The 57,261-nt window shown below is 59.5% G+C and carries 46 protein-coding genes, 2 tRNA genes and 2 pseudogenes (1 of these 50 cut by a window edge); 38 read left to right on the forward strand and 12 right to left on the reverse strand.

All coding sequences use genetic code 11. The features are described from left to right. Together MEB48_RS11115 and MEB48_RS11120 are read right to left on the reverse strand one after the other, a co-directional pair. Positions 1-703, reverse strand: partial view of a rhodanese-like domain-containing protein gene (locus tag MEB48_RS11115; RefSeq protein ID WP_237884303.1) — the 5' portion only. Its footprint begins 113 nt before the window's first position; only the first 703 of its 816 coding nucleotides appear in the window; the start codon lies at positions 701-703; its stop codon lies beyond the left edge, outside the window. 227 nt (positions 704-930) lie between these two features. Then, positions 931-2,463 (reverse strand): HDOD domain-containing protein, encoded by a 1,533-nt coding sequence (locus MEB48_RS11120; RefSeq protein ID WP_237884304.1) that lies wholly within the window; start codon positions 2,461-2,463, stop codon positions 931-933. 164 nt (positions 2,464-2,627) lie between these two features. On the opposite strand from MEB48_RS11120, the gene motA reads away from it, so the two are divergent. Together motA and motB are read left to right on the forward strand one after the other, a co-directional pair. After that, positions 2,628-3,479: a flagellar motor stator protein MotA gene (gene motA / locus MEB48_RS11125; RefSeq protein ID WP_095052878.1), complete on the forward strand. Its 852-nt coding sequence runs from the start codon at positions 2,628-2,630 to the stop codon at positions 3,477-3,479. Between the two features lie 3 nt (positions 3,480-3,482). Beyond that, a complete protein-coding gene (gene motB / locus MEB48_RS11130; RefSeq protein ID WP_237884305.1) occupies positions 3,483-4,514 on the forward strand; it encodes a flagellar motor protein MotB in 1,032 nt (343 codons plus the stop codon). An 85-nt stretch (positions 4,515-4,599) separates the two neighbouring features. Here motB and rsgA read toward each other — a convergent pair whose 3' ends face one another. Then, positions 4,600-5,631: a small ribosomal subunit biogenesis GTPase RsgA gene (gene rsgA / locus MEB48_RS11135; protein WP_007902636.1), complete on the reverse strand. Its 1,032-nt coding sequence runs from the start codon at positions 5,629-5,631 to the stop codon at positions 4,600-4,602. Between the two features lie 107 nt (positions 5,632-5,738). Between rsgA and orn the strand changes: the two genes are divergently transcribed. Then, positions 5,739-6,281 carry an oligoribonuclease gene (gene orn / locus MEB48_RS11140; RefSeq protein WP_237884306.1) on the forward strand — a complete coding sequence of 181 codons (543 nt, stop codon included), beginning with the start codon at positions 5,739-5,741 and terminating at the stop codon, positions 6,279-6,281. Positions 6,282-6,477: 196 nt separating this feature from the next. Next, positions 6,478-7,089 carry a trimeric intracellular cation channel family protein gene (locus tag MEB48_RS11145; protein WP_030128339.1) on the forward strand — a complete coding sequence of 204 codons (612 nt, stop codon included), beginning with the start codon at positions 6,478-6,480 and terminating at the stop codon, positions 7,087-7,089. Positions 7,090-7,224: 135 nt separating this feature from the next. On the opposite strand, the gene queG is transcribed toward MEB48_RS11145, so the two are convergent. After that, the gene (gene queG / locus MEB48_RS11150) at positions 7,225-8,331 is read right to left on the reverse strand and encodes a tRNA epoxyqueuosine(34) reductase QueG (RefSeq protein WP_237884307.1); all 1,107 of its coding nucleotides are present in this window, start codon (positions 8,329-8,331) and stop codon (positions 7,225-7,227) included. 63 nt (positions 8,332-8,394) lie between these two features. Here queG and MEB48_RS11155 point away from each other — a divergent pair, with 63 nt between their 5' ends. From MEB48_RS11155 to MEB48_RS29390, 13 genes and pseudogenes are all read left to right on the forward strand, one after another. Beyond that, positions 8,395-9,894 carry an NAD(P)H-hydrate dehydratase gene (locus MEB48_RS11155; RefSeq protein WP_237884308.1) on the forward strand — a complete coding sequence of 500 codons (1,500 nt, stop codon included), beginning with the start codon at positions 8,395-8,397 and terminating at the stop codon, positions 9,892-9,894. Continuing rightward, a complete protein-coding gene (gene tsaE / locus MEB48_RS11160) occupies positions 9,882-10,352 on the forward strand; it encodes a tRNA (adenosine(37)-N6)-threonylcarbamoyltransferase complex ATPase subunit type 1 TsaE (protein ID WP_237884309.1) in 471 nt (156 codons plus the stop codon). The genes MEB48_RS11155 and tsaE overlap by 13 nt, the downstream gene beginning before the upstream one ends. Next, positions 10,353-11,783: an N-acetylmuramoyl-L-alanine amidase gene (locus MEB48_RS11165; protein ID WP_030128335.1), complete on the forward strand. Its 1,431-nt coding sequence runs from the start codon at positions 10,353-10,355 to the stop codon at positions 11,781-11,783. It abuts the gene before it with no gap. After that, entirely contained in the window at positions 11,780-13,690 is a 1,911-nt protein-coding gene (gene mutL / locus MEB48_RS11170) for a DNA mismatch repair endonuclease MutL (protein ID WP_442969083.1), read from the forward strand. Before MEB48_RS11165 ends, mutL begins: the two co-directional genes overlap by 4 nt. Continuing rightward, the gene (miaA, locus tag MEB48_RS11175) at positions 13,690-14,661 is read left to right on the forward strand and encodes a tRNA (adenosine(37)-N6)-dimethylallyltransferase MiaA (protein WP_237884310.1); all 972 of its coding nucleotides are present in this window, start codon (positions 13,690-13,692) and stop codon (positions 14,659-14,661) included. The genes mutL and miaA overlap by 1 nt, the downstream gene beginning before the upstream one ends. A gap of 96 nt (positions 14,662-14,757) precedes the next feature. Further along, positions 14,758-15,018 (forward strand): RNA chaperone Hfq, encoded by a 261-nt coding sequence (gene hfq / locus MEB48_RS11180; protein ID WP_007902656.1) that lies wholly within the window; start codon positions 14,758-14,760, stop codon positions 15,016-15,018. A 12-nt stretch (positions 15,019-15,030) separates the two neighbouring features. Next, complete coding sequence (gene hflX / locus MEB48_RS11185; RefSeq protein ID WP_030128331.1) at positions 15,031-16,332, forward strand: ribosome rescue GTPase HflX; 1,302 nt, start codon at positions 15,031-15,033, stop codon at positions 16,330-16,332. 96 nt (positions 16,333-16,428) lie between these two features. Further along, positions 16,429-17,601: an FtsH protease activity modulator HflK gene (gene hflK / locus MEB48_RS11190; RefSeq protein WP_237884311.1), complete on the forward strand. Its 1,173-nt coding sequence runs from the start codon at positions 16,429-16,431 to the stop codon at positions 17,599-17,601. Next, the gene (gene hflC, locus MEB48_RS11195; protein ID WP_237884312.1) at positions 17,601-18,470 is read left to right on the forward strand and encodes a protease modulator HflC; all 870 of its coding nucleotides are present in this window, start codon (positions 17,601-17,603) and stop codon (positions 18,468-18,470) included. Before hflK ends, hflC begins: the two co-directional genes overlap by 1 nt. A 312-nt stretch (positions 18,471-18,782) precedes the next feature. Next, positions 18,783-19,970: an ATP phosphoribosyltransferase regulatory subunit gene (locus MEB48_RS11200; RefSeq protein ID WP_038978713.1), complete on the forward strand. Its 1,188-nt coding sequence runs from the start codon at positions 18,783-18,785 to the stop codon at positions 19,968-19,970. Positions 19,971-20,024: 54 nt separating this feature from the next. Continuing rightward, positions 20,025-21,314, forward strand: a complete 1,290-nt coding sequence (locus tag MEB48_RS11205) for an adenylosuccinate synthase (RefSeq protein WP_237884313.1) — start codon at positions 20,025-20,027, stop codon at positions 21,312-21,314. A gap of 1,113 nt (positions 21,315-22,427) precedes the next feature. Next, positions 22,428-22,481: pseudogene (locus MEB48_RS29385) on the forward strand (hypothetical protein); the annotation flags it as partial. 390 nt (positions 22,482-22,871) lie between these two features. Continuing rightward, a pseudogene (locus tag MEB48_RS29390) lies at positions 22,872-23,387 on the forward strand (methyl-accepting chemotaxis protein); the annotation flags it as partial. Positions 23,388-23,596: 209 nt separating this feature from the next. Here MEB48_RS29390 and MEB48_RS11215 read toward each other — a convergent pair. Continuing rightward, positions 23,597-23,683, reverse strand: a tRNA-Leu gene (locus MEB48_RS11215). Between the two features lie 165 nt (positions 23,684-23,848). Then, a tRNA-Leu gene (locus MEB48_RS11220) sits at positions 23,849-23,935 on the reverse strand. Positions 23,936-24,161: 226 nt separating this feature from the next. On the opposite strand from MEB48_RS11220, the gene rnr reads away from it, so the two are divergent. The 12 genes from rnr to MEB48_RS11280 all read left to right on the forward strand — a co-directional run bounded on the left by rnr (position 24,162) and on the right by MEB48_RS11280 (position 41,406). Then, positions 24,162-26,792 (forward strand): ribonuclease R, encoded by a 2,631-nt coding sequence (gene rnr / locus MEB48_RS11225; protein WP_237884315.1) that lies wholly within the window; start codon positions 24,162-24,164, stop codon positions 26,790-26,792. Continuing rightward, positions 26,789-27,550 carry a 23S rRNA (guanosine(2251)-2'-O)-methyltransferase RlmB gene (rlmB, locus tag MEB48_RS11230; RefSeq protein ID WP_237884316.1) on the forward strand — a complete coding sequence of 254 codons (762 nt, stop codon included), beginning with the start codon at positions 26,789-26,791 and terminating at the stop codon, positions 27,548-27,550. Before rnr ends, rlmB begins: the two co-directional genes overlap by 4 nt. 268 nt (positions 27,551-27,818) lie before the next feature. Next, positions 27,819-28,241, forward strand: a complete 423-nt coding sequence (gene rpsF / locus MEB48_RS11235) for a 30S ribosomal protein S6 (protein WP_007902678.1) — start codon at positions 27,819-27,821, stop codon at positions 28,239-28,241. Between the two features lie 28 nt (positions 28,242-28,269). After that, a complete protein-coding gene (gene rpsR / locus MEB48_RS11240; protein WP_002551829.1) occupies positions 28,270-28,500 on the forward strand; it encodes a 30S ribosomal protein S18 in 231 nt (76 codons plus the stop codon). Positions 28,501-28,536: 36 nt separating this feature from the next. Next, on the forward strand, positions 28,537-29,430 hold the full coding sequence (locus MEB48_RS11245) for a hypothetical protein (protein WP_237884317.1): 894 nt from the start codon (positions 28,537-28,539) through the stop codon (positions 29,428-29,430). Between the two features lie 19 nt (positions 29,431-29,449). Then, positions 29,450-29,896, forward strand: coding sequence for a 50S ribosomal protein L9 (gene rplI / locus MEB48_RS11250; RefSeq protein WP_008035347.1), 447 nt, complete (start codon positions 29,450-29,452; stop codon positions 29,894-29,896). Positions 29,897-30,018: 122 nt separating this feature from the next. Next, complete coding sequence (dnaB, locus tag MEB48_RS11255; RefSeq protein ID WP_007902695.1) at positions 30,019-31,413, forward strand: replicative DNA helicase; 1,395 nt, start codon at positions 30,019-30,021, stop codon at positions 31,411-31,413. A gap of 217 nt (positions 31,414-31,630) precedes the next feature. Further along, positions 31,631-33,934: a YgiQ family radical SAM protein gene (locus MEB48_RS11260; protein WP_038978718.1), complete on the forward strand. Its 2,304-nt coding sequence runs from the start codon at positions 31,631-31,633 to the stop codon at positions 33,932-33,934. Positions 33,935-34,242: 308 nt separating this feature from the next. Further along, entirely contained in the window at positions 34,243-37,518 is a 3,276-nt protein-coding gene (locus MEB48_RS11265) for a transglutaminase family protein (RefSeq protein ID WP_237884318.1), read from the forward strand. 88 nt (positions 37,519-37,606) lie between these two features. Next, a complete protein-coding gene (locus MEB48_RS11270; RefSeq protein ID WP_237884319.1) occupies positions 37,607-40,093 on the forward strand; it encodes a circularly permuted type 2 ATP-grasp protein in 2,487 nt (828 codons plus the stop codon). Further along, positions 40,093-40,983, forward strand: a complete 891-nt coding sequence (locus MEB48_RS11275) for a transglutaminase family protein (RefSeq protein WP_237884320.1) — start codon at positions 40,093-40,095, stop codon at positions 40,981-40,983. The genes MEB48_RS11270 and MEB48_RS11275 overlap by 1 nt, the downstream gene beginning before the upstream one ends. A 45-nt stretch (positions 40,984-41,028) precedes the next feature. Then, on the forward strand, positions 41,029-41,406 hold the full coding sequence (locus tag MEB48_RS11280) for an NUDIX hydrolase (RefSeq protein ID WP_237884321.1): 378 nt from the start codon (positions 41,029-41,031) through the stop codon (positions 41,404-41,406). Positions 41,407-41,479: 73 nt separating this feature from the next. Here the strand turns inward: MEB48_RS11280 and MEB48_RS11285 are convergent, their stop codons facing one another. Both MEB48_RS11285 and MEB48_RS11290 read right to left on the reverse strand, forming a co-directional pair. Continuing rightward, positions 41,480-41,668: a hypothetical protein gene (locus MEB48_RS11285; RefSeq protein WP_237884322.1), complete on the reverse strand. Its 189-nt coding sequence runs from the start codon at positions 41,666-41,668 to the stop codon at positions 41,480-41,482. 68 nt (positions 41,669-41,736) lie between these two features. Then, positions 41,737-42,324, reverse strand: coding sequence for a TIGR00730 family Rossman fold protein (locus MEB48_RS11290; RefSeq protein WP_237884323.1), 588 nt, complete (start codon positions 42,322-42,324; stop codon positions 41,737-41,739). A gap of 344 nt (positions 42,325-42,668) precedes the next feature. Here MEB48_RS11290 and azu point away from each other — a divergent pair, with 344 nt between their 5' ends. Continuing rightward, positions 42,669-43,115, forward strand: coding sequence for an azurin (gene azu / locus MEB48_RS11295; protein ID WP_237884324.1), 447 nt, complete (start codon positions 42,669-42,671; stop codon positions 43,113-43,115). Positions 43,116-43,320: 205 nt separating this feature from the next. Here azu and nadE read toward each other — a convergent pair whose 3' ends face one another. The 3 genes from nadE to MEB48_RS11310 form a co-directional block, all read right to left on the reverse strand. Beyond that, on the reverse strand, positions 43,321-44,148 hold the full coding sequence (nadE, locus tag MEB48_RS11300) for an ammonia-dependent NAD(+) synthetase (protein ID WP_237884325.1): 828 nt from the start codon (positions 44,146-44,148) through the stop codon (positions 43,321-43,323). A 4-nt stretch (positions 44,149-44,152) separates the two neighbouring features. After that, the gene (pncB, locus tag MEB48_RS11305) at positions 44,153-45,379 is read right to left on the reverse strand and encodes a nicotinate phosphoribosyltransferase (RefSeq protein ID WP_237884326.1); all 1,227 of its coding nucleotides are present in this window, start codon (positions 45,377-45,379) and stop codon (positions 44,153-44,155) included. A gap of 228 nt (positions 45,380-45,607) precedes the next feature. Then, positions 45,608-46,519, reverse strand: a complete 912-nt coding sequence (locus MEB48_RS11310) for a LysR family transcriptional regulator (protein WP_237884327.1) — start codon at positions 46,517-46,519, stop codon at positions 45,608-45,610. Between the two features lie 183 nt (positions 46,520-46,702). Between MEB48_RS11310 and amaB the strand changes: the two genes are divergently transcribed. The 8 genes from amaB (at position 46,703) to MEB48_RS11350 (ending at position 56,738) form a co-directional block, all read left to right on the forward strand. Next, complete coding sequence (gene amaB, locus MEB48_RS11315) at positions 46,703-48,193, forward strand: L-piperidine-6-carboxylate dehydrogenase (protein ID WP_237884328.1); 1,491 nt, start codon at positions 46,703-46,705, stop codon at positions 48,191-48,193. 119 nt (positions 48,194-48,312) lie between these two features. Continuing rightward, positions 48,313-49,596, forward strand: a complete 1,284-nt coding sequence (gene amaA / locus MEB48_RS11320) for an L-pipecolate oxidase (RefSeq protein WP_237884329.1) — start codon at positions 48,313-48,315, stop codon at positions 49,594-49,596. Between the two features lie 381 nt (positions 49,597-49,977). Next, positions 49,978-51,111, forward strand: coding sequence for a branched-chain amino acid ABC transporter substrate-binding protein (locus MEB48_RS11325; RefSeq protein ID WP_237884330.1), 1,134 nt, complete (start codon positions 49,978-49,980; stop codon positions 51,109-51,111). A 242-nt stretch (positions 51,112-51,353) separates the two neighbouring features. Continuing rightward, positions 51,354-52,268, forward strand: a complete 915-nt coding sequence (locus MEB48_RS11330) for an ABC transporter permease subunit (RefSeq protein WP_095052902.1) — start codon at positions 51,354-51,356, stop codon at positions 52,266-52,268. Between the two features lie 3 nt (positions 52,269-52,271). Beyond that, complete coding sequence (gene livM / locus MEB48_RS11335; protein WP_095052903.1) at positions 52,272-53,555, forward strand: high-affinity branched-chain amino acid ABC transporter permease LivM; 1,284 nt, start codon at positions 52,272-52,274, stop codon at positions 53,553-53,555. Further along, on the forward strand, positions 53,552-54,427 hold the full coding sequence (locus MEB48_RS11340) for an ABC transporter ATP-binding protein (RefSeq protein WP_237884331.1): 876 nt from the start codon (positions 53,552-53,554) through the stop codon (positions 54,425-54,427). Before livM ends, MEB48_RS11340 begins: the two co-directional genes overlap by 4 nt. After that, positions 54,424-55,140: an ABC transporter ATP-binding protein gene (locus tag MEB48_RS11345; protein ID WP_052965916.1), complete on the forward strand. Its 717-nt coding sequence runs from the start codon at positions 54,424-54,426 to the stop codon at positions 55,138-55,140. Before MEB48_RS11340 ends, MEB48_RS11345 begins: the two co-directional genes overlap by 4 nt. Positions 55,141-55,967: 827 nt before the next feature. Beyond that, positions 55,968-56,738, forward strand: a complete 771-nt coding sequence (locus tag MEB48_RS11350) for an SDR family oxidoreductase (protein ID WP_237884332.1) — start codon at positions 55,968-55,970, stop codon at positions 56,736-56,738. Positions 56,739-56,807: 69 nt separating this feature from the next. On the opposite strand, the gene MEB48_RS11355 is transcribed toward MEB48_RS11350, so the two are convergent. Next, the coding region (locus MEB48_RS11355; protein ID WP_237884333.1) for an IS3 family transposase at positions 56,808-57,261 on the reverse strand (454 nt) is incomplete at its 5' end.

Here is a 57,261-nt window from a genome sequence, read left to right on the forward strand (position 1 = left end):
GATGGTGAGTCTGGCAGTGGGTAATGACTTCTTTGTCTTTGCTGATGCCGAGTTGTTTCAGGATCTTCGGCATGTCGGTGCGGATACGCAGGTTGCGCGCCTGATCCATGCCGGCGGTCCATTCGAAATTGACCGCGCCGGGAATATGCCCACCCTTGGCTGCCAGCACTTTCTCGCCGGAGTACTCCAGCGGCCCGCGTGCATCCCAGATTGCCAGGTCAGCGGCACCGAGACGGCTTTGCAGGTATTCGCGAGTGGCGATGGGTTCATCGTGCAGGGTCAGGGCGACCGGGCCGCCGACCGCTGGCGGGATCTGGATCGACATTGGCAAGCCTTCTGCCAGCCAGGCCGGCAGGCCGCCGTCGATATAGTGATACTTGCTGTGGCCGATGACATCCAGCAGCCAGATAAAGCGCCCGGCCCAACCGCCGCCTTCATCGTCATAGACGACATAGACCGCATCGGGGTTATGGCCCAGTTCGCCGAACAATGCTTCAAGCGCGGCTTGGGTCGGCAATAGGCCTGGCGCAGGCGCCTGACCCAGTTGAGTGCGTTTTGGATCGACAAAGCGTGCCCCGGGGATATGCCCTGCGGCATAGCGGGCGCTGCTAGTCAGGTCCACCAGAATCAGTTCGCGGGAGTCGAGACGCGGGAGCAGGTCGCTCGGCTCGATCACCAGCGCCAAGCCAGAGAAGTCAGACATGTGAGGTCTCCAGAGCACAAAGGGGAGGATTGTAGCGCAGCGTCATGTGGGCCTGTTATCAGTTATTTCGGCACAGGAAATAACTGAAAACAGGCCCTAACACCTGTCGTTAAGCGAAATTCCTGTAGGAGCGAGCTTGCTCGCGAAAGCGGTATATCAGGCGACATCAATGTTGACTGTGCTGCCGTCTTCGTCGGAACGCCGCCCGGAGCAAGCTCGCTCCTACATTATCGGTGGCTAAAGCTGTGCAGGGCTTTTTCGATGCACTGCGCGGTTTTGCCGAACGCTTGCACGGTAATTTCCGAGAACGGCCCGCCGCCCTGATCCGCCACCACGATCATGATCACCCGACCGTTGTTGACCAGGGAACGCAGCAGCAGGTGTTCGCCGCTGAATTGCGAACGCAGACTGGCTGGCAACAGGGCCGAGAATTGTGCGTTGTTGGCTGGCGTCAAACGCATCTGGGCCTGCTGCGCGAGCAGGCGCTGCAGCACGGTACTCTGGCTGACCACCAGGTTCAGGCCGGCCACTTCTTTGGGCAACCCGGCAGTCTGGTGCACACGCAAATTAGCGTGCGTGCGGTCGGCCATCAGGATCATCACCCGCCGCATGCCACACGCCACCAGGGCGTCTCGGGCCGATGTGGTCAAGTGCATGGCATTGGTAAAACGGCTCGGCTCCACCAGCAACTCGGCGCATTGTTTACGCCACTTCGCCAGGTCTTCTGCGGTCGGCGCCGGGGCAGGCAACAAACCAGCGTGAACACGGTTCATGCCCGTCGGCCAGATCAGCGCTTCGGCTGGGTGCCAGAGGTCCGGCATGGCGTGTTGGCGGGCACTGTTGGTGGCCTGTTGGTGCAATTGTTGCTGCACCTCATCCATTGGCATTTGCAGGTAAAGGCTGGTCAGGTACTGCCAGCGTTCACAGTGAGGACTGTTCCACGCCTGTTGTGCCGACAATGCCAGCCCGTTGGCCAGCAGCACGGTATTGGCGGGCTGATTGAGCCAGCGGCGCAGCGTCGGATCGTCATCGAGGCGGTTCTGTTGGCGCAGCGGGTGATCGCTGTCACGCGCGATGCGCAAGACTTTCACCAACTCACGTTGTTCATTGAGCAGCAGCCGATAGCCCTGCTGTACCCAGATCGGCAGACGCCAGGTGTCCACCAGCGTCAGACAGATTTCCAGCAGGCGTACGCCGAACAATTGCTTTTCGACTTTGCGCGCCGATTCACCTTTATGGATGACCCGCAGCTCCCACTCTTCAAGCAACTGCGGATGGGTTAACGCCATAGGCCACAGTGGCGAAAGAAACAGCAGGCTGCCCCAGTGGATATCCTGCCACAACCGCGCCAGGCGACCGGCAAAAAAACCATTGGCCTGTTGGGTGGCGTGCTGGCTGATCAACTGAAGCTGGCGTAGCGCGACAGGGATCTGCGATTGGGGTTCGGCGGGCAGGCGCTCGAGCAATTCTTCGGTGCGCTTCAAACCGAGGCGATTGATCGCCACTTCAAGATTTTCAGCGGGCTCGGTCATGCTGCCATGGGTGTGGCGGTTGGCTTCGCGAATCACGCTCAAGGCCAGGGCCGGGCTGTCCTGCATCAGTTCGACGATGTCGCGCAGCGAACTGCGGCTATCGCGGATGGCTTTGCAGACGCGGTCGTGACTGTCTTGCGGAACCGGCAGGCGCACGCTATCGAGCAGTTTGGCCCAGCCTTCGAGCGTGGCCGGTTTTGGCGTGGGGACGTTCATTTCGTTAGCCATGTCTGGGCGCGATCATCGTCTGCTTTACCTGTGCCTGCGTGGGCCAAATGGCTTTTCACCTTAACGGGCTACAGTCTGGCGCAGTTTTGCCGATAAGGAGAAGAAGAGATTTTTTAACTTCCGAATATGACCTTGAACCCGACTCAGTAAGTGCTCTCCTACCTATGGCTAAAATTATCGGCATCATCGTCGTATTCGCGAGCGTGCTCGGCGGATACGTGCTTTCCCACGGCAAGATTGCCGCCCTCATCCAGCCTTTCGAGGTGATGATTATCGGTGGCGCAGCCCTTGGTGCATTCCTGCAGGCCAACCCCGGTCACATGACAATGCACGTGTTCAAGAAGGCTTTGAGCATGTTCAGTTCGCGTTTCAACCACACGTTCTATCTGGAAGTGCTGGGGCTGATTTACGAGATCCTCAACAAGAGCCGGCGCGAAGGCATGATGGCGATCGAAGGCGACATCGAAGATGCCGCTGCGAGCCCGATCTTCGCCAAGTACCCGTCAGTGCTGAAAGATGAACGCATGACTGCGTACATCTGCGATTACCTGCGCATCATGTCTTCCGGCAACATGGCGCCCCATGAGCTTGAAGGCTTGTTCGACATGGAACTGACCAGCCTCAAGGAAGACCTGGATCACCCCTCCCACGCCGTCAACGGCATCGCCGATGCCATGCCGGGTTTCGGTATCGTCGCGGCGGTATTGGGTATCGTGGTGACCATGGCTTCGCTGGGTGAAAGCGACCAGAAAATGATTGGCCTGCACGTAGGTGCGGCTCTGGTAGGTACCTTCTTCGGTATTCTCGCCGCCTACGGTTTCTTTGGCCCGCTGGCCCATGCCCTGGGCCACGATGCCAAGGAAGAACTGAACGTCTACGAAGCCATCAAGGCCTCGTTGGTCGCTTCAGCTTCCGGCATGCCGCCATCGCTGGCGGTGGAATTCGGTCGCAAGGTTCTGTACCCGGCGCACCGTCCGAGCTTCGCTGAGCTGGAACAAGCGGTTCGCGGTCGCTAAGTCATGGAAAATAACCAGCCGATAATCATCAAGCGCGTCAAAAAGTACGCGGGCGGGCATCACGGGGGCTCCTGGAAAATCGCCTTCGCGGACTTCGCGACGGCGATGATGGCGTTCTTCCTGGTGTTGTGGCTGTTGTCCACGGCAACGCCGGAACAGAAGATCGCCATTGCCGGTTACTTCAAGGACCCGGTCGGTTTTACTGAAAGCGGCACGCCGTACATCATCGATCTGGGTGGCTCACCGACCCTGGCGCCGGAGAGCACCCTCAACCCCGAGGTGAAATCCCAACCGCAGCCGGACAAGGTGACGATCGACTCCGAGCAGGTCGAAGGCATGGCCGAGCAGGTCGAGAAAGAGCGCCTGGAGTTGTTGCTGCAAGAGTTGCAGAACAAGGTTGATGAGAATCCGCAGCTGCAAAAGTTCAAGGATCAGATCCTCTTCGAGATCACCCAGGACGGTTTGCGCATCCAGATCATGGACGCTGAAAACCGACCGATGTTCGACTCCGGCAGTGCGCGTCTGAAGCCGTATTTCGAAGACATCCTGCTGGCCATGGCCGACACCATCAAAGCGGTGCCGAACAAGATCAGCATCAGCGGCCACACCGATGCCAAGCCGTACTCAGGTACCGGCGACTTCGGCAACTGGGAACTCTCGGCCAACCGCGCCAATGCGGCTCGTCGTGCATTGATCGCCGGCAGCTATCCGGACGCTCAGGTAGCACGAGTCGTGGGTTACGCCTCGTCAGCGCTGTTCGACCGCGAGAAACCGTTCAACCCGGTCAACCGCCGGATCGACATCGTCGTGCTGACCAAGAAAGCCCAGCGTGCCATCGAAGGTTCGCAAGGTGCAGAACCGGCACCAGCGCCGACGCAAGGGCAGGGTGGTCCGGGCGAAGTGCCCACGCCGCCAATCGATCCGAATGCCTTGCCGGCGGATAAAGAACCGTTGCCGGCTCATGAGCTGCGCGAGCGTTTGAATCTGTTTGATGATCCGGTGCCGAAACCGGCTGCGCCGCCGCCCAGGCAGTGAGCCACAAAAAAGCCGACAGTGATGTCGGCTTTTTTGTGCAGGCTGCTGATCATTTTCGTTGCGTCACGAAAATGATCAAGACTGCTTAGTAGCTGCTTTCCGGCAAACTGGCGATGATCGAGCGATAGCTATTCATCCGTTGCTGCTGCACGCGGCCCTCTTCCAGGGCCTTGAGCAGAGCGCAGCCCGGCTCGCGGTCGTGCTTGCAGTCGCGGAAACGGCAAGTGCCGATCAGGTCGTTGAATTCGATGAAGCCGGCTTCGACGTCGGCACGGCTGACGTGACCCAGGCCGAATTCCCGAATACCCGGGGAGTCGATCAACTCACCGCCACCGGGGAAGTGGAACAACCGCGCGGTGGTGGTGGTGTGGGTGCCCTGGCCCGACAGCTCGGACAACGGACCGACGCGAGTATCAACTTCCGGCAGCAGGCTGTTGACCAGCGATGACTTGCCGACACCGGACTGACCGACGAATACGCTGATGTGTCCGTCCAGCTGTTTCTGCAACTGCTCCATGCCGTTGCCGTGGTGGGCCGACACTTCCAGTACCGGGTAACCCAGCGTGCGGTAAACCGCCAGCAAGGCATTCAGTGCCGGGGCGTTCTGCTCATCGATCAGATCGAATTTGTTCAGCAGCAGCAAAGGCCGAATACCCGCGTGTTCCGCAGCGACCAGATAACGGTCGATCAGGTTGGCGTGAGGCTCGGGCAGCGGGGCGAAGACGATAACGATCAAGTCGACGTTGGCCGCCACCGGCTTGAGCTGGCCACGGCTGTCCGGACGGCAGAGCTCGGTCTTGCGCGGCAGTTGCGCCACGATCACGCCGATGCCCTGATTACCGGCACGCCAGACAACCTGATCGCCGGTCACCAGCGCTGGCAGGTTGGCACGCAAGTGGCAGCGGAATACCTGGCCGGCCAATTCGCCATCGAGGGCTTCGACTTCGACCTGCACACCGAAGTGCGCGATCACCAGGCCCGTCTGTTCCGGGCCCAGGTCGCCGCCTTCGAGTGCCTCGACAGCCGAGGACTCGCGTTTGGCGGCGCGGGCAGCGCGCTCGCCCTGAATCTTTTCGATGCGCCAGTTTTGACGACGATTGAGTTGGCGTTTGGCCATGGGTGTTCCGTATCGAGAATGCAGCGATTAGGTAAAACGGCCGCGAGTTTAGCACGCCCGGCCACCAGCCTAGGCTAAACTGCGCACCTACTCCGAGGAGCCGACTCATGCAAAACCCGCAGAATCTGATCTGGATCGACCTGGAAATGACCGGGCTGAACCCGGATACCGACGTCATCATCGAGATGGCCACCATCGTCACCGACAGTAATTTGAACACCTTGGCCGAAGGTCCGGTGATCGCCATCCACCATAGCGACGAGATACTCGCCGGCATGGACGAGTGGAATACCCGTCAGCACGGCGGCTCCGGGCTGACTCAACGGGTTCGCGACAGCCGTATCAGCATGGCCGAAGCAGAAGCCGAGACCATCGCCTTTCTGGAGAAATGGGTGCCGAAAGGCAAGTCGCCGATCTGTGGCAACAGCATCTGCCAGGACCGTCGCTTCCTTTATACCCACATGAAGGCGCTGGAAAGCTACTTCCACTATCGCAACCTCGACGTGTCGACCCTCAAAGAGTTGGCCGCACGCTGGGCGCCAGACGTACTCGGCAGCTTCAAAAAGGGCAGTACCCACCTGGCCCTGGACGACATCCGCGAATCGATCGCCGAGCTGCAGCACTACCGCAAGAACTTCATCAAATTCTGATGGGGTGGTGCCTGATCTGACGCCTTCGCGGGCAAGCCTCGCTCCTACGGTGGTTCGCGATGCTTTTGTAGGAGCGAGCGGTGCGGCGATCCGACTTGCCCGCGAAGAAGGCGACACGGTCTATCAAAGTGCATGCCCCCTTTTGGTGCCCTGACGATCTGAGTAGACTGCGCGCCTTCTTGTAAGGACCGCCACCATGTTGCTGATGCTCTACCTGATCGCCATTACTGCCGAAGCCATGACTGGCGCCCTGTCTGCGGGCCGTCGCGGCATGGATTGGTTTGGCGTGGTGCTGATTGCGTGCGTCACGGCGTTGGGCGGCGGCTCGGTGCGTGACGTATTGCTTGGCCACTACCCGCTGACCTGGGTCAAACACCCGGAATACCTGGTGCTGACCTCCGTCGCGGCGATGCTGACGATCTTCATCGCGCGCTGGATGCGCCACTTGCGCTCGCTGTTTCTAGTGCTCGACGCCGTGGGCCTGGTGGCATTCACCCTGATCGGCTGCATGACGGCTCTGGAAATGGGCCACGGCATGCTGGTGGCCTCGGTCAGCGGCGTGATCACCGGCGTGTTTGGCGGTATTTTGCGGGACATCTTCTGCAACGACATCCCGCTGATCTTCCGCCGCGAGCTTTACGCCAGCGTCTCGTTTGCCGCGGCCTGGTGCTATCTGCTCTGCATTTACCTGCAATTACCCGGTGAACAGGCGATCCTGATCACCCTGTTCGGCGGTTTCCTGCTGCGCTTGTTGGCAATCCGTTTCCACTGGGAAATGCCGAAGTTTGTTTATAACGATGAGGCTTGATCTATCGTCAGATGCCGTACGCAATCGCGTAGATACCGTGAACGACACCGGCCCTCCGTAGGAGCCGGCTTGCCGGCGAAGACGTTTTCATGGGTGCGGCATGACTTGAAGCCGCCTTCGCTGGCAAGCCAGCTCCTACGGATGCCGTGAACGACGCGAACCCGTAGGAGCCGGCTTGCCGGTGAGGCCGTGTTGTTTCAGGGCCCATTCCACGTGTTCACGGACCAGTTCCGATGGATGCTCGCGTCGCGCCTTCAAGGCTTCCAGCACCGGAATACTCGACGGCGCATTACCCAGCCCGACCGCCAAATTGCGCAACCAGCGCTCGTAACCCGCGCGTCTGAGCGGTGAGCCCTCGGTACTGCTGAGGAATTTTTCTTCGTCCCACATGAACAGTTCGGCCAGTTCGGCGTTGTCGAGGTTGTGCCGCGGCTTGAAATCGTTTTCGCCGGAAGGCCGGGCGAAGCGGTTCCACGGGCAGACGATCTGGCAGTCATCGCAACCGAATACCCGATTGCCGATCAATGGCCGCAAATCTTCGGGGATAGCACTTTTCAGTTCGATGGTCAGATACGAAATGCAGCGTCGGGCGTCCAGCACATACGGGCCGACAAAGGCATTGGTCGGGCAAATGTCCAGGCAGGCGGTGCAGCGGCCGCAGTGTTCCGTGGTGTGCGGCGGGTCGACCGGCAGCGGCAGGTCGACGAACAGTTCGCTGAGGAAGAAGTAGCTGCCGGCCTTGCGGTTCAAGACCAGCGTATTTTTGCCGATCCAGCCCAGGCCAGCCTGTTCGGCGATGGCTTTTTCCAGCACCGGGGCACTGTCGACAAAGGCGCGGTAGCCGAACGGGCCGATCACCGCCTGAATTTTTTCCGCCAGTTGTTGCACGCGTTTACGGATCAATTTGTGGTAATCGCGGCCCAAGGCATAACGCGAGACGTAGGCTTTTTCCGGTTCGGCCAGGCGTTTGGCCATTTCGGTGTCGCCCGGCAGGTAGTCCATGCGCAGGGAAACGACGCGAAGCGTGCCGGGCACCAGCTCTTCCGGGTGCGAGCGTTTGCTGCCGTGGGCGCCCATGTAGTCCATTTCGCCGTGGTAGCCGGCCGCGAGCCAGCGCTCCAGGTGCTGCTCATGCTCGGCCAGGTCGAGGCCGCTGATGCCGACTTGCTGAAAGCCCAGCTCGCGGCCCCAGTCCTTGATGGATTGGGCGAGGGCGGGCAGGTCTGTAGTAATAGCGGGCATGAGACGAGAGAAACCGGAGCTGAGGTGCGTATAATTCTGCCAGACATCGGAGCCTGTAGACGCATGCCGCACACTAAAGATGAATTACCCGACGCGCTGTATAGCGCCGCGCAGGTCCGAGGACTTGATGCGGGCCTGATCGCGGCCGGCACACCGGGCTTCGAATTGATGCAGCGTGCGGCACGGGCGACCTGGCGCTCGCTGGTTCGCCATTGGCCGACTGCGCACGAATTGAGCGTGGTGGCCGGCCATGGCAATAACGCTGGCGACGGTTATCTGGTGGCCGTGCTGGCCCGACGGGCGGGCTGGCATGTTCGGGTGCTGGCCGCCGGTGATCCCGGTCATTTGCAGGGCGATGCCGCGTCGGCTCATGCCGAGGCGGTAGCCGAAGGCGTTGCCATTCAAGGCTGGAGCGCACAATCAGAATTGCGTGGCATTGTGCTGGATGCCTTGCTCGGCACTGGCCTGAGCGGTGATGTACGCGAACCATACGCCAGTGTCATCGCCGCGATCAATGCCAGTGGGCTGCCGGTTGCGGCGGTGGATATCCCCTCGGGGCTGTGCGCCGATACGGGGCGCATACTCGGCGTTGCGGTCCGGGCTGACCTGACAGTGACATTCATCGGTTTGAAACTGGGTCTGTTCACCGGTGACGCTGCGGATCTGGTGGGTGATCTGGTATTCAATGATCTGCAAGCCGCCCCCGAGACATTTATCGGGGCCACGGTCAGTGCGCGTCGCCTGACAGCCGGTAATGTGCCGCGTCTGACCGGTCGCGCTCCAACTTCCCACAAAGGCAACTTTGGCCACGTATTGCTGATGGGTGGTGATCGCGGTTTTGGCGGCGCCATTCTGCTCGGTGCACAAAGTGCCCTGCGCAGCGGTGCCGGCATGGTGTCCGTGGCCACTCGCAGCGAGCATGTTCCGGCCGCCCTGGCGCGATTGCCGGAAGCCATGGTGCTCGGCGCTTCGTCGGCCAATCAATTAATGGGCTTGCTTGAGAAGGCTACGGTGCTGGTCGTCGGTCCGGGGCTGGGCCAGGCCGCCTGGGGGCGCAGTCTGTTGTCGGCTGCGGCCAGTGCACCGCTGCCGCAAATCTGGGACGCCGATGCGCTGAACCTGTTGGCCGAAGGTCATGTGAACTTGCCCTTGAGTTGTGTCATCACGCCGCATCCCGGGGAAGCGGCGCGATTACTGGGGATTTCGACAGCCGACGTTCAGGCCGATCGTCCGGCCTCTGCCCATGCATTGAGCAAAAGATATACAGCAGTGGTGATTCTCAAGGGCGCCGGCAGTTTGATCGCCAGTCCCGACGGGCGCCTGGCGCTGTGTCATCAGGGCCATCCGGCCATGGCATCCGCCGGTTTGGGCGATGTGCTGGCCGGTCTGGTCGGTGCCTTGCTCGCTCAAGGCATGGATGCGTACGACGCGGCATGCCTGGCGGTCTGGCTGCACGCCAATGCCGGTGCGCAACAAGGTAAATTCGGCCGTGGGCTGGCGGCCAGTGATCTGATTCCAGCCATTCGTCAGTTGTTGGAGGAGCAAGCACCGTGTCTGAAGTAACCCTGTACCTGGCTGATGAACAGGCCATGAGCGACTTTGGCGCACGTATTGCCAAAACTACCCAAGGGCACGGTCTGATTTTTCTTGAGGGGGATCTGGGGGCGGGGAAAACCACGCTGTCCCGGGGCATCATCCGAGGCCTGGGGCATACCGGCGCGGTAAAAAGTCCGACCTTCACCCTGGTCGAGCCTTACGAGATTGGAGAAATCCATGCCTTCCATTTCGACCTCTATCGACTGGTCGATCCGGAGGAGCTGGAGTACCTGGGCATCCGCGACTATTTCGAAGATGACGCGCTATGCCTGATCGAATGGCCTCAAAAGGGTGCAGGCTTTTTGCCAAAGCCCGACCTGACCATTACCATTAGCCCGCAAGACAGCGGGCGTTCGCTGAAAATTTTGCCCCAGGGCTCGCGTGGCGAGTCGTGGTGTGCCGCTTTGGCATTGGAATCCAATTAAATGATGGGGTTAGGTATGCGCTTTCGCGCGTTGGTTGCTGCCGTAGGATTGTTGTTTTTGGCGGTGACCGTCGACGCTGTGGCCGAGACGAAGGTCAACAGTGTTCGCCTGTGGCGGGCGCCGGATAACACGCGACTGGTGTTTGACCTGACAGGGGCTGTCCAGCACAGCGTCTTTACCCTGACCGCCCCGGATCGGCTGGTGATCGACATTAATGGCGCGACCCTCGGTGCACCGCTGAACGTCAACACCTCGAACACCCCGATCACCGCCATGCGCTCGGCTCAGCGCACGCCGACCGACCTGCGGGTGGTCATCGACCTGAAAAAGGCCGTGACGCCGAAAAGCTTCTCCCTGGCCCCCAACGCCCAGTACGGCAACCGCCTGGTGGTCGATCTGTTCGATAACCCGGCTGACGCCGCGCCTCCTCCGGCGCCGACGCCTTCGGTCGCAACGGTTCCGGCGGTGCCGGTCACGCCTGTCGAACCGGCGATCAAGCTGCCACCCGCTCCAGCAGGCAAGCGCGACATCATCGTGGTAATCGATGCCGGCCACGGCGGCGAAGACCCGGGTGCCTCGGGCTCTCGCGGTCAGCGTGAGAAAGACGTGGTACTGGCCATCGCCCGCGAACTGCAGCGTCAGGTCAATGGCATGAAAGGCTTCCGCGCCGAATTGACGCGTACCGGCGACTACTTCATTCCGTTGCGCGGCCGTACCGAAATCGCCCGCAAGAAAGGCGCCGACCTGTTCGTTTCGATCCACGCCGACGCCGCGCCTTCGGCTGCTGCGTTCGGTGCGTCGGTGTTCGCTCTGTCCGACCGCGGCGCTACGTCGGAGACCGCCCGTTGGCTGGCCGACAGCGAAAACCGTTCCGACTTGATCGGTGGTGCCGGTAACGTCAGCCTCGACGACAAGGACCGCATGCTGGCCGGCGTGCTGCTCGATCTGTCGATGACCGCTTCCCTGACCTCCAGCCTGAACGTTGGCCAGAAGGTCTTGAGCAACATCGGTCGCGTCACGCCGCTGCACAAACAGCGCGTGGAGCAAGCCGGGTTCATGGTGTTGAAGTCGCCGGACATCCCGTCGATCCTGGTGGAAACCGGGTTTATCTCCAACGCCAACGAAGCCTCGAAACTCGCGGCATCGAGCCACCAGCAAGCGCTGGCGCGGTCCATCAGCAGCGGCGTGCGACAGTTCTTCCAGCAGAATCCACCGCCGGGCACCTACATTGCCTGGCTGCGCGATTCCGGCAAGATCGCCCAAGGCCCGCGTGACCATCGCGTGAACCCCGGCGAAACCCTGGCGATGATCGCCGTGCGCTATCAGGTGTCGCCGGCCACCTTGCGCAGCGCCAACAACCTGGCAAATGATGAGCTCAAAGTCGGTCAACATCTGACCATTCCCGGCACTGAACTGGCGGCCAAAGAATGAACCAGGTGCTGACCAACACGGCGCGCATCGAGCTGCTCAGCCCGCGGCTGGCGAACCAGATTGCCGCCGGTGAGGTGGTTGAACGCCCGGCCTCGGTGATCAAGGAGTTGCTGGAAAACAGCCTCGACTCCGGCGCCAGACGCATCGATGTCGATGTCGAGCAGGGCGGCGTCAAGCTGCTGCGGGTGCGCGACGATGGCAGCGGCATTTCTGCCGATGACCTGCCCCTGGCCCTGGCCCGTCACGCCACCAGCAAGATTCGCAACCTGGAAGATCTTGAACAGGTGATGAGCCTGGGGTTTCGTGGTGAGGCGCTGGCGTCCATCAGCTCTGTCGCCCGTCTGACCCTGACGTCCCGCACTCGCGATGCCGATCAGGCCTGGCAAGTGGAAACCGAAGGCCGGGACATGGCGCCTCGCGTACAACCGGCGGCCCATCCGGTGGGTACTTCGGTGGAAGTGCGGGATTTGTTCTTCAATACCCCGGCGCGCCGCAAATTCCTCAAGACCGAAAAAACCGAATTCGATCACCTGCAAGAAGTGATCAAGCGTCTGGCGCTGGCGCGGTTCGATGTAGCGTTCCATCTGCGCCACAACGGCAAAACCATCCTCAGCCTGCATGAAGCCCATGATGATGCGGCCCGCGCCCGGCGTGTGGCGGCGATCTGCGGGGCGGGTTTTCTGGAGCAGGCGCTGCCGATCGAAATCGAGCGCAATGGTTTGCATTTGTGGGGCTGGGTCGGGTTGCCGACTTTCAACCGCAGCCAGGCGGACTTGCAGTATTTCTTTGTAAATGGCCGCGCCGTGCGCGACAAACTGGTGGCCCACGCGGTGCGCCAGGCTTATCGCGATGTGCTGTTCAACGGTCGGCACCCGACGTTCGTGCTGTTTTTTGAAGTCGATCCGGCGGGCGTCGACGTCAACGTGCACCCGACCAAGCACGAAGTGCGCTTCCGTGACGGGCGCATGGTTCATGACTTCCTCTATGGCACCTTGCACCGCGCCCTCGGCGATGTGCGGCCGGAGGATCAACTGGCCGCGCCTGTCGCGACGGCCATTGTCCGGCCAACCGGGCTCGACGCCGGTGAGTTCGGTCCGCAGGGCGAAATGCGGCTGGCGGCCAATGCGTTGCTGGAACAGCCTCAGGCACAACCGTCTTTTAACACCTCGGCGGGCTCGGGCGCGGGTGCCGGTTATCAGTATCAATACACGCCGCGGCCTCAATCAGGTGTACCCATCGCCGAAGCCCAGGCGGCCTACCGCGAGTTTTTCGCGCCACTGCCCGAGGCCAACGCGGTCGCGCTGCCGGCCGGGCAGGACGATATTCCGCCGCTGGGCTACGCATTGGCGCAGCTCAAGGGCATCTATATTCTTTCGGAAAACGCCCAGGGCCTGGTGCTGGTGGACATGCACGCCGCCCACGAGCGGATCATGTACGAACGCCTGAAAATCGCCATGGCCAGTGAAGGCTTGAGTGGTCAACCGCTGTTGGTGCCGGAGTCCCTGGCGGTCAGTCAGCGCGAAGCCGATTGCGCTGAAGAGCATGTCGCCTGGTTCCAGCGATTGGGCTTTGAATTACAGCGCCTTGGCCCGGAATCTCTGGCTATCCGGCAAATCCCCGCGTTGCTGAAACAGGCTGAAGCCAATCGACTGGTCAGCGACGTTCTGGCGGATTTGATGGAATACGGCACCAGCGACCGGATTCAGGCACACCTGAACGAACTGCTCGGCACCATGGCCTGCCACGGCGCGATTCGCGCGAATCGGCGTCTGGCCTTGCCGGAAATGAACGGTCTGCTGCGGGACATGGAAAACACCGAACGCAGCGGTCAATGCAACCATGGCCGACCGACCTGGACCCAATTGGGCCTGGACGATCTGGACAAACTGTTTTTGCGCGGTCGTTGATGAGCCAGTTCCCTCCTGCGATTTTCCTGATGGGGCCGACGGCTGCCGGCAAGACCGACCTGGCCATCGAACTCACCAAGGTTCTGCCCTGCGAGTTGATCAGCGTCGATTCGGCGCTGGTTTACCGTGGCATGGACATTGGCACCGCCAAACCGTCCAAAGCATTATTGGCCGAATTTCCGCATCGGTTGATCGATATTCTCGACCCGGCCGAGAGTTATTCGGCTGCGGATTTTCGTCGTGATGCGCTCGAGGCCATGGCCGAGATCACCGCGCGGGGCAAAATTCCGCTGCTGGTGGGCGGCACAATGCTCTACTACAAGGCTTTGCTCGAAGGGTTGGCCGATATGCCGGCGGCTGATCCGGACGTGCGCACGCAAATCGAAGAAGAGGCTGCACGCCTTGGCTGGCAAGCCCTGCACGATCAATTGGCGGTCATCGATCCGCAATCCGCAGCGCGAATTCATCCGAACGATCCGCAGCGCCTCAGTCGAGCGCTGGAAGTTTATCGCGTCAGTGGTCAGAGCATGACTGAGCTACGCTTGCGACAATCTGCGCAAAGTACTGAAGCAGCCGCTTCGGGACTGCAACAATTGCCCTATACTGTCGCGAACTTGGCCATCGCTCCGGCAAATCGCCAGGTACTGCACGAGCGCATTAAACAAAGATTCACAAATATGTTGGAACAGGGATTCATCGACGAGGTCGTAGCCCTGCGAGATAGAGGTGACCTGCATTCGGGGATGCCGTCTATACGTGCTGTAGGCTATCGACAAGTCTGGGATTACCTGGATGGCAAGCTGACGCAAGCCGAGATGCAGGAGCGTGGAATCATTGCCACGCGCCAATTGGCAAAGCGCCAGTTCACCTGGCTACGCAGTTGGGCTGATTTACACTGGCTGGACAGCCTCGATTGCGACAATCTGCCGCGCGCCTTGAAATACCTCGGGACCATCTCCATATTGAGCTGAGTCCTTGCAATTGCCGTCTATCCTTGGGGGTGTGACGGCCCAAGCCATCTGTTTTTACCTATTTTTTTATATTGAATCCTTAAAGGAGTGCGGCACATGTCAAAAGGGCATTCGCTACAAGACCCTTACTTGAATACTTTACGTAAAGAGAAAGTGGGGGTTTCCATCTACCTGGTCAACGGGATCAAACTGCAAGGCACGATCGAGTCTTTCGACCAGTTCGTCATCCTGCTGAAAAACACCGTTAGCCAAATGGTTTACAAACACGCTATCTCTACAGTGGTGCCGGTTCGTCCAATTCGTCTGCCTAGCGCAACCGAATCCGAAGCAGGTGACGCTGAGCCAGGTAACGCCTGATAGGAGTCTCCTTTGTTCTTTGAGCGCCACGGTGGTGGTGAACGAGCCATTCTCGTTCACTTGGATGGTCAGGACCCTGAGGCGCGCGAAGATCCGCAGGAGTTTCAGGAGTTGGCAATGTCGGCAGGCGCCGAGACCGTCGCGTTTTTTAACGTGCCGCGTCATCGGCCAACCGCCAAAACCCTGATTAGCAGTGGCAAGGTCGAAGAATTACGCGACCTGGTCAGTGCCGAACAGGTCGATCTGGTGATTTTCAATCACATCCTCACGCCCAGTCAGGAACGTAACCTCGAACGTATTTTCGAGTGTCGCGTAATTGACCGCACGGGTTTGATTCTCGATATCTTCGCCCAACGCGCCCGCACCCATGAAGGCAAGCTCCAGGTTGAACTGGCCCAGCTTGAACACATGAGTACGCGGCTGGTTCGCGGCTGGACTCACCTTGAGCGGCAGAAGGGCGGTATCGGTCTGCGTGGTCCGGGTGAAACCCAGCTGGAAACCGACCGGCGCCTGTTGCGGGTTCGCCTGCGGCAGATCAAGGGGCGTCTGGAAAAGGTCCGCAGCCAGCGCGAGCAATCTCGTCGCGGGCGCAAACGTGCTGACATACCGACGGTTTCACTGGTGGGTTATACCAACGCCGGCAAATCGACGCTGTTCAACTCGGTCACCGATTCCGACGTCTTCGCCGCCGACCAGCTATTCGCTACCCTCGACCCGACCTTGCGCCGACTCGAACTCGACGACCTCGGGCCGATCGTGCTGGCCGATACTGTGGGCTTCATTCGCCACCTGCCGCACAAGCTGGTCGAGGCATTTCGGGCTACGCTCGAAGAGTCGAGCAACTCTGACCTGCTGCTGCACGTGATCGATGCGCACGAGCCTGAGCGGATGGCCCAGATTGAACAGGTCATGGTGGTGCTCGGGGAGATCGGGGCACAAGACTTGCCGATCCTTGAGGTATACAACAAACTCGATTTGCTCGAGGGTGTTGAGCCGCAGATCCAGCGCGATGCCGATGGCAAACCGCAGCGGGTCTGGTTGTCGGCCAAGGACGGTACCGGCCTGGACCTGCTCAAGCAAGCTGTGGCGGAACTGTTAGGCAGTGATTTGTTTGTCGGCACCTTGCGCTTGCCGCAACGTTTTGCTCGACTGCGGGCGCAGTTTTTCGAACTCGGTGCGGTGCAAAAAGAAGAACACGACGAAGAAGGCATCAGCTTGCTGGCTGTTCGCTTGCCACGGATCGAGTTGAATCGACTCGTAAGCCGCGAAGGTCTGCAACCGATGGAGTTCATCGAGCAACACACTTTGCAATAAAAGCCTGAGAAAGCGGTTGTGCCGCGGTGACAGGCATTCTGTAGCATTGGTCGGCGCGCCGTGGGTGCGTCTTTGCTTTATCAGATGGAGAGCGCTATGGCTTGGAATGAGCCGGGTGGCAACTCGAATAATCAGGATCCTTGGGGTGGCAAGCGCCGCAATAACGGCGACCGCAAGGGACCACCGGATCTCGACGAGGCCTTCCGAAAGCTGCAGGAAAGCCTGAACGGGTTGTTCGGTGGTGGTAAAAAACGCGGTGACGAGGGCGGCGGTTCGGGCAGGAGTGGCGGCTTCGGCGGCCTGCTCGGCATCGGCCTGGTCGTGCTGGCAGCCGTGTGGCTGTACAGCGCTGTCTACGTGGTCGACGAGCAGGAGCAGGCCGTAGTGCTGCGCTTCGGCAAATACTATGAAACTGTCGGCCCGGGCCTGAACATCTATTTCCCGCCGATTGATCGCAAGTACATGGAAAACGTCACGCGTGAGCGTGCCTATACCAAGCAGGGTCAAATGCTGACTGAAGACGAAAACATCGTCGAAGTGCCGCTGACCGTGCAGTACAAGATCAGCAACCTGCAGGACTTCGTGCTGAATGTCGATCAGCCGGAAATCAGCCTGCAGCATGCGACCGACAGTGCCTTGCGTCACGTGGTGGGTTCTACCGCCATGGATCAGGTGCTGACCGAAGGTCGTGAATTGATGGCCAGCGAAATCAAGGAGCGTCTGCAACGCTTCCTCGATACCTATCGCACCGGCATCACCGTCACCCAGGTCAACGTACAGAGCGCAGCTGCACCGCGTGAAGTTCAGGAAGCCTTCGACGACGTGATCCGCGCCCGTGAAGACGAGCAGCGTTCGCGCAACCAGGCTGAAACCTACGCCAACGGCGTCGTGCCGGAAGCCCGTGGTCAGGCCCAGCGCATCCTCGAGGATGCCAATGGTTACCGCGACGAGACCGTCTCCCGCGCCAAGGGTGAGGCTGATCGCTTCACCAAGCTGGTGGCCGAATATCGCAAGGCCCCTGAAGTCACCCGCCAGCGTCTGTACCTGGACACCATGCAGGAAATCTTCAGCAACACCAGCAAGGTTCTCGTGACCGGCAACAAGGAAGGCCAGAACAATCTGCTCTACTTGCCGCTGGACAAGATGATCGACAGTGGTCGCAGCCCCGGTGCTCCGGTGACCGGTGCGGCAGCCAGCAGCAATGAAGTGAATGCGCGTGCGGCAGCTGATCTGCAGCAACAGCAAGCACGTACCAGGGAGAGTCGCTGATGAGCAATAAATCGCTGATCGCCCTTATTGTCGGCGTCGTCGTGGCGATCGTTGCCTGGAACTGCTTCTACATCGTGGCTCAGACCGAGCGCGCGGTGATGCTGCAGTTCGGTCGCGTGGTCCAGACCGATGTTCAGCCGGGCCTGCACATGAAGGTGCCTTACGTGAACAAGGTGCGCAAATTCGACGCGCGCCTGATGACGCTGGATGCACCGACACAACGCTTCCTGACGCTGGAAAAGAAAGCCGTGATGGTCGATGCCTACGCCAAGTGGCGCGTGAAAGATGCCGAGCGCTTCTACACCGCGACTTCCGGCCTCAAGCAGATTGCCGACGAGCGTCTTTCCCGTCGTCTGGAATCGGGCCTGCGTGACCAGTTCGGTAAGCGCACCCTGCACGAAGTGGTGTCCGGTGAGCGTGATGCGCTGATGGCAGACATCACCTCTTCGCTGAACAAGATGGCGGAAAAAGAGCTGGGCATCGAAGTGGTCGATGTCCGGGTCAAAACCATCGATCTGCCGAAGGAAGTGAACCGCAGCGTGTTCGAGCGTATGAGCACCGAGCGTGAGCGTGAGGCCCGCGAGCACCGCGCCAAGGGTAACGAGCTGGCCGAAGGCATCCGTGCCGACGCCGACCGTCAACGCCGCGTGCTGCTGGCTGAAGCCTATCGTGAATCTGAAGAGGTTCGCGGTGACGGTGATGCCCAGGCTGCTGCGATCTACTCCAAGGCATACGGCCAGGATCAGGAGTTCTACGCGTTCTACCGTAGCCTGCGTGCCTACCGTGAAAGCTTCGCGAACAAATCCGACGTCATGGTCCTCGACCCGGGCAGCGACTTCTTCCGTTATCTGGAAAAAGCCAAGCCTTGATGCGACGTTGACCTGAACCATCCCGCCGGGCGGCTAAAATCTCCGGCGGGGTGATCCTTTGGGAAAACGTGTGTATGATGCGGCAGCCGGGAAATTCCCGGCTTTTTTGCGTCTGCACGTTTGATTGCTGTTTTTATGCAGGTGCCCGAGTTGAATGACTCGACAGGTTTTTCGAGGAAAGTGGTTAGCGAAGCCGATTCAGGCTTTTCGCTCCGTTGTTCATGCGCGTGGTTTGCACATGGGCCGATCATTTTCTGCTTCACTCAAGGCTCGCCCAAAGGCTTGTCGCCCGGATCATAGGGGAATGGCGTAATGGCAACGGTAGACCGCTGGCTGCTGCCAGATGGCATCGAAGAAGTACTGCCACCAGAAGCTGCGCGCATCGAAGTAGCGCGTCGCCAGGTGTTGGATCTGTTCCAGAGCTGGGGTTACGAGTTTGTCGTGACTCCCCATATCGAGTACCTGGAATCCCTGCTGACCGGCGCAGGTTCGGACCTCGATCTGCGTACCTTCAAGGTCATCGACCCTCAGTCGGGCCGGCAGATGGGTTTCCGTGCCGACATCACGCCGCAAGTGGCGCGCATCGATGCGCATACCCTGCGTCGCGAAGGGCCGAGCCGTCTGTGTTATGCCGGTAGCGTGCTGCATGCTCAGCCGCGTGCCTTATCGTCCTCGCGCAGCCCGATTCAACTGGGCGCCGAGTTGTACGGCGATGCCAGCCCGAGCAGCGACGTGGAAGTCATCAGCCTGATGCTGGCCATGCTGCAGCTGGCCGATGTGCCGGATGTACACATGGACCTCGGCCATGTTGGCATCTACCGCGGCCTGGCCCGCGCCGCCGGTTTGTCCGGCGAAGTCGAGCAACAGTTGTTCGATGCGTTGCAACGTAAAGCCATCGACGAGGTCATTACCTTGACCGAAGGCCTGCCTGCCGATCTGTCGGGGATGCTGCGAGCGCTGGTCGACCTGTGTGGCGGCCGTGAAGTGTTGAGCGCAGCGCGTGAGCGTCTGGCCAATGCGCCGGCGCCCGTGCTGGCGGCCCTGGACGATTTGCTGGCGATTGCCGAGCGTCTGTCCACGCGTTTCCCGGAATTACCGCTGTATTTCGACCTGGGCGAGTTGCGCGGCTACCACTACCACACAGGTGTAGTGTTCGCCGTGTTCGTCCCGGGTGTTGGCCAGTCCATTGCACAGGGCGGTCGTTACGACGACATCGGCGCCGATTTCGGTCGTGCCCGTCCGGCAACTGGTTTCTCTACCGATTTGAAAACCCTGGTGACCCTGGGGCGTGCTGAAGTCGAGCTACCGTCTGGCGGTATCTGGATGCCTGACAGTACGGATGCAGCACTCTGGCAGCAGGTTTGCCAGTTGCGCAGTGAGGGTCAGCGTGTCGTTCAGGCATTGCCTGGACAGCTTTTGGCCGCCGCCCGTGAAGCGGACTGCGACCGGCAATTGATTCAGCAGAACGGGCTTTGGCAAGTATTGCCGCTGGCTTCTTGAGTTTTCCTGCCGGCCGCCGCCGGCACCAAGTTTGCGCGAATGAGGACAAGTGTTATGGGTAAGAATGTCGTAGTCCTGGGCACCCAATGGGGTGATGAGGGCAAAGGCAAGATCGTTGATCTGCTGACCGAACATGCTGCCGCCGTAGTGCGCTACCAAGGTGGCCACAACGCTGGCCACACCCTGGTGATCGACGGCGAAAAAACCGTCTTGCACCTGATCCCGTCGGGCGTGCTGCGCGAAGGCGTGCAGTGCCTGATTGGCAATGGCGTGGTGGTTGCACCCGATGCCCTGCTGCGGGAAATCATCAAGCTGGAAGAGAAAGGCGTACCGGTGCGCGAGCGTCTGCGTATCAGCCCGTCCTGCCCGCTGATCCTGTCCTATCACGTAGCGCTGGACCAGGCCCGTGAAAAGGCCCGTGGCGAGCTGAAGATCGGCACCACCGGTCGCGGCATCGGCCCGGCTTACGAAGACAAGGTTGCCCGTCGCGGTCTGCGCGTAGGCGATCTGCTCAACATGCCGCGCTTTGAAGCCAAGCTGCGTGAACTGGTGGAATACCACAACTTCATGTTGGTCGGTTTCTACAAAGAGCCAGCCATCGACTTCGACAAGACCCTGGCCGAGTGCAAAGAATACGCTGAACTGCTCAAGCCGCTGATGCTGGACGTGACTGCCGAGCTGCACGACCTGCGTCGCGCTGGCAAAGACATCATGTTCGAAGGCGCCCAAGGTTCGTTGCTGGACATCGACCACGGCACCTACCCATACGTGACCAGCTCTAACACCACCGCTGGCGGCGTTGCTACCGGTTCGGGCGTTGGTCCTATGTTCCTGGACTACATCCTGGGTATCACCAAGGCTTACACCACACGTGTAGGTTCGGGTCCATTCCCGACTGAGCTGTTCGACGAAGTCGGTGCGCACCTGGCTAAGCAAGGTCACGAGTTCGGTGCGACTACCGGCCGTGCTCGTCGTTGTGGCTGGTTCGACGCCGTTATCCTGCGTCGCGCTATCGATGTGAACAGCATCTCGGGCATCTGCCTGACCAAGCTGGACGTACTCGATGGTCTGGAAACCATCAACATCTGCATCGGCTACAAAGATGCAGAAGGTAAGGATGTTGCCCCGACTGACGCTGACAGCTACATAGGCTTGCAGCCGGTGTACGAAGAAGTGCTGGGCTGGACAGAGTCGACTGTGGGTGCCAAAACCCTGGAAGAGTTGCCAGCTAACGCCCGTGCTTACATCAAGCGCATTGAAGAGCTGATCGGTGCGCCGATCGACATTATTTCGACGGGCCCGGACCGCAACGAAACCATCGTTCTGCGTCATCCGTTCGCTTAATAAGTCGTTGATGTAAAAGACAAAGGCCCCTTAATTGGGGCCTTTGTCGTTTATGCCTGTTGGACGGCATGACCTTTGCTGCGAATATCTCCTTCAAAGTGCCATCAATTTAATGGCGTTTAAGCAGAGGGATTTTCAGTGTCGGCCGTTCTCTCACTGTTACAAAGCCGTCTCTTGCGGCCTGTGTTCGTTACCCTTGGTATCGCCCTTTTGGTGCAGGTGCTGGTGGCTGTCGCTCTGACCCGGAGCACGGTGACTGCGCTGGAAGTTGATTTGGGTATGCGCCTGGATGCCGATAGCCAAAAGCTCTCTGGTGAGCTTGAGCAGGCAGGGCGTGAGGTCACGTCGAGCCTGGATAACCTCTCCACCAGTACCCGTCAGCGCCTGACGGCCGGGTTGTCTTCGCGTCTGAAGGATGAGCAGGCGCAACTGCGTACGACGCTGGAGAAGGACCTGAAGGATTCGGCCAATGACATGGCGCAGCTTCTGGCCTCGGTCGCACCCCGCGCCATGTGGGACAGCGACATTCCGACCCTGTCCGAATTCGCTCGCCGAGCCCAGCGTAATCCCAATGTGTTGTTCGTGGTCTACGACGACGCCACGGGCCAGCATCTGACGCGCTACCTCAACCGGGAGAACCCGATCAACAAGGCGCTTCTGGAAAAAGGCCAGGGCGAGCGGGCGCTGGACAAGGTGCTGGATGCGGCGAAGAATGATCCGTCGGTCTACTACCTCGAGGCCTCGATCAACCCCAATGGGGTGGAGATCGGCAAGGTCTTGATGGGGGTCTCGACCGCCTCCGTGGAAGCCGATCTGGCGGCGCTGGACAAGCGTTTCTCGGCACTGATCGCCAGTGGCGATCAGTTGGTGGGTGATAGCCTCAAGGGCGCAGCGGCTGACAGCGCAACGGCGATGCGCGGGCGTCTGCAATCGGCGCAGTCCACCGCCACTGAAATGAAAGCCAATACCACCACTGCCGTTCAGGAAGCTGCCGGGACTTTGCGCTGGCGCATCGGCATGGGTCTGGCGGTGGTGGGTTTTGGTGTGCTGCTGTTGCTGGCGGTGGTGCTGGGTCGTCGAGTGGTCAACCGTTTGAAGCTGCTGATCGCTGCCATGGATGACCTGGCGGCAGGTGAGGGCGATCTGACCAAGCGTGTGCAGATCAACAGTCAGGATGAGATCGGCGACATGGCCTCGGCGGTCAATCGCTTTGTGGATAAGTTGCAGCCGATCGTGCGGGAGGCGGGCGATGTGGCCCAGCGTACCGGCGTGGAAATTGGCGCCATGACCTTGCGCAATGCCGGTGCGGATGCAGCGGCGGGCATGCAGCGTGATGAAGTGGCCGAAAGCTTGCGCGCCTTGTCGCAAATGGCTGACGAAGCTCAGTCTGAAAGCCACGCCATGCAGGCTGCTTTGCAGCAGGTGGTGGGTATTCGTCAAGCCACGGATGAAAACACTCGGACCTCGGCGAAAGTCGGCAGCCTGATCGAGGCGTTGGCCGGACAGGTCGACACGGGCTCGAAAGTCATCGAGCACCTGGCACAGCAGAGTGAGCAGATTGAAGTGGTGTTGACGGTGATTCACGGGATTGCCGAGCAAACCAACTTGCTGGCGTTGAACGCAGCCATTGAGGCAGCGCGTGCCGGCGAGACCGGTCGCGGGTTTGCCGTGGTGGCGGATGAGGTGCGGGCACTGGCGAGCAAGACTCAGAGCTCAACCGGCGACATTCAGGCCCACATCGTAGCGTTGCAGCAGGGCGCTCGCGAAGCCGTTGCGGCCATCGGACAGGCCGGGCGTCAGGCCAGTGAAGGTTTGTTGGTGTTGCGCGACAGTGCGCGGTTGCAGCAGTCAGTGCAGGTGTCGGTCGAGCAGGTGCATGCGGCAATCGGTCTGGCGACCCAGGCCGCAGCGCATCAGGCGCAAGGTGCGCAGGCGGTGCGTGGGCGGGTTGAGACCATTCATGCTCAAGCTGAAAAGGCTGCTCAGGCGGTGGTGGAGACCACGGCCAGCGGTAAGGTGCTGGATGGCTTGGCGGCGCAGTTGAAGGCGAGCCTGGGGCAGTTCAGGGCTTAAGTTTTTTGTCTGCAGTTCTGACGCTTTCGCGGGCAAGCCTCGCTCCTACAGGGTATGTGTCGTTCGCGTAATTTGCGCACGACACAAACCCTGTAGGAGCGGGCTTGCCCGCGAAGCTTTTCAGCAGCTCAATTTCTGAAAGCCAGAAACGCAAAAACCCGCTTTCGCGGGTTTCTGTGAAATTCAAGGTCGTGACCTTGAATTTGAATTGGTGCCCAGAAGAAGACTCGAACTTCCACGACCTTGCGGTCACCAGCACCTGAAGCTGGCGTGTCTACCAATTTCACCATCTGGGCATAATCTTCAGCGTTGCCGCTGTTGATGTGGCGCACTATACGGAGAGCAATTTGATCTGTAAACCCCTGATTTAATTTTAATAAACCGGAAGCCTGAAATGCAAAAACCCGCTTTCGCGGGTTTTTGTGTGAGCCTTGAAATTGAACTAATCTCAAGCTCGAAATTGGTGCCCAGAAGAAGACTCGAACTTCCACGACCTTGCGGTCACCAGCACCTGAAGCTGGCGTGTCTACCAATTTCACCATCTGGGCAGTATCGGCAGCGCGTCTGCGTCGTCGATGGCGCGCACTATACGGAGCGTCTTTTTAACTGTAAACCCCCGATATCGAAAAAACCTGGAAAATTTCTCCAATGGTATTCAAATCGGCTTTTCGATGTCGATAAAAGGCTTTAGATGGGCTGTCATAGCCTGAAATTTCCCGTTTCATTACGCCTATGCCAAACTAACCCGCATATAGACAAGGTGAAAACTCTCTAATGGCCGATTGGCAGTCCCTCGATCCCGAGGCCGCTCGTGAAGCGGAAAAATATGAAAACCCTATTCCTAGCCGTGAACTGATCCTTCAGCACCTTGCTGATCGAGGTTCGCCTGCTAACCGCGAGCAGCTGGTCGAAGAGTTTGGTCTGACCACAGAAGACCAGATCGAAGCCCTGCGCCGCCGCCTGCGCGCCATGGAGCGCGACGCTCAACTCATTTATACCCGTCGCGGCACTTATGCGCCGGTGGACAAGCTCGACCTGATCCTGGGCCGCATCAGCGGTCACCGTGACGGCTTCGGCTTCCTGGTCCCGGACGACGGCAGTGACGACCTGTTCATGAGCCCGGCGCAAATGCGTTTGGTATTCGATGGCGACCGTGCCTTGGCGCGTGTTTCCGGTCTCGACCGTCGCGGTCGCCGCGAAGGCATGATCGTCGAAGTGGTGTCCCGTGCCCACGAGACCATTGTCGGTCGCTATTTCGAAGAGGGCGGTATCGGTTTCGTCCTCGCGGACAATCCGAAGATCCAGCAAGAAGTGCTGGTGACGCCGGGCCGCCACGCCAACGCGCAGATCGGTCAGTTCGTCGAAGTGAAGATCACTCACTGGCCGACGCCACGCTTCCAGCCGCAAGGCGACGTGGTCGAAGTCGTGGGTAACTACATGGCGCCGGGCATGGAAATCGATGTCGCCCTGCGCACCTACGATATTCCTCACGTCTGGCCTGAAGCGGTGCTCAAGGAAGCTGCCAAGCTCAAGCCAGAAGTCGAAGAGAAAGACAAAGAGAAACGCATCGACCTGCGCCATCTGCCGTTCGTGACCATCGACGGCGAAGATGCACGCGACTTCGATGACGCGGTCTACTGCGAAGCCAAACCGGGCAAGCTGCGTCTGTTCTCCGGTGGCTGGAAGTTATACGTGGCGATCGCCGACGTTTCCAGTTACGTGAAAATCGGTTCGGCACTGGATAACGAATCCCAGGTTCGTGGCAACTCGGTGTACTTCCCCGAGCGCGTCGTGCCGATGCTGCCTGAGCAACTGTCCAACGGCCTGTGCTCGCTGAACCCGCACGTCGATCGTCTGGCCATGGTCTGCGAGATGACCATCTCCAAATCCGGCGAGATGACTGACTATTGCTTCTACGAAGCGGTGATTCACTCTCACGCTCGCCTGACCTACAACAAGGTCAGCGCGATGCTCGAAACGCCGAAAGCCACCGAGGGGCGCAAGCTTCGTGGCGAGTACACCGATGTCGTGCCGCATCTGAAGCAGTTGTACTCGCTGTACAAGGTTCTGCTGGCGGCCCGTCACGTTCGCGGCGCGATCGATTTCGAAACGCAGGAAACCCGGATCATCTTCGGTTCCGAGCGCAAGATTGCCGAAATCCGCCCGACCGTTCGCAACGACGCCCACAAGCTGATCGAGGAATGCATGCTGGCGGCCAACGTGGCCACTGCCGAATTCCTGAAAAAGCACGAAATCCCTGCGTTGTATCGCGTCCATGACGGCCCGCCACCGGAACGTCTGGAAAAACTGCGCGCCTTCCTTGGCGAGCTCGGCCTGTCCTTGCACAAAGGCAAGGATGGTCCGTCGCCGAAGGATTACCAGGCTTTGCTGGCAGGCATCAAGGACCGTCCGGATTTCCACCTGATCCAGACCGTCATGCTGCGTTCGTTGAGCCAGGCGGTGTACAGCGCCGATAACCAGGGCCACTTCGGCCTGAATTACGAAGCCTATACCCACTTCACTTCGCCGATTCGCCGCTACCCGGACTTGCTCACGCACCGGGCGATTCGCAGCGTCATCCATTCGAAAATGGACACCCCGCACGTTCGCCGTGCCGGCGCGATGATCATTCCGAAAGCGCGCATCTACCCGTACGATGAACCGACTCTGGAGCAGCTCGGCGAGCAGTGCTCGATGAGCGAGCGTCGTGCCGACGAAGCGACCCGTGACGTGGTGAACTGGCTCAAGTGCGAGTTCATGAAAGATCGCGTGGGCGAATCGTTCCCGGGTGTGATCACTGCCGTGACCGGTTTCGGCCTGTTCGTCGAACTGACGGACATTTACGTCGAAGGTCTGGTGCACGTCACCGCGCTGCCGGGTGATTACTACCACTTCGATCCTGTACACCACCGCCTCGCCGGTGAGCGTACCGGTCGTAGCTTCCGCCTTGGTGACACCGTTGAGGTTCGCGTCATGCGCGTCGACCTTGACGAGCGCAAGATTGACTTCGAGATGGCTGAGAAAACCATCAGTGCGCCGATCGGGCGCAAGAAGCGCGGAACCGAAACAGCCGCTCCAGCGGCTAAAACCGCCGCAGAACCGGCGCCGGCGAAAACCGGTCGTCGTCCTGCCAAGGAAAAGGCTGTCGAAGCCTATCGCCCGAGCGATGCGGCGGCAAAAAATGCCGAGTTGCGCAAAAGTCGTGAATTGAAACAGGCGTTGCTGTCTGAAGCGAAAAGCGGCGGTAAAGCGGCGTCTGGGGGAAAGACCGGGCGGTCGGCGCCTGACAAGGCCTCCGGCGGCAAGCCAGCAAAACCGAGCAAACATCGTAAAGGCCCGCCAAAAGCGGGTTCCGCTCCAGCTGCCAGAAGCGGCGGGGCGCGTAAACCTAAGGCCAAGTCATGAGTCAGTTGGAAAAGATCTACGGCGTGCATGCTGTTGAAGCATTGCTGCGTCACCACCCAAAACGCGTCAAGCAGATCTGGCTGGCTGAAGGCCGCAGTGATCCGCGGGTGCAGACGCTGATCGAGCTCGCTGCCGAAAATCGCGTAGCGGTCGGTCAGGCTGAGCGTCGTGAGCTCGATGCATGGGTAGAAGGCGTGCACCAGGGCGTGGTCGCGGACGTTAGTCCGAGTCAGGTCTGGGGCGAAGCGATGCTCGACGAATTGCTCGATCGCACTGAGGGCGCGCCGCTGTTGCTGGTGCTCGACGGCGTGACCGATCCGCACAACCTCGGCGCTTGCCTGCGTTCGGCCGATGCGGCCGGCGCGCTGGCGGTGATCGTGCCAAAAGACAAGTCAGCCACGCTGACCCCGACGGTGCGTAAAGTCGCCTGCGGCGCGGCGGAGGTGATTCCGTTGGTGGCCGTGACGAACCTGGCGCGCACCCTGGAAAAACTCAAGCAGCGTGGCTTGTGGGTCGTCGGTACGGCGGGCGAGGCCGAGCAGGATCTGTATCAGCAAGACCTGACCGGCCCGACCATCCTGATCATGGGCGCGGAGGGCAGCGGAATGCGCCGCCTGACTCGCGATCTTTGCGACTACCTGGTACGTCTGCCAATGGCGGGCAGTGTCAGCAGCCTCAACGTTTCCGTGGCAACCGGTGTTTGCTTGTTCGAAGCCCTGCGTCAGCGCGGCGTCAAAGCTGCCGCCAAAAAATCCTGATTGAAGCCCCGCCTGTAGGAGCTGGCTTGCCAGCGAAGACGCCCGTGAGGTCGCCATCGCCAGCAAGCCGGCTCCTACAAGTCAGCGGTGATAATGATTGTTCAAATAATCACCAATTGCCTTGCGCCTCTTCTGTCCCTTCTCTACAATTGCGCCCCTTGCTGTGACGGCAGGCACGCATGTGTCTATCGCAAGCAAGTCCATAAGTGTCATTCACTCCTTGTCTGACCGCTTTTGAGCGGCAGGCTACAACCCGTAAGGAGCATTCATGCGTCATTACGAAATCATCTTTTTGGTCCACCCGGATCAAAGCGAGCAAGTCGGCGGCATGGTTGAGCGTTACACCAAGCTGATCGAAGAAGACGGCGGCAAAATCCACCGTCTGGAAGATTGGGGCCGTCGTCAACTGGCCTACGCAATCAACAATGTTCACAAGGCTCACTACGTGATGCTGAACGTTGAGTGCACTGGCAAGGCTCTGGCCGAGCTGGAAGACAACTTCCGCTACAACGATGCAGTGATCCGTAACCTGGTCATCCGTCGCGAAGAAGCCGTTACCGGCCAATCCGAGATGCTCAAGGCTGAAGAAAACCGCAGTGAGCGCCGTGAGCGTCGCGACCGTCCTGAGCACTCCGACGCCGAAGGCGTTGATGGTGATGACAGCGACGCCAGCGATAACGCTGACGAGTAATCCACGGACCTTTTAAGGAGCCTATCAAATGGCACGTTTCTTCCGTCGTCGTAAATTCTGCCGCTTCACCGCTGAAGACGTGAAAGAGATCGATTACAAAGATCTCAACACTCTGAAAGCTTACGTATCCGAGACCGGCAAAATCGTTCCAAGCCGCATCACCGGTACCAAAGCTCGTTATCAGCGTCAGCTGGCCACCGCTATCAAGCGCGCCCGCTTCCTGGCCCTGCTGGCCTACACCGACAGCCACGGCCGCTGAGACCGGGCAGTCGACACGTAGCAAAGGATTGAATGCATGCGCGCCTTAGCTGAGTTCATCATGCGCGGCCGTATGCAGGCCACTCTGGTAGTGGCCGGATGCGCAACATTGCCGTTGTTGTATTGGTTGGGTGCTGCCGCCGGATGCCTTGTGCTCTTGCGGCGCGGATTGAAGGATGCCTTGGGCGTTCTTGCTCTGGGATTGCTGCCGGCATTGATCTGGTGGCTTTACTCCGACGACCCACGGGCACTTCTGGTGCTGTTGGGTTCTTCGAGCCTTGCGTTGGTTTTGCGCGCAAGTGAGTCCTGGAACCGCGTGCTGCTGGTCAGCATAGCGATGGGATTGGTGTTTTCAGTGGTGCTGGGGGCGGCTTTTGCGCCCCAGATCGAGATGCTGGCGCAGGCTTTGATAAAGGTCATGCCGTCGCTACTCGGTGATGTCTACCAGCAATTGTCGGTAGACGAGCAAGCGCGTTTCGCGTCCCTGATTGCACCGGTCCTGACCGGCCTGATTGCGGCTTTGTTGCAAATCGTCAGTGTGCTGAGCCTGATTGTCGGGCGCTACTGGCAGGCGTTGTTGTACAACCCGGGTGGTTTTGGTCGCGAGTTTCGCGCCATCCGAATCCCGCTTTTACCGGCGATGTTGCTGCTGGTGTTGATGCTTCTGGGGCCTAACTTAGGCTCGCAGTTGGCCATGTTGACACCGTTGTGCAGCGTACCGCTGGTGTTCGCCGGGCTGGCCTTGATTCACGGGCTGGTGGCGCAAAAGCGACTGGCCAAATTCTGGCTGGTGGGGTTGTACGTCACGCTGTTGCTGTTCATGCAGCTGATCTATCCGTTGCTGGTGGTCCTGGCCATCGTCGACAGCCTGATTGATTTTCGCGGTCGTTCGGCACCGAAAGATGCCGATAGCGCGAACGGTGAAGGTTAAAAGTTAAGAGGATTTTCACATGCAACTGATCCTTCTGGAAAAAGTCACCAACCTGGGCAACCTGGGTGACAAAGTGAACGTTAAGGCTGGTTACGGTCGTAACTACCTGCTGCCTTACGGCAAAGCTACCGCTGCGACCCCAGCCAACCTGGCTGCGTTCGAAGAGCGTCGCGCTGAGCTGGAAAAAGCCGCAGCAGACCGTAAAACTTCGGCTGAAAGCCGTGCCGCCCAACTGGCTGAGCTGGAAGTGACTATCACTGCCACCGCTGGTGACGAAGGCAAGCTGTTCGGTTCGATCGGCACCCACGACATCGCTGATGCACTGACCGCCTCTGGCGTTGAAGTTGCAAAAAGCGAAGTTCGTCTGCCAAACGGCACCATCCGCAACGTAGGCGAATTCGACGTAGCCGTGCACCTGCACGCCGAAGTTGAAGCCACCGTACGCGTTGTCGTGGTAGCAGCTTAAGCAGCACTTGTCGGCTGGCACCCTCGGGTGCTTGCCGGTAACATCGGGCACGATCCTGTTTACAGGTCGTGCCCTTTGTCTTTCTGCAGTTCCTGATTTTCTACAACTAACTCCAAGTGGCCATGAACGATATCTCCGCTCCCGAGCAATACGATCTGCAAACCGCTGCCCTGAAGGTGCCGCCGCATTCCATCGAGGCCGAACAGGCCGTGCTCGGTGGTCTGATGCTGGACAACAACGCCTGGGAACGCGTGCTCGATCAAGTCTCCGACGGCGATTTCTATCGGCATGACCACCGCCTGATTTTCCGGGCCATCGCCAAGCTGGCGGACCAGAACTCCCCCATCGACGTCGTGACCCTTGCCGAGCAATTGGACAAGGAAGGTCAGACCTCGCAAGTTGGTGGCCTCGGTTACCTCGGCGAACTGGCGAAAAACACGCCGTCCGTCGCCAACATCAAGGCCTATGCGCAAATCGTTCGTGCGCGCGCGACGTTGCGGCAGTTGATCGGCATCGCCACCGAAATTGCCGACAGCGCTTTCAACCCGGAAGGCCGCACGGCTGAAGAGATTCTCGACGAAGCTGAGCGGCAGATCTTCCAGATCGCCGAGGCCCGGCCAAAAACCGGCGGCCCGGTGAGCGTGAATGACCTGCTGACCAAGGCTATCGACCGCATCGACACCTTGTTCAACACCGACAACGCCATCACCGGCCTGTCCACCGGTTACACCGACCTCGACGAGAAGACCAGCGGCTTGCAGCCTTCCGACCTGATCATCGTCGCCGGCCGTCCATCCATGGGTAAAACCACCTTTGCGATGAACCTGGTGGAAAACGCCGTGTTGCGCAGCGACAAGTGCGTACTGGTTTACTCGCTGGAGATGCCAGGCGAATCGCTGATCATGCGTATGCTTTCGTCCCTTGGGCGTATCGACCAGACCAAGGTCCGGGCCGGTCGCCTGGACGACGACGATTGGCCACGCCTGACCTCGGCGGTCAACCTGCTGAACGATCGCAAGCTGTTCATCGACGACACGGCCGGTATCAGCCCGTCGGAGATGCGCGCGCGGACCCGGCGTCTGGTGCGTGAACACGGCGACATCGCCCTAATCATGATCGACTACCTGCAGTTGATGCAGATCCCGGGTTCCGGCGGCGACAACCGGACCAACGAGATTTCCGAGATCTCCCGTTCCTTGAAAGCCCTCGCCAAGGAATTCAACTGCCCGGTAGTGGCGCTGTCCCAGCTCAACCGCTCCCTGGAGCAACGACCGAACAAACGCCCGATCAACTCCGACTTGCGGGAATCCGGAGCGATCGAGCAGGATGCTGACGTGATCATGTTCGTGTACCGGGATGAGGTGTACCACCCGGAAACCGAGCATAAAGGCATCGCCGAGATCATCATCGGCAAACAGCGGAACGGTCCGATCGGCACGTCACGACTGGCGTTCATCGGTAAATACACCCGCTTCGAAAACCTGGCGCCGGGTAGCTACAACTTCGACGACGAGTAAGTTATTCGTTGTCTGGTCGGGCCTCTTCGCGGGCAAGCCTCGCTCCTACAGGTTTTGTGTGGAATCACATTCCGCGAACGACACATGACCTGTAGGAGCGAGGCTTGCCCGCGAAGGGGGCGATACCAATTTCCGACCATAGCCGTCGGAATTGGTCAATTTTTGTGCTATATTCCGCGCCCGCGAAATTCAATGAAAGCCAACACCGGTTATCGACATGCAAGCAGCCAAGCCGTTATTTGACTATCCCAAGTACTGGGCCGAATGTTTCGGGCCAGCGCCATTCCTGCCGATGAGCAGGGAGGAGATGGATCAGCTTGGCTGGGATTCCTGCGACATCATCATCGTCACCGGTGATGCCTATGTCGACCATCCGTCGTTCGGCATGGCGATCATCGGCCGACTGCTGGAGGCCCAGGGCTTTCGCGTCGGGATCATTGCGCAGCCGAACTGGCAGTCCAAAGACGACTTCATGAAGCTCGGCGAGCCGAACCTGTTCTTCGGCGTCGCGGCCGGCAACATGGACTCGATGATCAACCGCTATACCGCCGACAAGAAAATCCGTTCCGACGACGCCTACACCCCCGGTGGCCTGGCAGGCAAACGTCCGGATCGTGCGAGCCTGGTTTACAGCCAGCGCTGCAAGGAAGCTTACAAAAACGTGCCGATCGTGCTCGGTGGCATCGAAGCCTCTCTGCGCCGCATCGCTCACTACGATTACTGGCAGGACCGGGTGCGTAACTCGATCCTGATCGACGCCTGCGCCGACATCCTGCTCTACGGCAACGCCGAGCGCGCGATCGTTGAAGTCGCCCAGCGCCTGTCCTATGGTCACAAGATCGAAGACATCACCGACGTGCGCGGCACCGCGTTCATTCGTCGTGATACGCCGAAAGACTGGTACGAAGTCGATTCCACGCGCATCGACCGTCCGGGTAAGGTCGACAAGATCATCAACCCGTATGTGAACACCCAGGACACCCAGGCCTGCGCCATCGAGCAGGAAAAAGGTCCGGTTGAAGACCCGAGCGAAGCAAAGGTCGTGCAAATCTTGGCCAGCCCCAAGATGACTCGCGACAAAACCGTGATTCGCCTGCCATCGGTTGAAAAAGTCCGTGGCGACGCCGTCCTTTACGCCCACGCCAACCGCGTGCTGCACCTGGAAACCAACCCGGGCAACGCCCGTGCGCTGGTGCAAAAGCATGGCGAAGTCGACGTGTGGTTCAACCCACCACCGATTCCAATGACCACCGAAGAAATGGACTACGTGTTCGGCATGCCTTACGCACGGGTTCCGCACCCGGCTTACGGCAAGGAAAAGATCCCGGCCTACGACATGATCCGCTTCTCGGTGAACATCATGCGCGGCTGCTTCGGCGGCTGTACGTTCTGCTCGATCACCGAGCACGAAGGCCGGATCATCCAGAACCGTTCCGAAGAGTCGATCATTCGCGAAATCGAAGAGATCCGCGATAAAGTCCCAGGCTTCACCGGGGTGATCTCCGACCTCGGCGGACCGACCGCGAACATGTACCGCATCGCCTGCAAGACGCCGGAAATCGAATCCGCGTGCCGCAAGCCTTCGTGCGTGTTCCCCGGCATTTGCCCGAACCTGAACACCGATCACTCGTCGCTGATCCAGCTCTATCGCAGCGCCCGGGCCTTGCCGGGTGTGAAGAAGATCCTGATCGCGTCCGGCTTGCGTTACGACCTCGCGGTCGAGTCGCCGGAATACGTCAAAGAGCTGGTGACCCACCACGTCGGTGGTTACCTGAAGATCGCCCCGGAACACACCGAGGAAGGTCCGCTCAACCAGATGATGAAACCGGGCATCGGCAGCTATGACAAGTTCAAGCGCATGTTCGAGAAGTACACCAAGGAAGCCGGGAAAGAGCAGTACCTGATTCCGTACTTCATCGCCGCTCACCCGGGCACCACCGACGAAGACATGATGAACCTGGCGCTGTGGCTCAAGGGCAACGGTTTCCGTGCCGACCAGGTGCAGGCGTTCTACCCGTCGCCGATGGCCACCGCCACCGCGATGTACCACTCGGGCAAGAACCCGCTGCGCAAGGTCACTTACAAGAGTGACGCCGTGACCATCGTCAAGAGCGAAGAACAGCGTCGCCTGCACAAGGCGTTCTTGCGTTATCACGACCCGAAAGGCTGGCCGATGCTGCGTGAAGCGCTGACCCGCATGGGCCGCGCCGACCTGATCGGGCCGGGCAAGAACCAGTTGATCCCGCTGCATCAGCCGGCGACCGACAGCTACCAGAGCGCCCGTCGCAAGAACTCGACACCGGCCGGCAGCCACAAAGTGGCAGGGGAAAAGACCACCAAGATCCTGACCCAGCACACTGGCCTGCCACCGCGTGCCAGCGATGGCGGTAACCCGTGGGACAAGCGTGAACAGGCCAAGGCTGCGGCATTCGCGCGCAACCAGCAGGCGGCCAAGGAGCGCAAGGACGCGGCCAAAGGCAAGGGGCCGAAGCCTGCGCGCAAGCCGGTAGTGCCGCGCTAAGCCCTCGCTCGAGCTGAACAGAACGCCAACCTGATCGTTCCCACGCTCCGCGTGGGAATGCCTCAAGGGACGCTCCGCGTCCAGTGACGCGCAGCATCACGGGCTGCATTCCCACGCAGAGTGTGGGAACGATCAAGCCCCAACCCTCCCTCCGCCACATTTGTGTGCAACTCTCCCAAACCAATTTCCCGCACCGCCCGATTTTGGTGCTGTACTGCCCTGAGCAAATCTGTGAAAGCGCCAACGCAGCTGTATGGCATAAGTCTTGCGCCGCTTTCAATAACGTTCAGGCTCGCAGGAGGCACGCCGTGTCGATTCATGTCGCATTGCATCACGTCACGCATTACCGCTACGACCGCGCTGTCGAGCTCGGTCCGCAGATCGTTCGCCTGCGCCCGGCCGCTCACAGCCGCACGCGGATACTGTCCTATGCGCTGAAGGTCTCGCCTGAGCAGCATTTCATCAACTGGCAACAGGACCCTCAGGGCAATTACCTGGCGCGGTTGGTGTTCCCGGAAAAAACCGATGAGTTGCGGATCGAGGTCGACTTGCTGGCCGAGATGGCAGTTTTCAATCCGTTCGATTTCTTCCTCGAGCCTTACGCCGAAAAGATCCCTTTCACCTACACCGCAGATGAGCGCAAAGAGCTGGCGCCGTACCTGGAAACCTTGCCCCTGACGCCGAAATTCAAGGCCTATCTGGAGGGCATCGACCGCACGCCGCTACCGAGCGTGGATTTCCTGGTCGCGCTCAACCAGCGCCTCAGCGAAGACATCGGCTACCTGATCCGCATGGAGCCTGGCGTACAGACCCCGGAACACACCCTCGAGCATGCGTCGGGTTCCTGCCGCGACTCGGCGTGGTTGCTGGTGCAATTGCTGCGCAACCTCGGCCTGGCGGCGCGATTCGTGTCTGGTTACCTGATCCAGTTAACCGCCGACGTCAAAAGCCTCGACGGCCCCTCAGGCACTGAAGTGGACTTCACTGACCTGCACGCCTGGTGCGAAGTCTATTTACCCGGTGCCGGCTGGATTGGCCTGGACGCGACCTCAGGGCTGTTTGCCGGTGAAGGACACATTCCGTTGGCCTGTAGTCCCGATCCGTCTTCTGCGGCACCGATCAGTGGTTTGGTGGAACCGTGTGAGTGCGAATTTACCCACGAGATGTCTGTGGAGCGGATTTGGGAAGCGCCGCGCGTAACAAAACCCTACACCGAGGACCAATGGCTGGCGATTCAGGCCTTGGGCCGGCAGATCGATGCCGACCTGCTCGAAGGCGATGTGCGCCTGACCATGGGCGGCGAACCGACGTTCGTTTCCATCGATGACCCGGACGGCGCCGAGTGGAACACCGCCGCGCTGGGTCCGGACAAGCGTCGCCTGTCCGCCGAACTGTTCCAGCGCATGCGCAAGCATTACGCGCCCAAAGGCCTGGTGCATTTCGGTCAGGGCAAGTGGTACCCCGGCGAACAACTGCCGCGCTGGTCGCTGAACTGCTATTGGCGCCGCGACGGTGTGCCGATCTGGCACAACGGTGCGCTGATCGCCGATGAGCAGGAAGACTACGGCGCTGATGGCGAATTGGCCGGACGTTTTCTGGCGAGTGTCGCCGAGCGCCTGAAAATTCCGACACGCTTTGTGTTCCCTGCCTACGAAGACAATTTCTATTACCTCTGGCGTGAAGGTGCTTTACCGCAGAACGTCAGCGCCGAAGACTCACGGCTGGAAGAACCTTTGGAGCGGGCGCGCCTGCGCAAAGTCTTCAGCCAGGGGCTGGACAAGGTTATCGGCCAGGTTCTGCCGCTGGCGCGCACCGCCAAAGGCGATCAATGGCAGAGCGGTCGCTGGTATCTGCGGGAAGATCATTGCCGATTGGTGCCGGGGGATTCGCCGCTGGGATATCGCTTGCCGCTCGGCTCGCAGCCTTGGGTGAAAGCAGCGGAATATCCCTTCATTCATCCTGTCGACCCGAATCAGGATTTCCCTGAGCTGCCGAGCACCGACCAGCTACAGAATCACGTTCAACCGAAAACGGCTGATGAGCGTGCGCCAAAGATTGACGAGTCCGCCGACTGGCTGACCCGCACCGCATTCTGCGCCGAAGCGCGAGAAGGCCGGTTGTACCTGTTCATGCCGCCACTGGAGCGGGTCGAGGACTATCTGGAGCTGGTCGCCGCCATCGAAGCCACCGCCGAGGAATTGCATTGCCCGGTGTTGCTGGAAGGCTATGAACCGCCGAGCGATCCGCGCCTGAGCAACTTCCGCATTACTCCGGATCCGGGGGTGATCGAGGTCAACGTCCAGCCGTCCGCCACCTGGGATGAGTTGGTGGAGCGCACCGAGTTTCTTTATGAAGAGGCGCGCCAGACTCGACTCACCACCGAGAAGTTCATGATCGACGGCCGACACACCGGTACCGGCGGCGGCAACCATTTCGTATTGGGTGGCGCAACCCCGGCTGACTCACCGTTTTTGCGCCGTCCCGATCTGCTGCGCAGCCTGATCAGCTACTGGCATAACCATCCGTCCTTGTCCTACCTGTTTTCCGGATTGTTCATCGGCCCGACGTCTCAAGCGCCGAGGGTGGATGAGGCGCGCAACGATTCGCTGTATGAACTGGAAATCGCCTTCGCACAGATGCCGAAGCCGGGCGAGGAATGCCCGCCCTGGTTGGTGGATCGCTTGCTGCGCAATTTGCTGATCGATGTGACCGGCAACACCCACCGCGCCGAGTTTTGCGTCGACAAACTCTATTCGCCGGACGGCGCCACCGGGCGCCTCGGGTTACTGGAACTGCGGGCCTTTGAAATGCCGCCCCATGCGCGCATGAGCCTGGCTCAGCAGCTGTTGCTGCGGGCGCTGGTGGCGCGGTTCTGGCGCGAGCCTTATGCACCGTCGAAACTGGCGCGCTGGGGTACAGAGCTGCACGACCGGTTCCTGTTACCGCACTTTATCGAGCAGGATTTCGCTGATGTGATCGTCGATCTCAATGCCGCCGGTTACCCCGTGCGGGCCGAGTGGTTCGCGGCGCATCTGGAATTCCGTTTTCCCAAGGTCGGTGACTACGCCGTCAGCGGCATCCAACTGGAAGTGCGTCAGGCACTGGAGCCTTGGCATGTACTCGGCGAGGAAGGTGCGGCCGGTGGCACGGTGCGTTACGTGGATTCGTCGCTGGAGCGTTTGCAGGTCAAGCTCAGCGGCCTGTCTCCTCAGCGTTATTTGCTGACGTGCAACGGCATCCCGGTGCCGTTGCAACCCACGGGGCGGGTCGGTGAGTTTGTCGCCGGCGTACGCTTTCGTGCCTGGCAACCGGCCAACTGCCTGCAGCCGACCATCCCGGTCCACGCGCCGCTGGTGTTCGACCTGCTCGACACCTGGATGGGGCGTTCGCTGGGCGGTTGTCAGTACCACGTCGCCCATCCGGGGGGGCGCAATTACGACAGCCTGCCGGTGAACGCCAATGAGGCCGAGAGTCGGCGGATGGCGCGTTTCTTCCGTATCGGACATACGCCTGGGAAACTTCCTATACCGAATCTGGAAATTAACGACGAGCTGCCGATGACTCTCGATTTGCGACGTTTCTAAACCGTACGCGACGCTCGGATTTTTCGTATATCCGGGCGTCATGTGCCTGCGTTAGTCTGACCGTTCTTTGCTGTCTGCCGAGCTTTCCATGCCTGACCTGCTTGACCGTTACCCGCTGACCGCGGGCACTTATCACGAACTGCTCGACGACAGCGGCGCCGTGCGCCCGCACTGGCGGCGGTTGTTCGATCAATTGCAACGCAGCACGCCAACGCAACTGGCGCAGCGTCAGGCGCTGCTGACCCGGCAGATCCAGGAAAACGGTGTGACCTACAATGTCTACGCCGATCCCAAGGGTGCCGATCGGCCGTGGGAGCTGGACCTGCTGCCCCATGTGATTGCCGCTGATGAGTGGAAGCAGTTATCGGCCGGGATCGCTCAGCGGGCGCGCTTGCTCAATGCTGTGCTGGCGGACTTGTACGGCCCTCAGCGTTTGATCGCCGAAGGTCTGCTGCCCGCTGAGCTGGTGTTCGGTCACAACAACTTCCTTTGGCCCTGTCAGGGCATTGCGCCGCCCGACGGGGCCTTTCTGCATCTATATGCCGTGGATCTGGCGCGTACGCCTGACGGTCGCTGGTGGGTGACGGCGGATCGGACTCAAGCGCCATCCGGTGCCGGTTACGCGCTTGAAAACCGTACCATCGTGTCCCGAGCCTTCCCTGAGTTGTACCGCGATTTGAAGGTGCAGCACCTGGCCGGATTCTTCCGCACCCTTCAGGAAACGCTCGCCCGTCAAGCGCCGAGCGATGACGAAGCGCCATTGGTGGTGCTGCTGACGCCGGGGCGTTTCAACGAAAGCTATTTCGAACACCTGTACCTGGCTCGCCAGCTCGGATATCCATTGGTGGAGGGCGGTGACCTGACCGTCCGGGATGCCACGGTCTACCTGAAAACCTTGAGCGGCCTGCGTCGGGTTCACGCGATCATGCGTCGGCTCGACGATGATTTCTGCGATCCGCTGGAGCTGCGCACCGACTCGGCCCTCGGCGTGCCGGGGTTGCTCGAAGCCGTGCGCCAAGGCCGGGTGCTGGTGGCCAACGCACTGGGCAGCGGCGTACTGGAATCGCCGGGGTTGCTGGGCTTTCTGCCGAAGATCAATCAGTTTCTGTTCGGTGAAGAGCTGATCCTGCCGTCCATTGCGACCTGGTGGTGCGGTGAAGCACCGGTACTGGCCCAGGCCCTGGAAAAACTGCCGGAGCTGTTGATCAAGCCGGCGTTTCCGTCGCAGAGCTTCGCCCCGGTGTTTGGTCGTGATTTGAGTGAAAAACAGCGCCAGGCCCTGGCCGAGCGCATGCAGGCGCGGCCTTACGCCTATGTTGCGCAAGAGTTGGCGCAGCTGTCCCAGGCGCCGGTCTGGCAGGCCGAAGGTGGTCAGTTGCAACCGCGGGCCATTGGCATGCGCGTGTATGCGGTGGCCAGTCGGGACGGTTATCGAGTACTGCCCGGCGGGCTAACCCGGGTTGCCGCCGAGGCCGACGCTGAAGTGGTATCAATGCAGCGCGGCGGCGCAAGCAAAGACACTTGGGTGTTGGGCGATCGCCCGCCCAGCGGTGAACAATGGAAAGCCCAGCGCAGCATTGGCGTTCACGATCTGGTACGACGCGATCCGTATCTGCCATCGCGGGTGGTCGAGAATCTGTTCTGGTTCGGCCGTTACTGCGAACGCTGCGATGACAGCGCGCGGCTGCTGCGGATTATGTTGGCGCGCTATGTCGACGGCGATGACCCGCAGGCCCTCGAGGCCGCGGTCGATCTCGGCGAGCGTCTGAATCTGTTGCCGGAGGAGGGCGAATTGCCAGAGCGATTATTGGCGACACTGCTCGGCGATGATTGGCCGTTCAGCCTGCGCTCCAACCTGCAACGCCTGCAGTGGGCGGCTTCGCAAGTACGCGGCAAGCTTTCGCGGGAAAACTGGCAGGCACTGGTGGAATTGCAGCGCGAAGCCCTGGCGCTGGAAACCGACGAGCCGGATTTCGGCGAGTTGCTGGATTTCCTCAACCGATTGGTAATGTCGCTGGCGGCGCTGTCCGGTTTTGCCCTCGACGACATGACCCGGGACGAAGGCTGGCGTTTCCTGATGATCGGTCGACGGATCGAGCGGCTGCAATTTCTCAGCGGCAGCCTGGCGGCCTTTTTGCGCGGTGCGGGGGCTTTCGATCAGGCTGGGCTGGAGTGGCTACTGGAACTGGGCAACAGCAGCATTACTTACCGATCGCGGTACTTGGCGGTGGCGCAATTGATCCCGGTGCTGGACCTGTTGTTGCTCGACGAGCAGAACCCACATGCGGTGCTGTTCCAGTTGAAACTGGTGACCCGCACCTTGAAACGCTTGAACGACGACTTTGGTGCGCCGCGCGAAACAGGTCTGCCGCAGTTGGTGGAGCGGCTGGCGCGCTTCGATCTGGGTTGCCTGGAAAACTCATTGTTTGGCGAGGCCAGTGTTCGCGCCGCCATCGAAGGGCTGGCCGATCTGTTGCAGGAGATCGCCGATGCCAGCGGACAAGTATCGGATCGCCTGGCGCTGCGCCATTTCGCCCATGTCGATGATGTCAGCCAACGTACGGTGTCCGTCTGATGAATGCTCATTACCAGATTTTCCACGACACCCATTATCACTATGACAGCCCGGTATCCCTTGCCCAGCAACTGGCGCATCTGTGGCCACGGGCCTGTACCTGGCAGCGCTGCACCGAGCAGCAGTTGCAGATCAGTCCCGAACCGACTTCACGCCGGGATGAGCTGGATGTGTTCGGTAACCCACTGACCCGGCTGGCGTTCGAGCGACCGCATGATGAATTGCTGGTCAATGCCCGGCTCACCGTCGAAGTGCTGGCCCGGCCATCGTTGGACTTCAATCAATCGCCGGCCTGGGAAGAGACCTGCAACGCGTTGACCTACAGCAGTCAGCCGCTGTCACCCGAGATACTCGAAGCGTGTCGTTACCGGTTCGAATCGCCCTATGTGCATTTGAAGCGCAATTTCATCGAGTTCTCCGAAAGTTGCTTTCCTCCTGGCCGGCCGTTGCTGCTGGGGGTTCAGGCGTTAATGGAGAAGATTTTCAGCGAATTCACCTTTGACGCCGAAGCGACCCAAGTGGCAACGCCGCTGGTGGAAGTGCTGGAGAGGCGGCGTGGGGTTTGTCAGGACTTTGCGCATTTGATGCTCGCTTGTGTGCGCTCCCGGGGATTAGCGGCGCGTTATATCAGCGGCTACTTGCTGACCCAGCCCCCGCCGGGCCAGCCACGGCTGGTCGGCGCCGATGCGTCTCATGCCTGGGTGTCGGTGTTTTGTCCGGTGTTGGGCTGGGTGGATTTCGACCCGACCAACAATGTGCAACCGGCGCTGGAGCACATCACCCTGGCCTGGGGCCGGGATTTTTCCGATGTGTCGCCGTTGCGTGGGGTGATTCTGGGCGGTGGTAGCCACGATCCGGAGGTTCGGGTCACCGTAATGCCGTTGGAGTAGCCGCTCCCACAGGGGATGTATTGCTTTTACTGATGAGGGTTTTCCATGTTCCCGGTTTCAATCAAAGGTGTACTACGATCTCCCGAAGGCTTGATCGTCCTGATGCTCAACGAGCGCGACGAATGGGAGTTGCCCGGCGGGCGAATCGAATTGGGCGAGACAGCACCGCAGTGCCTGGCGCGCGAGATCGTCGAAGAACTGAACATTGAAGTCGCAGTGGGAGAGCCATTGGATTCATACCTGTTCGAGGTGATCCCCGGCAAACACGTGTTCATTTCCACCTACCGCTGTCAGTTGCTGGGCGGTTTTGTGCCGACGATCAGTCATGAACACAAGGAAATCGGCTTGTTCGATCCGGCGCAATTGCCGGCCAACTTGCCCAAGGGGTATCGCGATTCGATTGGTAAAGCGCTGGGACTGTGAGGGTCAGCAACATCGTTGCTGACCCTGGACACAGATCCGGTGGGCCTGATCAGATCATCGGGCCCTGAGGGTCTCAGGCGTCGGGCGCCTGATCTTTCGGTGCTTCAGTTTCGTCTGTAGTCACTTCGCCTTCGGTATCCGGGTTCAGTGCTGCTGCATCTTCTTCAGCTGTAGCTTTCTTGCGCTGAAGCTTTTCCTCTTTCTTCTGCTCCTTGGCCAAGTCTCTCTGACGTTTGGCGAAGGAATAATTAGGTTTGGCCATGGGCGATCCTCTGGGGTCGAAGGTGAGGTTGAGCGGCGCATATTCTGCCCTGTATCGGTGTCGAGCCGTTAGCTGGGTTTTTGCTCGGTCCATTTTGGCGGTACCGAGGGTTGCCAGGCGTCCAGTGCGTCGAGCAGGTTTTGCGGCGATTCGCTCATTTGCAGCATGTCACGGTGCGCTTCGCGAACGAAGCCTTCGCCGACGATATGATCGAGAAAAGACGTCAACTTGCTGTAGAAACCGTTCACTTCCAGCAAACCCAGCGGTTTTGTGTGATAGCCGAGCTGACCCCAAGTCCAGACTTCGAACAACTCTTCCAGCGTGCCGAGGCCGCCGGGCAGAGCGATGAAGGCATCGCTGAGCTCGGCCATTCGCGCCTTGCGCGCATGCATGCCGTCGACCACTTCCAGGCGGGTCAGGCCGCTGTGGCCGATTTCCTTGTCTTTGAGGCTCTGCGGGATGATGCCGATCACTTCACCGCCGGCTGCCAGTGCGGCGTCGGCCACAATCCCCATCAGCCCGACGGTGCCGCCGCCATAGACCAGCGTCAGCTTACGCTCGGCCAATGCTCGCCCCAAGGCGACAGCCGCTTCACGATAAGCCAGGTTAGTGCCAGTGCTGGCACCGCAAAATACACAAACGGACGCTAAAGACATGCCTTACTCCATGGTCATCAGGGCCACAGAGTAAAGGCAGGCTTGCCTCGTTCCAAGGGTTAAACCTCGTGTTCAGGTGTTTCACAGGTGCCACTGGCGCCACAGGCATAAGCGGCGAGCAAACTGCTCAATAAACTGTTGAAAGACATGACAGACGCTCCGGATGAGAGATGACGGTCCTGATGATAGGGCCGTGCCAGACGTCTGGCTGGTAGATTGTTTCGATGAGTGTCATAGCCCGAAAGTTGTATACAATTTTTGATTCAGGTCATAGGAACTTGCGAAGATTTCAGGCAGTCTTCTGTCCATTAGCGCTTTTGTTAACCCTGCCTTGGAGATTCACCATGTTTGCCAAACTTGTTGCGGTATCCCTGCTGACACTGGCTAGCAGCCAATTGATGGCTGCCGAATGCAAGGTCACTGTCGACTCCACTGACCAGATGTCCTTTGATACCAAGGACATCACCATCGACAAAAGCTGCAAGACGTTCACCGTGGAACTGAAACATTCTGGCAGTCTGCCGAAAAACGTCATGGGTCATAACTGGGTGCTGAGCAAAGAAGCCGACATGCAGCCGATCGCCACCGACGGCCTGGCGGCAGGTATCGACAAGAACTACCTGAAAGAAGGTGATGCCCGCGTCATCGCTCACACCAAAGTCATCGGCGCGAAGGAAACCGATTCGGTGACTTTCGATGTGGCGAAGCTCAATGCTGCGGAAAAATACGGTTTCTTCTGCTCCTTCCCGGGCCACATCTCGATGATGAAAGGTACGGTTACTTTGAAGTAATCGAATCAAGTACATAAAAAAGCGTCCGCTCGGGACGCTTTTTTTGTGCCTGACGGTTGACCGTGTCATCGTTCTTCGCGGGCAAGTCGGATCGCCGCACCGCTCACTCCTACAGGATTTGCGTCGTGCCCATTACCGGCGTCCGACACAAAATCTGTAGGAGCGTGGCTTGCCCGCGAAGGCGTCAGTACAGGCACCCACGGCCTCAAGGCGCAAACGGCATCACACGCTTGTGATGGGTCTTTTTATACGTGTCGCAGATGATCTTGAACGCTTCCTCACGCACCGGCTCGCCGTGCAAGAAGGCGTCGATCTCGGCATAGGTCACGCCGTGGGACGCTTCGTCCGGTTTGCCCGGCGACAGGTCTTCGAGGTCGGCGGTCGGGATTTTTTCCACTAGCGACTCCGGCGCGCCGAAGCTGCGGGCGATCGCCCGGACCTGATTCTTCACCAGGCCGCTCAGCGGTGCGAGGTCGCAGGCGCCGTCACCGAATTTGGTGAAGAAGCCCATCACCGCTTCTGCCGCGTGATCGGTGCCGATCACCAGGCCATGAGCCGCGCCAGCGATGGTGTATTGGGCAACCATGCGCATCCGCGCCTTGGTGTTACCCAGCACGAAATCCCTCTGCACCGCCTCTTTACCTTCGAAGGCCGCCACTTCGCTGGCCAGGGATTTTACCGCCGGGCCGATGTTCACGGTGTGGCGCTCATCGGGGGCAATGAAGTCCACCGAGGCCTGGGCGTCGTGTTCGTCGAACTGGACGCCATAGGGTAGACGCACAGCGATGAACTTGTAGCGGCTGTCCCCGGTGCGTTCGCGCAGTTCACGCATGGCGCGCTGGGCCAGCAGGCCGGCGGTCAGGGAGTCGACGCCGCCGCTGATGCCCAGCACCAGCGTCTTGAGCCCGGCATTGACCAGGCAGTCCTGAATGAAGGTAATCCGCCGGGCAACTTCAGCCTCGAGGGCGAGTTGATCCGCGAACGGCGGTTGGACCTTGAGCTGTTCAGCAATCTCACGCTGTACGGCTTGCATGAATTCACTCCTTGCTAGATGGGCTGGAAATGGCGGCAGGTACTTGGAAAACATGTCGCAAATAGGCGACGAAATTTGGGTCTTTGCAGTGAGTCTTGCCAGGCTCATCAGAAATCTTGGCCACCGGCTGGCCGTTGCAGGCCGTCATTTTAAGCACGATGCTCATCGGTTCGACACCCGGAATATCGCACGTCAGGTTGGTGCCGATGCCAAAGCTGACATTGATCCGACCGCGCAATGCCCGAAAAATCTCCAGGGACTTGGGTAACGTCAGGCTGTCGGAAAACACCAGGGTCTTGCTCATCGGGTCGATGCCAAGTTTGTGGTAGTGGGCGATGGCTTTTTCCGCCCACTGCACCGGGTCACCGGAATCATGGCGCAAGCCGTCGAAGAGCTTGGCAAAGAACAGGTCGAAATCGTTGAGGAAGGCATCGGAGGTGATGCAGTCGGTCAGGGCGATCCCCAGCAAACCCCGGTATTCGCGGACCCAGCAGTCGAGGGCGGCACTCTGGCTGTCGATCAGCCGCGGACCGAGTTGCTGGTGGGCCATGATCCATTCATGAGCCATGGTGCCTAGTGGCTTCATGTCCAGTTCCCGCGACAGGTGCACGTTGCTGGTACCGACGAAGCGTCCTGGGAAGTCATGCTTGAGCACGTTCACCACTTCTTCCTGTACACGGTACGAGAAGCGACGGCGGGTGCCGAAATCGGCTACTTGCAACTCGGACAATTCGTCCGCGCTGGCATGGGCGGTCAGCCAGTCGAACTTGCGATACAGCTGCTCGCGCGCCTGCTCCAGAATGATTTCCCGGTAGCGATAGCGGTTGCGTACTTCGCTGACCAGGGCCAGCAGCGGCACTTCGAACAGAATCACGTGCAGCCACGGCCCGCGCAGACGGATGAACAGCTCGCCGTTTTCAATGCCGGTGTGGATGTAGCGCAGATTGAAGCGGAACAGCCCGAGAAAGCGCAGGAAATCCGGTTTCAGAAAGCTGATGCGCTCCAGGAAACTCAACTGATCGGCACTCAGGCTCAACTCGGCCAGACGCTCGATCTGGAACCGGATCTCCGCCAGGTACGGGCGCAGATCCTCACTGTTACGGCAACGAAACTCCCATTCGACTTCCACATTCGGATAGTTGTGCAGCACCGCCTGCATCATCGTCAGTTTGTAGAAGTCGGTGTCGAGCAGGTTCTGCACGATGCGATCGGCAAACACACTCTCGCTCATAAGGGGGTCTCCAGGCTGGCCGCGACCCGTGGCAGCGACGTTGCAGCTGTTTCAATGAATGGGGCTAGTGGCGCATATCAACGGTGAGCTTGCCAGCAATTTTTTGGATCGCAACAGATCCCTGTGGGAGCGGGCTTGCTCGCGAAAGCGTAATGCCAGTCAACATCGATGTTGAATGTGCCGGCCCCTTCGCGAGCAAGCCCGCTCCCACAGGTATTGGGTACACCCCTAAATTTGCGGTATGTCCGGACTATCAATCTGCTCCAACATCCACTTCACAAAATCCCGCACCTTGGGGACTTCCGCCGAATGCTCCGGATACGCCAGGTAATAGGCGTCGGTGCTGGGCATCGCATGCTTCCAGGGAATGACCAGTTTGCCGTCGGCCAATTCCTCCTCCACCAGAAACTTCGGCAGCAGCGCTACGCCGCAGCCGACCTGGGCGGCGCGGATGCACATGTAGAAAGTTTCGAAACGCGGGCCGTGGTAGCTGTGTTCGGTGTGGTAGCCCTGGCTGTCGAACCAGTCGTGCCAGGCCTGGGGCCGGGAAGCGTTTTGCAGCAGGACCAGGTCGGTGAGTTGCGTCGGGTCGGTGAACGGCGCGTCCGGCAGGCTGCCCGGCGCGCAGACCGGCACCAGCTCCTCGCCAAACAGCTTCAGGCTTTCGGTGCCGGGCCGTGAGCCCTGGCCAAAGTAGAACGCCAAGTCGCTGCGACCTTGCAGCAGATCGTCGGCTTCCTGCTCGCTGCACAGGTCCAAGTGGATTGATGGATGACGCAGGCGCCAGCCTTTCAGGCGTGGCACCAACCAGCGTGCACCGAAGGTCGGCGGCGTCGAGACTCGCAAGACTTCGGTGTCTCCGCCGTAGGAGCGCAGGTAATGGGTCGACATTTCGACTTGGGTGAGGATTTTTCGCACCTCCACCAGGTACAAATCACCTGCCGGGGTCATTTGCAGGCGTCGGCGCACCCGGCGGAACAGCAGGTGTTGCAGCAATTCTTCGAGTTGCGCGACCTGTTTGCTCACGGCGCTCTGCGTCAGGTTCAGCTCTTCGGCGGCACGGGTAAAGCTCAAATGCCGGGTCACGGCTTCGAAGCACTGCAATGCGGTGATCGACGGCAAGTAGCGTTTATTCAGCATGGGTGGTCCTTCTTCTTGTTTCTCTATGCTCTTTTTTACCGGCAGATTCGCAGCATGAATAAACGGAATGATATCTCGCTTAATCGTCGTTTGTTGGAGAACCTCGGGAGCGCTAAAACTACAGGTCTGATCAGCCGAATCAATCCGGCTGCACGTTTCTGTTTTTTGCTTGAGGAGTGACCCATGGTTGCCGCATTGCTTGATCGTCTTGGTGTGAACCCGACCCTGTACCAGAACGGCAAAGTGCCGGTGCATTCGCCGATCGATGGCAGCCGTATCGCTGCCGTGAACTGGGAAGGCGCCGCTGAAGTCGAGCAGCACATCAGTCGCGCAGATCATGCGTTCGAACTATGGCGCAAGGTGCCGGCGCCGCGTCGTGGCGAATTGGTGCGCCAATTGGGCGACATTTTGCGCGAGTACAAGGCTGATCTCGGTGAGCTGGTTTCATGGGAAGCCGGCAAGATCACTCAGGAAGGTTTGGGTGAAGTTCAGGAAATGATCGACATCTGCGACTTCGCCGTCGGTCTGTCCCGTCAGCTGTACGGTTTGACGATTGCCTCCGAGCGTCCTGGCCATCACATGCGCGAAACCTGGCACCCGCTGGGTATCGTTGGCGTGATCAGTGCGTTCAACTTCCCGGTCGCCGTTTGGGCCTGGAACGCCACACTGGCGCTGGTTTGCGGTAACCCGGTGATCTGGAAACCGTCCGAGAAAACTCCGCTGACCGCGTTGGCCTGTCAGGCGTTGTTCGACCGCGTCCTGAAGAATTTCAGCGATGCCCCGCCGCACCTGAGCCAGGTGATCATCGGTGGTCGCGATGCTGGCGAAGCCCTGGTCGATGACCCGCGTGTCGCGCTGGTCAGCGCCACCGGCAGCACCCGCATGGGCCGTGAAGTGGCGCCGAAAATCGCTGCACGCTTCGCTCGCAGCATTCTCGAACTGGGCGGCAACAACGCGATGATCCTCGGCCCAAGCGCCGATCTGGACATGGCCGTACGGGCAATTCTGTTCAGCGCCGTCGGCACCGCCGGTCAGCGTTGCACCACTTTGCGTCGCCTGATCGCCCATGAGTCGGTGAAGGAAGAAATCGTCACTCGCCTGAAAGCCGCGTACTCCAAGGTACGCATCGGCCATCCGCTGGAAGGCAATCTGGTCGGGCCACTGATCGACAAGCACAGCTTCGACAACATGCAGGACGCACTGGAGCAGGCCTTGAGCGAAGGCGGCCGAGTGTTCGGTGGCAAACGTCAGCTGGAAGACAAATTCCCTAACGCTTACTACGTCTCGCCAGCCATCGTCGAAATGCCGGAGCAGAGCGATGTGGTGCGCGACGAAACCTTTGCGCCGATTCTGTACGTGATCGGTTACAACGATTTCGAAGAGGCGCTGCGCCTGAACAACGCCGTGCCACAAGGCTTGTCGTCGTGCATCTTCACCACCGACGTGCGTGAGGCCGAGCGGTTCATGTCGGCGGTGGGCAGCGATTGCGGCATCGCCAACGTCAATATCGGCCCGAGCGGCGCGGAAATCGGTGGCGCGTTTGGCGGCGAGAAAGAGACGGGCGGTGGACGTGAATCCGGTTCGGATGCATGGCGTGGGTACATGCGCCGTCAGACCAATACCGTGAACTATTCGCTGGAGTTGCCGTTGGCTCAGGGCATTACGTTCGACTGACGGCCCCTTCGCTGGCAAGCCAGCTCCTACAGGATTTGTGTTGCGGCACATGACCCGTGTAGGAGCTGGCTTGCCAGCGAAGCTTTTTTGTTTGTTAGGTTTCGGATTGGAGTCTGGCAATGCCGTTACGCGAAGAGTGTCTGTGGGAAAAATTGACGCCGCAAAGGCCCGACAATACGGCGCTCAAGGGCGAGGTGACGGTGGATGTCTGCGTCATCGGTGCCGGTTTCACCGGTCTGTCGGCGGCGGTGCATCTGCTGGAACAAGGTAAAAGCGTCTGTGTGCTGGAAGCGCATCGCGCCGGGCATGGTGGTTCGGGGCGTAACGTCGGGCTGGTCAACGCCGGGATGTGGATTCCACCGGATGAAATCGAAGCCGGGTTTGGCGAGGCGGTCGGCAGTCAGCTCAATCACATGCTGGGTGCGGCGCCGTCGCTGGTGTTCAGCCTGGTCGACAAATACAACATCGATTGCCAATTACGCCGCGAAGGCACGCTGCACATGGCGCACAACGCACGTGGCGAGGCGGATCTGCGCAGTCGTGAGAAACAATGGAAGCGACGTGGGGCACCGGTCGAGTTGTTGACCGGCCAAGCCTGCGAACAAGCCACGGGCACCAAAAAGATCGCCGCCGCGTTGCTCGATCGGCGTGCTGGAACGATCAACCCGATGGCCTATACCACGGGGCTGGCCAATGCGGCCATCGGCCTCGGCGGTCAGCTGTTCGATCATTCCCCGGTGACCCGACTCGAGCGTCAGGGCCAGCGCTGGTCGGTGCAGACCGCCCAGGGTTCGGTGCTGGCCGAGCAGGTGGTCATCGCCTCCAATGCTTATACCGAAGGCGACTGGACGGAGCTGCGTCGCAACTTTTTCCCCGGTTATTACTATCAAGTGGCTTCGGTGCCGCTGAGCGAAGACGCCGCGCAGCAGATTCTGCCCGGTGGCCAGGGTTCCTGGGACACCCGGCAGGTGCTCAGCAGCATTCGTCGCGATGCCGAAGGGCGCTTGTTGCTCGGCAGTCTGGGTAATGGCAACCAGAAACCGACCTGGTTCCTGAAAGCCTGGGCCGACCGGGTTCAGCAGCATTACTTTCCGTACCTGAAGCCGGTGGAGTGGGAGTGCACCTGGACCGGTTGCATTGCCTTCACCCCCGATCATTTGATGCGCCTGTTCGAGCCGGCGCCGGGTCTGGTGGCCGTCACCGGTTACAACGGCCGCGGCGTAACCACCGGTACAGTGGTCGGCAAGGCCTTTGCCGATTATTTGTGTAATGGCAATCCTCAAGCCCTGCCGATTCCCTTCGCGCCGATGCAGCCATTGGCGGGTGTGGGGTTGCGAAGCTGTCTGTATGAGGCTGGATTCTCGCTGTATCACGCGGGCCAGTGCCTGCGGATCGTGATCTGATTGTTGAAATATGTTGCGGGAAGCGGCGCTTTTCAGCGAAGCGGCTAGCCTGTAATGGTGCGGGTTGTAGCAGTCCTCGCACCAGCAGTGTGCAGTTCGGTGACGCGGGCTGTTACAGGCTGGTTGCACATCGTTTGGCGCAGCGGTTGCAATGATGGCGCGTGCGGGTTGCGCCTTAAAAAATAAATGGTTTCACCTCCCGCGGTTTAGACGGTTGCACGCCCAATGAAAATGGGCCCGAAACAGTCGAAATAACAACAAGGCAGCGACTTTTTTCAGAATAAAAAACCGATGGCACGGCCCTTGCTCTGAGCTTTTCGGTGAAGAGTTTTTTCAGTGAAGTCGCAGTGCCAACTAAAAAAAACCTAGGAGCACCACCTCATGTCCCAGACGTTTTACAAGAAAGGCTTTCTGGCCCTCGCAGTGGCAGCTGCGTTGGGTGTATCTGCGTTTGCACAGGCTGATGTGAAAATCGGTGTGGCGGGTCCGATGACCGGCGCCAACGCCGCATTTGGCGAACAGTACATGAAGGGTGCGCAGGCAGCCGCTGATGCGGTCAACGCCGCTGGCGGTGTAAACGGGGAAAAAATCGTACTGGTCAAAGGCGATGACGCCTGCGAACCGAAGCAGGCTGTGACGGTCGCCAAGGACCTGACCAACCAGAAAGTCGCTGGCGTAGTCGGTCACTTCTGCTCCTCGTCGACCATACCGGCCTCCGAGATCTACGACGAAGCAGGCATCATTGCGATCACTCCAGGTTCCACCAACCCGGCTGTTACCGAGCGCGGCCTGAGTGCTATGTTCCGTATGTGCGGGCGTGACGACCAGCAAGGCATCGTGGCCGGCGACTACATCGTCGACGTGCTCAAGGGCAAGAAAGTGGTGGTCCTGCACGACAAGGACACCTACGGCCAAGGCCTGGCGGATGCCACCAAGGCCCAGCTGGAAAAACGCGGCGTGAAACCGGTGTTGTATGAAGGCCTGACCCGTGGCGAAAAAGACTTCAGTACCATCGTCACCAAAATCCGCGGCGCGGGTGCCGACGTCGTTTACTTCGGTGGTCTACACCCGGAGGCCGGTCCTCTGGTTCGTCAGTTGCGTGAGCAAGGTCTCAAAGACGTCAAATTCATGTCCGACGATGGCATCGTAACCGACGAGCTGGTCACCACCGCTGGTGGTCCGCAATTCGTCGACGGTGTGCTGATGACCTTTGGTGCCGACCCCCGCATGCTGCCTGACAGCAAGACCGTAGTGGACGAGTTCCGCAAGAAAGGCACCGAGCCTGAAGGCTATACCCTGTACGCCTATGCTTCGGTCCAGGCCCTGGCGGCAGGCTTTAATGGCGCCAAATCCAACAATGGCGAAAAAGCGGCCGAGTGGCTGAAGAAAAATCCGGTCAAAACCGTGATGGGCGAGAAGACCTGGGACGCCAAGGGCGACCTGAAAGTCTCCGACTACGTGGTTTACCAGTGGGACAAGGATGGCAAATACCACCAGCTGGAAAAACAGAAGTAAGGGCTGACGCGATCGCCTGATCTCCAGATCCCTTGTAGGAGCGGGCTTGCCCGCGAAGGCGGACATGCAGACGACAACGTTGTCGAATGTTCAACCGCATTCGCTGGCAAGCCAGCTCCTACGGGGGGCCATGATGGCCTGTGTGATCGCGCCTGACATTGCTCCGACGTAAATCTGTATTTTCCCTAGAAGAAAACCGCACACCCACAGGCGTGCAGGTTCTCATTGCGTGAGATTGCGTTATGGATGGTATTTTCCTGCAGCAACTGGTCAACGGCCTGACCCTCGGGTCGGTCTATGGCCTGATCGCCATCGGCTACACAATGGTCTATGGCATCATCGGCATGATCAACTTCGCCCACGGCGAGGTTTACATGATTTCCGCTTATCTCGCGGCAATCAGTCTGGCTCTGCTGGCATACTTCGGTATTGAATCCTTCCCCCTGCTGATGCTTGGCACACTGGTCTTCACCATCATCATTACGGCGGTGTACGGCTGGGTCATCGAGCGCGTCGCCTACAAACCGCTGCGTAACTCCACCCGATTGGCACCGCTGATCAGCGCCATCGGTATTTCGCTGATCCTGCAAAACTATGCACAGATTTCCCAAGGCGCCCGTCAACAGGGCGTACCGACATTGCTGACCGGTGCATGGCGCGTTGAAGTCGGGACCGGCTTCGTCCAGCTTACCTACACCAAGATCTTCATTCTGATCGCAGCGTTTGTCGGGATGGCCCTGCTGACTTACGTCATCAAGTACACCAAGCTCGGCCGTATGTGCCGCGCCACCCAGCAAGACCGCAAGATGGCTTCGATCCTGGGGATCAACACCGATCGGGTCATTTCCTACGTCTTCATCATCGGTGCCGCAATGGCGGCCCTGGCCGGTGTGCTGATCACCATGAACTACGGCACATTCGATTTCTATGCGGGCTTCATCATTGGCATCAAGGCGTTCACCGCTGCGGTGCTCGGTGGGATTGGCTCGCTGCCCGGTGCGATGCTCGGCGGGATCATTCTCGGGATCTCCGAGTCGCTGTTCTCCGGATTGGTCAACTCGGACTACAAAGACGTCTTCAGCTTCTCGCTGCTCGTTCTCGTTCTGGTCTTTCGGCCCCAAGGCCTGCTCGGCCGTCCTCTTGTGTCGAAGGTGTAAGCGATGTCTTCAACCACTAAAAAAACCATTGATCTCAAAAGAAGCCTGGTTGACGCGATTCTTGCCGGCCTGGTGGCCCTGATTGTGTTCGGCCCGATTGTCGGCGTAGTCCTCGACGGCTACGGCTTCAACCTGGAAGCGACCCGGGTGGCATGGATTGTCGCCATCGTCATGGCCGGCCGCTTTGCCTTGAGCCTGTTCCTGCAAACCCCCAAGGGCCTGAGCATTCTGGAGGGCTTTGAAAGTACCGGCTCGGGGGTTCATGTACTGCCGCCCGATTACAAATCCCGCTTGCGCTGGATCATCCCGCTGATGATCGTCATCGCCGTGGTGTTCCCGTTTTTCTCCAACTCCTACCTGTTGGGCGTGGTCATCCTGGGGCTGATCTATGTGCTGCTGGGCCTGGGGCTGAACATCGTGGTCGGCCTGGCCGGCCTGCTCGACCTGGGTTACGTGGCGTTCTATGCCATCGGTGCCTACGGGCTGGCGCTCGGTTATCAATACCTGGGGCTGGGTTTCTGGACGGTGCTGCCGTTGGCGGCAATCACGGCCGGGTTGGCCGGTTGCATCCTGGGTTTCCCGGTGCTGCGTCTGCACGGTGACTACCTGGCGATCGTGACCCTGGGTTTTGGTGAAATCATCCGGTTGATCCTCAATAACTGGCTATCCCTGACCGGCGGCCCGAACGGTATGGCGGCTCCATTGCCGACCTTCTTCGGCCTCGAGTTCGGCAAAAGGGCGAAGGAGGGCGGTGTCCCGTTCCATGAGTTCTTCGGCATCGCCTATAACCCGGACGTGAAGTACTACTTCATCTATGCGGTGTTGTTCCTGGTGGTTCTGGCCGTCCTGTACATCAAGCACCGCTTGACCCGCATGCCGGTCGGTCGCGCGTGGGAAGCCTTGCGCGAAGACGAAATCGCCTGTCGTTCCATGGGCCTGAATCACGTACTGGTCAAGCTGTCGGCATTCACCATTGGCGCATCGACGGCGGGTCTGGCCGGTGTGTTCTTCGCCACCTATCAGGGTTTCGTCAACCCGACCTCGTTCACCTTCTTCGAATCGGCACTGATCCTCGCCATCGTGGTACTCGGCGGCATGGGCTCGACCATCGGCGTGGTGATTGCGGCGTTCGTGCTGACCGTCGCCCCGGAACTGCTGCGCGGCTTCGCTGAATATCGCGTGCTGCTGTTCGGCATCCTGATGGTGTTGATGATGATTTGGCGACCGCGCGGCCTGATCCGGATCAGCCGTACCGGTGTGACCCCACGTAAAGGAGTGGCGCCATGAGCGAAGAAATCGTTCTCTCGGTCGAAAATCTGATGATGCACTTCGGCGGCATCAAGGCCCTGAATAACGTCAGCCTGCAAGTCAAACGCAACTCGATCTTCGCGTTGATCGGCCCCAATGGCGCGGGCAAGACCACGGTGTTCAACTGCCTGACCGGGTTTTATAAAGCGTCCGGCGGGCACATCGAACTCAATGCCCGTGGGGTGAAAACCGACGTCATTAAAATGCTTGGAGAACCGTTCAAGGCCATCGATTTCGTTTCGCCGAGAAGTTTCCTCGGCCGGCTCCACTACAAGATGTTCGGTGGCACGCACCTGATCAACCGTGCCGGCCTGGCAAGGACTTTCCAGAATATCCGCCTGTTCAGGGAAATGTCGGTATTGGAAAACCTGCTGGTGGCCCAACACATGTGGGTCAACCGCAATCTGCTGTCGGGCATCCTCAACACCAAGGGTTACCGCAAGGCCGAAAGCGATGCGCTGGACCACGCGTTTTATTGGCTGGAAGTGGTGGATCTGGTGGACTGCGCCAACCGCCTGGCCGGTGAGTTGTCCTACGGTCAGCAACGCCGTCTGGAAATCGCCCGGGCCATGTGTACCCGGCCGCAGATCATCTGCCTCGACGAACCGGCCGCCGGCCTCAACCCTCAGGAAACCGAAGCGCTGAGCGCGATGATCCGGCTGCTGCGTGACGAGCATGATCTGACCGTGGTGCTGATTGAACACGACATGGGCATGGTAATGAGTATTTCCGATCACATCGTGGTGCTGGACCACGGCGTTGTCATCGCTGAGGGCGGGCCTGAAGCGATTCGACACGATCCGAAAGTGATTGCCGCCTACCTGGGCGCCGAAGAAGAGGAAGTGGTATGAGTGCACCCATCCTCGAACTCAAGAATCTGGACGTATTCTATGGGCCGATTCAGGCCCTGAAGAAAGTCTCGTTGCACATCAATGAAGGTGAAACCGTCAGCCTGATCGGCTCCAACGGTGCCGGCAAATCGACCCTGCTGATGTCGATCTTCGGCCAGCCGCGAGCGGCTGACGGGCAAATCATCTATCAGGGTGTGGATATCACTCACAAGTCGTCCCACTACATTGCGTCCAACGGTATTGCTCAATCGCCGGAAGGCCGGCGGGTGTTCCCTGACATGACCGTCGAGGAAAACCTGTTGATGGGTACGATTCCAATCGGTGACAAGTACGCCAAGGAAGACATGCAGCGCATGTTCGAGTTGTTTCCACGGCTCGAAGAGCGGCGTACCCAACGCGCCATGACCATGTCGGGTGGCGAGCAACAAATGCTCGCCATCGCCCGGGCGCTCATGAGCCGGCCAAAGCTCTTACTGCTCGATGAGCCGAGCCTGGGGCTGGCACCGATTGTGGTGAAACAGATCTTCGCGACCCTACGGGAGCTGGCCAGCACCGGCATGACCATCTTCCTGGTGGAACAGAATGCCAACCACGCCCTCAAGCTGTCTGACCGGGCGTACGTGATGGTCAACGGCGAGATCCGCCTCAGCGGCACCGGCAAAGAGCTACTGGTGAACGATGAGGTGCGTAACGCCTACCTCGGCGGCCACTGAGTTCTGCCTTGCAACAAAAAGCCCCGACGAGCAATCGCCGGGGCTTTTTTGCATCTCTAAAACACCACCAACCCTGTAGGAGCGGGCTTGCCCGCGATGACGGCGGCACATCCAATATCCCCGGGATTGACCCACCGCAATCGCGGGCAAGCCCGCTCCTACAGGGACCGCCGGCAAATTGTGGAAAACAATATTCATGACCTCTCGAAGCGCGACATAAAGCCGCTGCAAACTGCTGTTTTGTCACGGTTTTGACTTGTCCCCGTTTGCTGTGGAGCTGGCTGTGAATAACGTGGGAGTAGCTGGCTGCAAGCCTTTGAATCCGTGGCTTGCAGAGGTGTGGTTGTTTTTTGATCAGGCGTTTTTCCTGGACCTCAAGCCGGCGTTGTCAACCTTTTTGTTCGGGGTGAACCCTGTATAGATGGAGGTGGACAAGCCTGTGGATAAGTCTGTGATTAAACTCTGGAAAGAGTCGGCTGAGGGCCGTAGTTACTGGCTTGGCGCCATCGTCGGTTTAACCGCCCGGTCGTGCAAATTGCCCGGGGCTACACAGCAGATACCCAAGGGTCAAGCAAAAAACTTTCCAATCTGCCCGCAAAGCCTTGTGGATAGCGGCTTGCAGCTTTTGCACTTGCCCCCGGAAACTGTGGACCGGCCTGTGGATAAGGTGCGTGTACATGGCTGCAAGGCACAGTGCATATGGCGTTGCTGGTGTTGATCGTTTTTTGTACGTTTTTGCGATGGTTGCCGCTGTGGACAAGGCCGGGCATGCTGGCAACTGATTTTCTATTCCAAGGGCTGTCATCAGCCGAAGCAAGGAGAACACGATGTCCAACACCCTGTTTATTACCGGCGCAACTTCCGGTTTCGGTGAAGCCTGTGCCCGTCGTTTTGCCGAAGCCGGCTGGAAACTGGTTCTGACAGGTCGTCGTGAAGAACGCCTCAATGCCCTGTGCGCCGAATTGTCGAAGCAGACCGAGGTCCATGGGCTGGTACTCGACGTACGGGATCGCAAGGCCATGGAGGAGGCGATTGCCAGCTTGCCGCCATCCTTCGCCAAGCTGCGCGGGCTGATCAACAACGCCGGCCTGGCCTTGGGCGTGGACCCGGCCCCCAAGTGCGATCTTGATGATTGGGACACCATGGTCGATACCAACATCAAAGGCCTGATGTACAGCACTCGCTTGTTGTTACCGCGTTTGATCGCCCACGGTCGTGGCGCCAGCATCGTCAACCTCGGCTCCATCGCCGGCAACTACCCGTACCCGGGCAGCCACGTGTATGGCGCGAGCAAGGCGTTCGTCAAACAGTTCTCTCTGAACCTGCGTTGCGACCTGCAAGGTACGGGCGTGCGGGTCAGCAACATCGAGCCGGGCCTGTGCGAGAGCGAGTTCTCGCTGGTGCGTTTCGCCGGTGACCAGGAGCGTTACAACGCCACCTACGCAGGCGCCGAGCCGATCCAGCCACAAGACATCGCCGAGACCATTTTCTGGGTACTCAACGCGCCGGCCCACATCAACATCAACAGCCTTGAATTGATGCCGGTGAGCCAGACCTGGAGCGGGTTTGCCATTGAGCGTAAGAGTGACAAGGCGTAAGAACGAGTAATGGCCATTCGCGGGCAAGCCTGTTGTGGTCCAGTTTTTTTGGACCGCTCTGTAGGAGTATTAGGCCGCCCGCTCTTCAAAAAGGGCTGGCGGCAGGTTATTCGAGGCTGTGTGGCAACGGCGATGGTTGTAATGCCAGACAAAGTCCATCACATCCTTCTCCGCCTCGAAATGATTTTGGTAACCGTTTTCGGGCATCCAATCATGTTTCAGCGTTCTGAAATAACGCTCTACTACCGCATTGTCCCAGCAGTTACCGCGACGGCTCATACTCTGGACGATCCGGCTTTCTGCCAGGCATGCAACAAATCGGTCGGCGGTGTACTGACAGCCCTGATCTGAGTGAAATAACAGCTCAGGCATCGGGCGACGTAGCGCTACTGCCAGCCGAAGCGCTTTGATAGATAGCTCGGTGTCGGCAGTTCTTGAGCAAGCCCATCCCACGATTCTGCGCGAAAACAGGTCCATCACCACCGCCAGATACAACCAGCTATCCCTTACTTTGATGTAGGTG

Origin of the sequence: Pseudomonas sp. PGPR40 (genome assembly GCF_022014505.1) — a bacterium.
In the GTDB taxonomy this organism is placed as follows: domain Bacteria; phylum Pseudomonadota; class Gammaproteobacteria; order Pseudomonadales; family Pseudomonadaceae; genus Aquipseudomonas.

Bases quoted from the DNA above. Each gene is read 5' to 3' on its own strand.
- MEB48_RS11120 (WP_237884304.1), bottom strand. From the start codon at position 2,463: ATGGCTAACGAAATGAACGTCCCCACGCCAAAACCGGCCACGCTCGAA.
- motA (WP_095052878.1), top strand. From the start codon at position 2,628: ATGGCTAAAATTATCGGCATCATCGTCGTATTCGCGAGCGTGCTCGGC.
- motB (WP_237884305.1), top strand. From the start codon at position 3,483: ATGGAAAATAACCAGCCGATAATCATCAAGCGCGTCAAAAAGTACGCG.
- rsgA (WP_007902636.1), bottom strand. From the start codon at position 5,631: ATGGCCAAACGCCAACTCAATCGTCGTCAAAACTGGCGCATCGAAAAG.
- orn (WP_237884306.1), top strand. From the start codon at position 5,739: ATGCAAAACCCGCAGAATCTGATCTGGATCGACCTGGAAATGACCGGG.
- MEB48_RS11145 (WP_030128339.1), top strand. From the start codon at position 6,478: ATGTTGCTGATGCTCTACCTGATCGCCATTACTGCCGAAGCCATGACT.
- queG (WP_237884307.1), bottom strand. From the start codon at position 8,331: ATGCCCGCTATTACTACAGACCTGCCCGCCCTCGCCCAATCCATCAAG.
- MEB48_RS11155 (WP_237884308.1), top strand. From the start codon at position 8,395: ATGCCGCACACTAAAGATGAATTACCCGACGCGCTGTATAGCGCCGCG.
- MEB48_RS11165 (WP_030128335.1), top strand. From the start codon at position 10,353: ATGATGGGGTTAGGTATGCGCTTTCGCGCGTTGGTTGCTGCCGTAGGA.
- mutL (WP_442969083.1), top strand. From the start codon at position 11,780: ATGAACCAGGTGCTGACCAACACGGCGCGCATCGAGCTGCTCAGCCCG.
- miaA (WP_237884310.1), top strand. From the start codon at position 13,690: ATGAGCCAGTTCCCTCCTGCGATTTTCCTGATGGGGCCGACGGCTGCC.
- hfq (WP_007902656.1), top strand. From the start codon at position 14,758: ATGTCAAAAGGGCATTCGCTACAAGACCCTTACTTGAATACTTTACGT.
- hflK (WP_237884311.1), top strand. From the start codon at position 16,429: ATGGCTTGGAATGAGCCGGGTGGCAACTCGAATAATCAGGATCCTTGG.
- hflC (WP_237884312.1), top strand. From the start codon at position 17,601: ATGAGCAATAAATCGCTGATCGCCCTTATTGTCGGCGTCGTCGTGGCG.
- MEB48_RS11200 (WP_038978713.1), top strand. From the start codon at position 18,783: ATGGCAACGGTAGACCGCTGGCTGCTGCCAGATGGCATCGAAGAAGTA.
- MEB48_RS11205 (WP_237884313.1), top strand. From the start codon at position 20,025: ATGGGTAAGAATGTCGTAGTCCTGGGCACCCAATGGGGTGATGAGGGC.
- rnr (WP_237884315.1), top strand. From the start codon at position 24,162: ATGGCCGATTGGCAGTCCCTCGATCCCGAGGCCGCTCGTGAAGCGGAA.
- rlmB (WP_237884316.1), top strand. From the start codon at position 26,789: ATGAGTCAGTTGGAAAAGATCTACGGCGTGCATGCTGTTGAAGCATTG.
- rpsF (WP_007902678.1), top strand. From the start codon at position 27,819: ATGCGTCATTACGAAATCATCTTTTTGGTCCACCCGGATCAAAGCGAG.
- rpsR (WP_002551829.1), top strand. From the start codon at position 28,270: ATGGCACGTTTCTTCCGTCGTCGTAAATTCTGCCGCTTCACCGCTGAA.
- MEB48_RS11245 (WP_237884317.1), top strand. From the start codon at position 28,537: ATGCGCGCCTTAGCTGAGTTCATCATGCGCGGCCGTATGCAGGCCACT.
- rplI (WP_008035347.1), top strand. From the start codon at position 29,450: ATGCAACTGATCCTTCTGGAAAAAGTCACCAACCTGGGCAACCTGGGT.
- dnaB (WP_007902695.1), top strand. From the start codon at position 30,019: ATGAACGATATCTCCGCTCCCGAGCAATACGATCTGCAAACCGCTGCC.
- MEB48_RS11260 (WP_038978718.1), top strand. From the start codon at position 31,631: ATGCAAGCAGCCAAGCCGTTATTTGACTATCCCAAGTACTGGGCCGAA.
- MEB48_RS11270 (WP_237884319.1), top strand. From the start codon at position 37,607: ATGCCTGACCTGCTTGACCGTTACCCGCTGACCGCGGGCACTTATCAC.
- MEB48_RS11275 (WP_237884320.1), top strand. From the start codon at position 40,093: ATGAATGCTCATTACCAGATTTTCCACGACACCCATTATCACTATGAC.
- MEB48_RS11280 (WP_237884321.1), top strand. From the start codon at position 41,029: ATGTTCCCGGTTTCAATCAAAGGTGTACTACGATCTCCCGAAGGCTTG.
- MEB48_RS11285 (WP_237884322.1), bottom strand. From the start codon at position 41,668: ATGGCCAAACCTAATTATTCCTTCGCCAAACGTCAGAGAGACTTGGCC.
- MEB48_RS11290 (WP_237884323.1), bottom strand. From the start codon at position 42,324: ATGTCTTTAGCGTCCGTTTGTGTATTTTGCGGTGCCAGCACTGGCACT.
- azu (WP_237884324.1), top strand. From the start codon at position 42,669: ATGTTTGCCAAACTTGTTGCGGTATCCCTGCTGACACTGGCTAGCAGC.
- nadE (WP_237884325.1), bottom strand. From the start codon at position 44,148: ATGCAAGCCGTACAGCGTGAGATTGCTGAACAGCTCAAGGTCCAACCG.
- pncB (WP_237884326.1), bottom strand. From the start codon at position 45,379: ATGAGCGAGAGTGTGTTTGCCGATCGCATCGTGCAGAACCTGCTCGAC.
- MEB48_RS11310 (WP_237884327.1), bottom strand. From the start codon at position 46,519: ATGCTGAATAAACGCTACTTGCCGTCGATCACCGCATTGCAGTGCTTC.
- amaB (WP_237884328.1), top strand. From the start codon at position 46,703: ATGGTTGCCGCATTGCTTGATCGTCTTGGTGTGAACCCGACCCTGTAC.
- amaA (WP_237884329.1), top strand. From the start codon at position 48,313: ATGCCGTTACGCGAAGAGTGTCTGTGGGAAAAATTGACGCCGCAAAGG.
- MEB48_RS11325 (WP_237884330.1), top strand. From the start codon at position 49,978: ATGTCCCAGACGTTTTACAAGAAAGGCTTTCTGGCCCTCGCAGTGGCA.
- MEB48_RS11330 (WP_095052902.1), top strand. From the start codon at position 51,354: ATGGATGGTATTTTCCTGCAGCAACTGGTCAACGGCCTGACCCTCGGG.
- livM (WP_095052903.1), top strand. From the start codon at position 52,272: ATGTCTTCAACCACTAAAAAAACCATTGATCTCAAAAGAAGCCTGGTT.
- MEB48_RS11340 (WP_237884331.1), top strand. From the start codon at position 53,552: ATGAGCGAAGAAATCGTTCTCTCGGTCGAAAATCTGATGATGCACTTC.
- MEB48_RS11345 (WP_052965916.1), top strand. From the start codon at position 54,424: ATGAGTGCACCCATCCTCGAACTCAAGAATCTGGACGTATTCTATGGG.
- MEB48_RS11350 (WP_237884332.1), top strand. From the start codon at position 55,968: ATGTCCAACACCCTGTTTATTACCGGCGCAACTTCCGGTTTCGGTGAA.